The following is a 56,662-nucleotide window of genomic DNA, read 5'->3' as shown; positions in this document are numbered from 1 at the left end:
CCAGAACCATCCGAGGGTGCCGTTCCAGCCGTCGTCGACCTCGCCGGTGAACACGCTGATCATGCCGACCGGCAACAGCAGCGAGATGACCTCGATCGGCCAGATCCAGCCGAGCGCGGTGACGATCTCGTTGAGCAGCTTGCGCGGGAGACCGGGCTGCACCAGGTACCAGTGGCCGAGCAGCATGGCGTCGGTGACGCATCCGAGGAAGGCGGCGCCCGCCAGCGTCCGGAGGATCGACAGGGCGATGTCGCTGCCACCGTCGGGGGCAGCGTCGACCGCGGCGGCGAGCAGGCCGACGATGCCGATCAGGGCAGGAATCAGGTCGAGGATCGGCGGGAACTCGGCGCCGACCTCGGTGTCGGGGTCGTCGTCGGTTCGCCCGGCCCGCTCGATGCCGGTCATCGCCGCCACCCGTTCGGTGCGGCGATCGTGCTCGGCCCGCTGGCCACTGACGCCGACGTCGCGGCGCTGCACCGACACGACGATGGCGACGACGATGGCGATCATCACCCCGACCGTCGACACCTCCCGCAACGGCACCGTGCCGTACCGCAGTGCGATCACGAGCGACAGCGCGGCGAGCGCGAGATAGGTGCCCCGCAGCAACCAGCCGTAGCCGACGCCGATCACACGGCGCCGGGTGGTGAACCAGCAGAACGCCATGCCACCCACGGCCCACTGGAGGAGCACGGTCGCGGCGTCGAGCTGGATCACGTCGGAGCAGGGTACCGGCGCGCACCGTAGGCTGACGCCGACATGTTGCGCCGTGCCACTCCCCTCCTGCTCGCGCTCGTCGCGCTGAGCGGCTGTGCACTCGGCGAGCGGCCGACGCTCGAGGCCGCCGACGTCATCACCGACTCGGCGACCCAGACGGTCGCCGAACGACTCGAGCGCAGCCCGGTGGTCGACTTCACGGCGACGTACTCAATCACACCCTCGTCGTCCACCGACTCGACCGTGGCCACGATCACCTCCGAAGGCGGCACGGTGACGACACAGATCGGCGACGTCACCTACACGACCGACCCCGCCGGCAACACGACCACGTGTCGAGCCGACGACTGCACCGACGGCGCCAACGACGCCTACGTGAGCAACCTCGGGATCACCCACCGGTTCTGGGAGTCATCGGCTCGCCAACGTCTCGTCACCGACGCGGCCCGACGGATCGGCACCAGCACCGGCACCACCGACACGATCGCCGGCCAGTCGGCGGTGTGTGTCGCGATCAAGCTGCCGAGCTCGGTCGAGGCCGTGGGCACCGTCAGCTACTGCGCACTCGACCAGGGGATGCTCGCCCGCTACATCGGCGCCGACGGCACGATCGAGTTGACGTCACTCGACGTCGCCCCGACGGTCGCCGATTCCTGAGCCGCTCCTGACTGCGCGGGTCGCCGATCAGGCGACGACGTCGTGCAGACCGTGATCGACCGTGTTGGTCGGACGCGGCCCGTCGTCGGTCGCGACGACGATGTCTTCGAGGCGCATCCCCCACCGGTCGGGCACGTAGATGCCGGGCTCGACGCTGAAGGCGTGACCGGCGGCGAGCGGTGTCGCGTTGCCTTCGACGATGTAGGGGTCTTCGTGCTCCTCCAGGCCGATGCCGTGGCCGGTGCGATGGACGAAGTACTCGCCGTAGCCGGCGTCGGCGATCACCTGCCGGGCGGCCCGGTCGATGTCTTGGCAGGGCGTGCCGACGGTCGCCGCCGCGACCGCAGCCGACTGGGCCTCGTGGAGCACGGCGTACGCCTCCGCGATGTCGGGAGCGTCGGCGGCGACGTCGCCGGTGAACACGCACCGGGTGATGTCGGAGCAGTACCCGTTCATCGTCCCACCGAAGTCGCACAGCACGATCTCGCGCTCCCGGATCACCCGTGATCCGGCGTGGTGGTGCGGACTGGCGGCGTTCTCGCCGGCAGCGACGATGGCGAAGTTCACCTTCTGGTGTCCCTCGGCGATGATCCGAGCCGACAGTTCGGCCGAGACGTCGGCCTCGGTGCGGCCGACCAGCGGGATCGCACCCGACTGCAGGTCGGCCGCGATGCGGTCGACGGCAGCGCCGGCCGCGGCAAGCGCGTCGATCTCCGCCTGATCCTTGACCATGCGGAGCGGCCCGACCACGTCGACCGCCCGGCGGTACTCGGCGCCCGGCAGGTGCGGGAGCAGCTCGACCAGGAAGCGGGCCCACATCTGGTCGCCGACGGCGATCTTCGACGCACCCGGGATGAGGCTCGCGGCCAGCTCCGTCGGGTCGTCGGTCTCGTTCCACGGCTGGAGTTCGAACACGCCGGGCTGTGCGTCGACCCGAGGAGCCTCGAGCCGCGGGATCAACATGGTGGCGTCGCCATCCCGCGGCACGACCAACAGGGTGAGCCGTTCGAGCGGCATTGCCTGATAGCCGGTGAGGTACGGCAGGTCGTGACCGACCGACAGCAGCAGCGCATCGACGCCCTGCTCGGTCATGGCGGTGCGGACCCGGTCGAGACGGTCGAGATAGATCGAAGTCACACCGCCGAGCGTATCGGCGCACACTGCGGCCGTCGGTGCGGCCTTCAGCGCCAGTGCGGTCCGAGGACGGCGTCGACGAGTGGCCGGACGTCGGCGACCGGAAACGGTTCGGCGGCCATCATGCGACGGAAGAACAGCGGGGCGACGAGCCGCTCGGTCATCGCCATCACGTCCACGTCGTCGGCAAGGTGGCCGGCCGCACGCGCCGCCTCGAGCACCTGCGCTCCGTAGGCCTGCCGCTCGGCCGATGTGCGCACGTGGAACTCTCGCACTGCCGGATCGGTGACGCTCGCCTCGATCAGCGCCGGGATGCACGCCGCGAACCGACCGTGCGCGATGTGCTCGGCGATCGCCTCGACGAACGCCACGATCGACTCGTACCGGTCGTCCGACTCGACGTACTGCGGCATCGCCTTGAGGGTCGAGACGGCGTCGGCGAACAGGTCGAGCTTGCCCTCCCAGTGCCGGTAGATCGTCGCCTTGCTGGCCCCGGCGCGCTTGGCCACCGACTCGATGGTCAACGAGCCGTAGCCGACCTCGGCGAGTTCATCGAGGGTCGCCTCGAGGATCGCGATCCGTGTCCGCTCGACCCGCGGGTTGGCACGGTCGGTCGGCTCGGTCACGGGCGCTTCCCCACCGCATAGACGACACCGCCGGTGACGATCGCGATGACGGCCGAGACGAAGAAGGCGACGTTGACCGCGTCGGTGAACACGACGCCGGCCTGCGCGACCAGCGAGCCGCCGACGTCGCCGTCGAGTTCGGTACCGATGCCGACGGCCGCACCGACCGACTCACCAGCGGCCTCGGCGACCTCGGGCGGCAGACCACTCGAATCGAAACTCGATCGGTACTGCGAGGCGACGATGCTGCCGAGCACGGCGATGCCGAGCGCCCCGCCGAACTCGCGCGTCGTGTCGTTGACCGCTGACCCGATGCCGGCCTTGTTGAGCGGCACCGACGACATGATCGCCCCCGTCGCCGGCGCGATCGTCACGGCCATGCCGCCGGCGAGCAACACGAGGGCGCCCGCGATGACGAGGTACGGCGTGTCGGGTCGCACGAATCCCAACACGACGAACCCGATCGCCATCGACGTGAAGCCGCCGGCGACGACCCGGTTCATGCCGACGCGTCGCACCATCGCATCGCTGCGTGGCGACATGACGATCATGGTGAAGGCGAACGGCAGCGTTGCGACGCCCGCGCGCAGCGGTGAGTACCCCTTGACGAACTGGAAGTACTGGGTGATGAGGAAGAAGAAGCCGAACATCACCATGAAGCCGAGCGTGATGATGCCGGTGCCGGTCGAGAACGGTCGGGCGCGGAAGTACTCCATCGGCAGCATCGGGTGCGTGGCTCGCCGTTCCCACAGCACGAACCCGATCAGCAACCCGATGCCGACGACGAACCCGCCGACCACCAACCCGTCGGTCCAGCCGCGTTCGGGACCCTCGATGATGCCGAACAGCAGCGCTGCGATGCCGAACAGGGAGAGCACGGCGCCGACCGGGTCGAGGGGCGTGGCCTCGTCGTCCTTGCTCCGTGGGGCGAAGACGGCGACCACGACGAGGACGAGGACCGGGGTCACGGCGTTCACCACGAAGGCCGATCCCCACCAGAACGAGGGGAAGATCCACCACCCGGTGAGCAGGAACCCCACGAGGAGCGGGCCGAGCGCGCCTCCGGCGCCGGCGAACCCGGCCCACACCGCGATCGCCTTGCCACGCTCGTGGGGCGGGAAGATGGCCGTGAGCAACGACAGGGTGGCCGGCATGATGAATGCCGCCCCGATCCCGGAGACGGCACGCGACACGATGACCTGGTTCGAGGTGTCGGCCAGGGCGCCGATCAGCGATCCGGCGGCGAACACGGCGAGCCCGGCCATCAACGCCCGCTTGCGGCCGAACCGGTCGCCGATCGCGCCGGCGCTCAGCAGCAGGCCGGCGAACACGATCGCGTAGGCGTCGACGATCCACTGCAGGTCGGTCGCCGTGGCGTCCAGATCGCGCTGGAGCGACGGGATCGCGACGTTGAGGCCCGACACGGCCATGACGACCATCACGAGGCTGAGGCACATGACGCCGAGCAGGAACCAGCGGCGCGCGTGGATCTCGGGCCGTTCGTGCAGCGGGATGTCGGAAACGGTGTCGGTCACGGGTCCTCCTCGAACGAAACGTCAGCGTTTCGTTCGAAACGGTACCGTTTCGTCAGGTGGAGCGCAAGCGACGGGCGAGTTCGACGATCTCGTCGAACGCCGCCGGGTCCTTCAAGGCGCCGCGACTCGCCGCTTCGCCCGGGTCGACGCCGAGCAGCACCTTCTTGACGGGGAGCTCGAGCTTCTTGCCGCTCAACGTCGTCGGCACGGCCCGCACCTGGTGGACGCGGTCGGGAACGTGTCGCGGCGACAGCCCCGAGCGGACGGTCGTCCGGATCGTGGCGGTCATGTCGTCGTCGAGGTCGACCCCGTCGGCGAGGGTGACGAACAGGACGAGCTCGCCCGGATCGTCGGCGCCGTCGCCCTCGAGGTGCACGACGAGGCTGTCGACGACACCGTCGACGCCCTCGACCACCCGGTAGATCTCGGCCGTGCCGACGCGGACGCCACCCCGGTTCAGCGTCGCGTCGGACCGACCACTGATCACACAACTCCCGCGCTCGGTGATCGTGATCCAGTCGCCGTGGCGCCACACGCCCGGAAAGTGCTCGAAGTACGACGCGCGATAGCGCGATCCGTCGTCGTCGCCCCAGAAGCCGACCGGCATCGACGGCATCGGCTGCGTGATCACCAGCTCGCCCTGCCCGCCCACGACGGGCTGCCCGTTCTCGTCGAACGCGGCCACCGCGGCACCCAGGTAGCTGCACGGGATCTCGCCCTCCCACACGGGCGTCAGCGGACTCCCACCGACGAACGCCGAGCAGACGTCGGTGCCACCCGAGATCGGCGACAGCAATGCGTCGTCCGACACGTGCTCGTAGATCCAGGCGAACGCCTCGGCCGGCAACGGCGCGCCGGTCGAACCGATCGCACGGATCCGAGACAAGTCGAACTCGCTCGACGGGCGGAGACCGGCACGTTGACAGGCCGAGTAGTACGGCGCGCCGCCGCCGAACCAGGTGACCTGCTCGTCGGCGGCGAGCTGCCAGAGCGTCGAGGGCCCGGCGTGATTCGGGTCTCCGTCGAACGTGACGACGCGGGCGCCGAGGAGCAGACCCGACACGAGGTAGTTCCACATCATCCAGCCGGTCGTGGTGAACCAGAAGAAGACGTCGCCGGCGGTCATGTCGGCGTGGAGCCCGATCGTCTTGAGATGCTCGAGCAGGATGCCGCCGTGCCCGTGGACGATCGGCTTCGGGAGGCCGGTGGTGCCCGACGAGTAGAGGACGTACAGCGGGTGCTCGGGAACGACGTGTTCGAACTCGAGCGGGGCCGGGTCGTCCGCGAGCAGCTCGCGCCACGCCACGACGTCGGACGGCGGTGGCGTGCCCGGCAGGTACGGAACGTGCACGGTGGCAGCGACCGACGGCAGCCCCTCGCGGATCGCGGCGAGCTCATCGACTCGCGACACGTCACGCCGGCCGTACCGGTAGCCGTCGACCGCGAGCAGCACGGTCGGCTCGACCTGCCGGAACCGATCGAGCACCGCCTGCACACCGAACTCGGGCGCGCACGACGTCCAGATCGCGCCGAGGCTGCTCGCCGCCAGGAAGGCCACGATCGTCTCCGGCACGTGCGGCAGGTAGGCCGCGACCCGGTCGCCCCGGCCGACGCCGAGTCGAGCCAGGCCCGCGCGGGCGAGCCGCACCTGTTCGACGAGGTCGGTCCACGTCAGCTCGACCCGCTCGCGCGACTGGGAAACCCCGACGAGGGCCACGGCGTCGGGTCGCTCGGCTGCCACCCGGCAGATGTGTTCGGCGTAGTTGAGCCGGGCGCCGGGGAACCAGCGCGCGCCGGGCATCGATCGCGAGTCGAGCACGGCCTCGTACGGTGTCGCCGAGACGACCTCGAACCGGTCCCACACGGCCGCCCAACAGTCCTCCAACCCGTCGCTCGTCGACCACCGCCAGAGATCGCCGTAGTCGGCGAACCGGCGCCCGGAGCGTCGTTCGCATTCGTCGGCGAACCGGCCGAGCGCCGTGGCGCTGCGGGCATCGTCGCTGGGTGACCAGAGCACTCGTGGTGTCGACATCGCCGTCGAGCTTCGCACACGGCGCCCGGGGGCAGCCGGGTCGATCAGGTTCAGCGCAGACGTTCGGCGAGGCGGCCGACGAAGTGCGTCCAGCCCTCGACGTAGCCGTCACGCTCCTCGACCGACGATGCGGTCTGGCGGATCCGCATCGACGTCGAGTCGACCGACGACGACATCAGTTCGATCGACACCACGCTCTCGTCGTCGTCGTGATCCCACGACCACGTGAACTGCAGCCGAGCGGGTGGGTCGACGACGACGTAGCGGCCGCGCAGCGTCACGCCGGGTCCGTCCCACTCGAGGACGTACTCGCCGCCTTCGCGAGGATCGGTGCGGCCGCCGGTGGGCCACCACGTCGTCAGCAAGTCGATCCGGGTCAGGTACTCGAATACGACGTCGGACGGTGCCGGAAGCTCGAACTCGAGATCGACGTCGTCCACGGCGGCCACGCTAGTCGCCGCCCGCTCGACGCGAGCCCCGACCCCGTCGTACGTTGTGGGTATGGGTTCGATGGTGGAATTCGCAAGCAACGGTTCGACGGCACGCGGCTACCTGGCCGCTCCCGCCGGAGGCTCCGGCCCCGGCGTGATCGTGGTGCAGGAGTGGTGGGGTCTCGATTCGGGCATCAAGGAGATGGCCGACCGCCTCGCGGCTGCCGGATTCCTCGCCCTGGCCCCCGACCTCTACCACGGCGAACTGGCGGGCCACACCGAGATGGACAAGGCCGGCGAACTGATGACGAACCTGCCGATCGACCGAGCAGCGCGCGACATGAGCGGCGCCGTCGACTTCCTCGCCGGCCACGACGACACGACGAGTGACGGCGTCGGCGTGATGGGGTTCTGCATGGGCGGGATGCTCAGCTTCATCCTCGCCGCCGAGCGGCCCGATGCGGTGTCGGCCGTGGTGCCGTTCTACGGGTTCCCCACCGGCGACGACCAGCCCGACTACAGCACCATCACGGCGGTCATCCGGGGCCACATGGCCGAACACGACGACTTCTTCCCGCCCGCCGCAGCGGCCGAACTCGAAGCCGAGCTCCGACGAGTCGGCGTCGATGCCACCCTCACCGTGCACCCCGGCTCGGGCCACGCGTTCATGGCCCCGCACAACGCCCTCGGCACCCAGGACCAGGACCTCTACGACCAGATCTGGCCACAGGCCACGGCGTTCCTCCACGAACAGCTCGGCTGACCCGGAAATAACGGCTGTCCTGGCGCGACAGCGGTCAAGAAGCATCGTCGAATTGCCGAACAATTGGCAGACGTTCCCGTCCCTCGACCGTCGCCGCCCCGACATGACCGAAGCTCGCCATCCCCGACTCCCGCAGGACCCACGGTTCTACGAGACCGTGCTCGACCTGGTCCCGACACCCGTCCTCGTCGTCAACGCCGACGGCACGGTGTCGTACGGCAACCAGGCCTTGCTCGAACTGTCCGGATGGACCCTCGACGACGGGATCGGGATGCAGATGCTCGACGCCGTCCACCCCGACGACCTCCCGAGCGTCATGGAGGCGTACCAGGGCGTCGCGAGCGCGTCGGCGAACGATGCGACCACGAACGGTCCGTGGCTTCCGATCCGTTTCCGCATCATCGCTCGCGACGGACGGATCATCCCGATGGAGGCCACCGGCGTCAACGCCCTCGGTGACGGAGCGGTCGACGGGATCGTGTACCACGTGCGCAACTGCCGCGACGACGAACTCCTCGCCGAGGTGTTCGCCGGCGTCGCCTCGCACGACCCGGTCGCACAAGGGTGTGCGCCACTCGTCGAACGACTCGCGTTGCCGCCGCACGCGATGGCGGTGGCGGTGTTCGAACAGCATGCGAACGGCACGGCCCGCTGCGTCGTGGCGAGCGACGACGTCGTCGCAAAGCTCCCGGCGACGACCGTGTCACCCGTGCCGTGGGCGGGCCTGTCGACCGAGCCGGCCCGGACCGAACTCGACATGCTGCCAGCCGACGTCGCCGCCACGTTGCGCGAGGCGGGCTTCGGCTCGGTGTTTCACGCCGGCGCCCACTCCCCCGACTTCGACATGACGCTCCGGCTCGTCGCGTGCACGTCGGTCGATCACCCGTCGGTGCAGGGTCCGATCAGCCAGATCACCCAGGCGCGCGAACTCCTCAGCCTGATCGCGACCAAGGCGCACAACGACCGCACCATCGCGAGCAACGCGATGCGCGACGACCTCACGGGCCTGCCGAACCGACTCGGCCTGTCACACCGTTTCGACCGGATCATGGCGACGACCGACGACTGTGCGGTCATGTTCATCGACATCGACCGGTTCAAGCCGATCAACGACGTCTACGGCCACGCCGCCGGCGACCACGTCCTGGCCACCATCGCCGACCGGCTGGTGCGCGCCGTGCGCCCCGACGACTTCGTCAGCCGGATCGGCGGCGACGAGTTCGTCGTCGTGCTCACCGATGCCGCCGGCCGACTCGCTAACACCACGGTGCGCCAGTTGGCCGATCGGATCATCGCCGTCCTGAGCGAGCCGATCGGGTACGAGGGCCAGACGATCGAGGTCGGGGCCAGCGTCGGCATCGCACTCGGTCACCACCGCAACCTCGAGGAGCTGATCGCCAAGGCCGACGGCGCCATGTACCGCGCCAAGCGCGCCGGCGGCGATCGGCACCACGTCAGTATCGACTCCGCTGCCTGACGACGCGCTCCGACTGGGTTGCGCCCGAGAACCGGGGCCAGACTGGCGCCATGAGCGATCGCGATCCCATCTTCGACTGCCTCGACCGCTGGTTCGAACACCTGAACGGCGACCTCGAGGGCGGACTCGATTCGATCCTCCACCCCGACGTCGTGTTCCTGTCACCGATCGTCTACACGCCCCAGGAGGGGCGTGAGATCACCAAGATGTACCTGCGCGCTGCGGGGAGCACGCTCGCGGACGTCGACGCCGAGACCGACACCGGCAGCACGCCGTCGGCCATGGACGACGACAACAAGTTCAGCTACGTCAAGGTGATCCGCGAGGGGCACCACGCGATGCTCGAGTTCGAGACGACCGTCGATGGCAAGTACGCCAACGGCGTCGACATCATCACCTGCAACGACGACGGCCAGATCGTCGAGTTCAAGGTGATGATGCGGCCGCTCCAGGCGATCAACGCCGTGCACGCCGAGATGAAGGCGACCCTCGAGAAGCTTGCCGGCGGCTGAGCCGTCGCCCACGCCGACACGGCTGTCCGCCGAGTCCGTGTCCGGCAGGTGAACAGTCGGTTCGTGTCCCGGATCACGCTCGTTCTCGGGCGTAGCGTCACGCGTGTCCATGTCCGCACGACGACGTCGAGGCTCACGATGATCAAGCGCAGCAACGGTTCGACCACCAGCGGTCGGCCCACCAAGATCACCTTCGCCCTCCCCACCTCCGACTGTGATCAGCCGGTGTCGGTGGTCGGCGAGTTCAACGGGTGGGATCCACTCGCCCACCCCCTCAAGAAGCGCAGCAACGGCACCCGGTCGGTGTCGGTCGAGCTCGAACCCGGCCGCAGCTACCGGTTCAAGTATCTGGCCGACGACGGCTCGTGGCTCGTCGACCCCGACGCCGATCTCGTCGGCAACGACTACGCCGGCGTCGACTCGATCGTCGCCGCCTGACCCGAGCCGGTCAGCCGACCGGCAAGCCGAGCGAGCGGGCGATCACGAGTCGTTGGATCTCGCTCGTCCCCTCACCGATCTCGAGGATCTTGGCGTCGCGGTAGAAGCGCGCCATCGGCGTCTCCTCCATGAAGCCCATGCCACCGAGCACCTGGGTGCCGAGACGGACGGCGTCCATCGCCGCCTCCGTCGAGTAGAGCTTCGCCATGGCCGCGATCTGCCCGATCGGACGACCCTGGTCCTTGATCCACGCAGCCTTGTACGTGAGGTTGCGAGCGTTCTCGACCTGGACGGCGAGGTCGGACAGCTGGAACGCGAGCCCCTGGTTCGCGCCGATCGGCTTGCCGAACGCGATCCGGTCCTTGGCGTACTCGATCGACATCTCGAGTGCCGCCTGCGCACACCCGACGGCGAGCGCCGAGATGGCGATCCTGCCGTCGTCGAGGATGGTGAGGAAGTTGCGGAACCCCTCCCCCGGCTTGCCGAGCAGGTGGTGCTCGGGGACCCGACAGTCGTCGAGCGTGATGCCGTGGGTGTCGGAGGCGTGCCAACCGAGCTTGTGGTACGGCGGCTCGATGATCATGCCCGGGGTGCCGGCCGGCACGACGAAGGCCGAGATGCCGTCCTCGGTGCGGGCGGTGACGGTGGTGAGCGACGTGATGTCGGTGCCGCAGTTGGTGATGAACGCCTTCGAGCCGTTGATCACCCAGTCGCCGTCGACGAGTTCGGCGCGGGTCTTCGTGGCCCCGGCGTCGGATCCGCCATCGGGTTCGGTCAGGCCGAAGCCGCCGAGCGCCCGACCGGCGACGAGATCGGGCAGCCAGCGTTCCTTCTGGTCGGCGGTCCCGAACTGGAAGATCGGATTGGCACCGAGACCGACACCGGCCGACAGGGTGATGCCCATCGACTGGTCGACACGACCGAGCTCCTCGATCGCGACGCACAGCGAGGTGAAGTCGCCGCCGGCACCGCCGTACTCCTCGGGGAACACGATCCCGAACAGCCCGAGCTCGCCCATCTGCCGGACCACGTCGACGGGGAAGTGATGGTCGACGTCCCACTGGGCGGCGTGCGGCGCGATCTCGCCTTCGGCGAACTCGCGGACGGTCGAACGGAGCATCTCGTGCTCCTCGGTCAGCTCCCATGCCATAGCCGCAACCTTAACGCAGCCTAAGTTCTCGGGCGAGACCCAGATGGGGTCAGGCACCTTCTGGCCGACGACCTGGCGGCTCCATCGACCTGAGAGGCCAGAAGGTGCCTGACCCCATCTGGAGGTAAGGTCCGCGAACGTGCATCGGCTGTTGCGGGCGTTCCTCGATGCGACCGAGGGTCGCTTCCCGCCGGTCGACGGTGGGGTGACCCATGTCGATCCACCCGGGCGCGTTCACGGCGTCGTCGCGTTCACCGGGCACACGTACGTGATGGCGCCAGCGCCGATCTGGCCCTCCGACGACATCGACGTGCCGCCGCCCGACGGGTACGGCGGGTCGCACGACCCCCGCTACGTGTCGTGGCTCGCGCGGGATGCCGCCGAGATCGGTGTCCTCGACGCCGTGCTGTTCGCACGCGGGACGGGCGCCGGTTCGGCGAGTCTGGGGCGCACCGATCGGCACGACGACCACCACCGTGTCGATCACGCCCGGTCGATCCGCGACGACGTGCGCGTCTACGGCGACGAGCGCGGCTTCGTCACCTTGTCGACCGGCCTCGTCGGCCGAACCGAGTTCGGCGTCGAGGCCGATCCGGCGGGTCACGATCTCGGCTGGGGCCGCTCCCTCGTTGCCGACGCGCTCGGCCTGATCCCCGACGGCGAGCCGGTGTTCGCCGCCGTGTCCCCCGGCAACGCCCGGTCGATGCGAGCCTTCCTCGCCGTCGGCTTCACCCCCATCGGCAGCGAACAACTCTGGGTCGTCTGAGCCCAGGATGCGGCCGGCGTCACGGCTCGGGGGTGATGGTGGCCAGCCGCCGCCCTGCCTCGTCGTACGAGGTCACCTCGATGGGCACGGCCGACACGGGAGCGACGACATCGACGACCCAGAACCGTCGATCGAACCGGCCGCTCAGGTCGGTCGCCGCTGCCTCGGCGACGGTTCCATCGTCGAACTCGACGCCCACCGTCGCAGCCGCCGCAGACACGGTTCCCGACAGCACGGTCGTGCTCATGGGTGAACCGTCGGCGACGACGCTGTTCACCTGCTCCAACGTGATGCCCTGGACATCTGTGTCGATCGGGGCGCAACACATCGGAGAACCATCGAGCGCTGTCGACCAGTAGTCGCCGGATTGCTGCGCGCTCAGGTGAGCTCCGGACGAACTCCGAGCGACAAGAACGAGATCGTCACCCAGCGGAGCCTCCGGCAGTTTCGACGATGTCACGACGAGCAGCTCGGCGAGGAGTCGACGAGCGTCCACGCCGAACGCACCGGAATCCCTCACGACGATGGCCTGATCGCCGAGTCGGCGGACTGCGGTCCAGCCACCGGTGATCGGATCATCGACGCTCCAGGTGCGCCCGCCGACCACGATGGTCTCGCCGCTGGCGGCAGCACCTGCGCTGACGGTAACCGACAGGCGTTCGAAGGTACCGCTGACCCGCTCGTTGCCGTACCGGACCGTCCGGTCGGTGCGCGTCGACGTCGAGTCGTCCCACGAGGCGTACATGTACGCCAGTCCGTCCGGAATGTCACCGAGGAGCACCCACTCGTCGTCCTCGAGCGTCTCGACTGCGCTGAGCATCCTCGTCATCAGGACGGCGTCGACGAAGGTCGGGGCGTCATCGTCGCCCCGAGTTGCGATCGCAGCAACGCCGGCGACGACGATGATCGCGACCGCGGCAACGAGTAGCGCCGACCACCGACGCCCGGTGCTCGCGACCGACCGCTCGCTCGTCGGTGCCGCGGACAGTGCGAGGACTTCGTCCAGGCGCTCGGGACGCCCGTCGACCTCGTCGGCGAGACACGAGTAGTACTGCCGCAGCCTCTCATCCAGGTCGAGGGTCATCGGCCGAGCTCCTTCCTCAGTCGGTCGAGCGCCCGCTGGGCGCGAGTTCGAACCGTCGATCGACTCACTCCGACTACAGCCGCTATCTCGACATCATCCAGATCCTCGAGATATCGGAGCGCGAGCACGACTCGGTCGTCGCGGCTCAGTCGGCGAAGCGCCGAGTCGAGGTCGTGATCGAGGGAGCGAACGGGCGCCTCCACGATTGCCGGGCGTTCCGTCGGCGCGTTCCGCGCCGTTCTGAGCCGCCGATGGTGGGAATGGCAAGCGTTCACGATCGCCGTCCGCAAGTAGGCGGCATGCTGCTCGACGTCAGCCCAGTTGCGATGGAGTGCGATGAACGCTTCCTGGACGACGTCATCGGCGACTTCGGCGTCGCGCGTCAGGACGTACGCCAGCCGGACCATCGCGTTGCGGCGGGTGCGATACAGCTCGGCCACGCCTGCGTCACACTCCGTCGCGTCGGCCCCGACGGTCACGTCACCCATTTCGCTCCACACCCTCTCTGACGTCCGAGCCTCTCGAACTGTCTCACCCGGTTCCGGCGCAGTCGATCGTCCCGGCGACGCTTCAGTCGGCGGGGGTGATCGTGACCACGGGTTGGTCGAGGGCGACTTGGCTGCCCGCGGCGACGTGGACGGTCTCGACGTCGCCGTCGACGGGGGCGGTGAGGGCGTGTTCCATCTTCATCGCCTCGACGATGGCCACCGTCTGACCTGCCGCGACCGTCGCCCCCTGCTCGACCGGCACGGCGATGACCGTGCCGGGCATCGGACTGCGGACCACGCCGTCGCCCGGGCCACCGGCCGCGCCGTCGTCGTTGCCCCGGTGCACGACCTCGTCGAAGATCCAGGTGTCGCCGCCGACGGTGACGAACCAGGTGTCGCCGCGTCGGTCGACCGTCACGGCGGAGCGCACGCCGTCGACGACAATGGCGCTCGGACCGTCGAGTGACCCGGCGCACTCGACCTCGCGCTCCCCCGTCACGTCGCCGGCCAGTCGCCAGCGGCCGTCGCCGACCGGCGAGACGATGACCTCGATCCGATCGGCACCCGGCTGGTCGAACTCGCGTCGCACCGACCGCTCGACGCCGTGGCGCCAACCGACGAGCGCGGTCCAGGGGTCGGCCGACGATGCTCGCTCGAGGAGCGGTGCGATCGCCGCCGCAGCCGCGGCAGCCGCTGCGTCGGGACCGCTGCGCTCGGCGACGTCGTCGAGGTGGCGTTCGACGAGCCCGGTGTCGAGTCGTCCGGCCCGGACGTCGTCGAGCGACAGCAACCGACGCAGGAACCCGACGTTGGTGGTGACGCCGGCGAGCACCGTGTCGGCGAGCGCGCGATCGAGCGTCTGCAACGCCTCGGCTCGGTCGGCACCCCAGGCGATCACCTTGGCGAGCATCGGGTCGAAGTTGCTGCCGACGACGGTGCCGGCGGCAACGCCGGAGTCGACGCGCACGCCGTCGAGATCGGGCTCCCGGTAGCCGACGATCTCACCACCCGTCGGCAGGAAGCCACGCGCCGGATCTTCGGCGTACACGCGCACCTCGACGGCGTGGCCGTCGAACGTCAGCTCGTCCTGCGCCTTCGGGATCGGCTCGCCGGCGGCGATGCGTACCTGCCACTCGACCAGATCGACGCCGAAGATCGCCTCGGTCACCGGATGCTCGACCTGGAGGCGGGTGTTCATCTCCATGAAGAAGAACTCGTCGGGGCGGTCGGACGACACGATGAACTCGACGGTGCCGGCGCCGACGTACCCGCACGCACGAGCCGCATCGACCGCCTGCTGCCCCATCGCTGCCCGCGTCTGCGGCGTCAGCAGCGGCGAGGGTGCCTCTTCGACGATCTTCTGATGGCGCCGCTGCAGCGAGCACTCGCGCTCGGCGAGGTGCACGACGTTGCCGTGGGTGTCGGCGACGACCTGGATCTCGATGTGGCGAGGGTTCGTCACGAACCGTTCGACGAGCAGGGTGTCGTCGCCGAAGCTGTTCGTCGCCTCACGTCGGGCGGACGCGATCGCGTCGGCCAGGCCGCCCTCGTCGTCGACCAAGCGCATGCCCTTGCCGCCACCGCCGGCCGACGGCTTGAGCAGCACGGGGAAGCCGACCTCGCGGGCCGCATCGGCCAACGCTGCGTCGTCGAGGCCGGCGCCGCTCGACCCCGGCACGGTCGACACGCCGGCGGCGGCGACGGTCGCCTTGGCGGCGATCTTGTCGCCCATCGCCTCGATCGCCCCGGCCGGCGGCCCGATGAAGGTGACACCGGCGTCCGCGCACGCTCGCGCCAGGGCCGGGTTCTCCGACAGGAAGCCGTAGCCGGGGTGGATCGCCTGGGCACCGGCCGCGCGGGCGGCGGCGATCACGTCGTCGACCGACAGGTACGACCCGATGCGGACCGATCGGTCTGCCGCCCGGCGGTGAACACCGGCCTCGTCGGCATCGGTGTACACGGCGACCGACGCGATACCGAGCTCGCGAAGCGTGCGCGCCACTCGGACGGCGATCTCGCCCCGGTTGGCGATCAGCACGGTGTCGAACGTCATCGTCATCACATCCGGAAGACGCCCCAGGCGACGTCGTCGAGCGGGGCACCACCGACGGTCGACAGGGCGAGGCCGAGCACGTCGCGGGTCTGGTCGGGTTCGATGATGCCGTCGTCCCAAAGGCGGGCGGTCGAGTAGTAGGGGTGCCCCTGGTGTTCGTACTGCTCGCGGATCGGAGCCTTGAACGCCTCCTCCGCCTCGGGCGACTCGAAGTCGCCGCGGAGGGTCGCCAGCACCGACGCCGCCTGCTCGCCGCCCATCACCGAGATGCGCGAGTTCGGCCACATCCAGAGGAACCGAGGTGAATAGGCCCGGCCGCACATCGAGTAGTTGCCGGCGCCGAACGAGCCGCCGATGACGACGGTCAGTTTCGGGACCCGGCACGTGGCGACCGCGGTGACCATCTTGGCGCCGTGCTTCGCGATGCCGGCATTCTCGTAGTCGCGTCCGACCATGAAGCCGGAGATGTTCTGGAGGAAGACGAGCGGGATGCCGCGCCGGTCGCACAGCTCGATGAAGTGGGCGCCCTTCTGGGCGGACTCACCGAACAGGATCCCGTTGTTGGCGACGATGCCGACCGGGTGCCCCCAGATGTGCGCAAACCCGGTGACGAGCGTGCTGCCGTAGTTCTCCTTGAACTCGCTGAAGCGCGAACCGTCGACGACGCGGGCGATCACCTCACGCACGTCGTACGGGTGGCGGCTGTCGGTGGAGACGACACCGGTGAGCTGCGTCGGGTCGACCGCCGGCGGTTCGGGTGCGAGCATCTCCCACGGCGGAGCGGCGGACGGCGGCAGTGTGGCCACGATGTCGCGAACGATCTGGAGGGCGTGGCGGTCGTCCTCGGCGAGGTGATCGACGACGCCCGACACGTGGCTGTGCACGTAACCGCCGCCCAGATCTTCGGCCGATACCTCCTCACCGGTCGCCGCTTTCACGAGCGGCGGCCCTCCGAGGAAGATCGTGCCCTGGTCGCGCACGATGATCGCCTCGTCCGACATCGCCGGCACGTACGCGCCGCCGGCCGTGCACGAGCCGAGCACGGCGGCGATCTGGGCGATGCCCTTCGACGACATCTGCGCCTGGTTGTAGAAGATCCGCCCGAAGTGCTCGCGGTCGGGGAACACCGAATCCTGCTCGGGGAGGAAGGCGCCGCCGGAATCGACGAGGTAGATGCACGGCAGGTGGTTCTGGAGGGCGACCTCCTGTGCCCGCAGGTGCTTCTTGACCGTCACCGGGTAGTAGGTACCGCCCTTGACCGTGGCGTCGTTGGCGACGATCACACACCGACGGCCCGACACCTGACCGACGCCGGTGATGATGCCGGCCGCAGGTGCGTCACCGCCGTACATGTCGTGCGCCGCCAGCCCCGACAGCTCGAGGAACGGGGTGCCGGGGTCGAGCACGCCGTCGACCCGGTCGCGAGGGAGCAACTTGCCCCGCTCGACGTGCCGGGTGCGTGACCGCTCCGAGCCGCCGAGTCGGGCGGTCGCCGAGACCGATCGCAGGTCGTCGATCAATGCGTCGAAGCGTGATCGGTTCGCGGCGAACGTGTCGGCGTTCGGGTCGCAGGTCGTCGTCAACACCGGCCAGTCGGGCACGAGGGGACCTTAACGCCGACTAAGCACCGTGTCGAGATCGAACGGCTTCCGCCACCTGAGCGGAGGTTAAGGTCGGATGCGATGACGGCGACCGGCCCCGCCCCGACCGGACGCGGCGCGAGCACCCGACGCCGCGAGTTGATCGCGATCGCCGCCGACCTGTTCGCCGAGCACGGCTTCGCGAACGTCACGGTCGACGACATCGGCCGAGCGGCCGGGGTGAGCGGTCCGGCGTTGTACCACCACTTCGACGGAAAAGAAGCCCTGCTCGGCGAGATGCTCGTCGACATCAGCGAGTACCTCCTCGAGGGTGGCCGAGCCGTCGCTTCGGAGGGCACAGACGTCGTCGAGCGACTGATCCGGTTCCACGCCGAGTTCGCCGTCGACCAGCCCTCGCTGATCACGGTCCACTTCCGCGATCTCGTCCACGCCCGGCCCGACGACGAGGCGCGCGTGCGCTCGATCCAGCACGACTACGTCGAGGTCTGGCGCACGGCGCTGCACGAACGCGACCCGTCGCTCGACCCGGCCACGACGCTCGCTGCGGTTCATGCTGCGTTCGGACTGATCAACTCGACACCGCACAGCGGCCGGCTCCCCCGCGAGGCGATGCTCGACCTGCTGTCCGAGATGGCGACGGCGGCGCTGTTCGCCACGACACGCCACTGATCGAGCACGCAGAGCACCCAACCAGAAGAATTCTTCACGCAACGTCGCAATTGCGTTGCTCCGACCACCCGCCACCGGACAGAATCGGCACACCGGTCGGCAGACCGATCTGCGACACGGACGGGCACGGTGCCCTTCCGACCTGGGACAGCAACGGTCGACTGCCGCCAGCGGTGTCACCCCTCCTCACCGAGGGGTGGCGGCGCGCCCCGGGTCAGCCGACCGGTTCGGGAACCCGCCCGCCCATCAGATCGACGAAGTTGTCGTGATAGAAGGCGTGGCGATCGGCCTCGGAGCACCCCTCCATCGACCGCTCGAAGCGCTCGATCGGACGGCGCCCACCCTCGACGTGCGGATAGTCGCTCGAGAACAGCACGGTCTCGACGCCCGCCTGATCGATGATCCAACCGACATCCTCGGTCGGGTACGGCGTGAACTTCATCTGACGGCGGACGTACTCGCTCGGGCGCATCGACAGCGTCTGCAGCCGTTCCTCGTGGCGGGCGAACGCCTCGAACGCCGATTCCATCTGCCGCATCCACGACGGCACCCAGATCGCACCCTGTTCGATCACCCCGATCTGCAACGTCGGGAACCGTTCGAACACCCCGTCGAAGAGCATCGTCGCGAGCGTTTGGGCCGGCGGGCCGGGGATGGCCATGTAGTCGACGGAGCGGAAGTTCTCCTCGCCGCCGTGGAAGTCGGGCGGTACCGGCAGTCCGTTGTCGAAGTAGTGCGGGTCGAGCAACTGCCCGGTACCGCCGACGTGGAACACGATCGGCACGCCCGCCTCCTGTGCCGCAGCCCAGACCCGGTCGAGCCCGACGTGGCTCGGCGAGTGGCTCGGCGGGCATCCCGATGCGACCAGCAGGGCGCCGGCGCCCATCTCGATCGCCTCGGCGGCGAGTTCGGCGGCCTCGTCGATGTAGGCGAGCGGCACGTACATCGTCGAGAGCAGACGCTGATCGACCGAGCAGAACTCGGCCATCGCGCGGTTGTGGGCCCGGGCGGCACCGATCGCCAGGTCTCGGTCGCCCGAGTGCTCCCACTCGAACAGGCGCGAGTTGTGGAAGGTGTTGAACACCAGCTGGCTCGCGAAGCCGAGCAGGTCGAGCGCGCGTGGCCGATCGTCGGCCAGGAACGAGCCGGTCGCCGCGAAGTTCTTGCGCAGCATGATCTCGTCGGCCTCGACCGCTCGGTACTCGTCGGATCGGTGCGTGTCGGCGAGGCGATCGAACGCAGCGGTCAGGTCGTCACGCCGCTCGAGCAGGTCGTCGGACTGCTGGAGTTCGTTGCCGCCCGGATAGCTGAGGATCTCGATCCGATCCCGGATCGCCGGGTCGGCGTGGTCGTACAACCACGTCGGCGTTTCCATGATGTGGGCGTCGGCGTCGTGGACGACGAGCCCGGTCGAGTTGTAGGCCATGGACGATTCTCGCGCCACCGGACCGTGCTCATCGTGTCGTGCTCTCGCGCCCGACGCCGGACTCAGGGCACGGTGACGCCGACGCCGGCGGCCACCGCGCGGCGGGACCGTTCGGCCGACTCCCAACAGTCGCAGCCGGCCATGTGGTCGTTGACGACACCCATCGCCTGCATGAAGGCGTACATCGTGGTCGGCCCGACGAACGACCAGCCTCGCTTCTTCAGCTGCTTCGACAGCATCGTCGACGTGTCGGTGGTCGCCGGCACCTCGGTGACCGGCTCGTCGAGGAAGGTGGCGTGGGGCCAGAAGAAGGCGGCGAGCGAGCCGTGTTCGTCGATCAGCTCGAGGGCGCGCTGCGCGTTGTTGATCGTCGACCGGATCTTGCCCTGATGACGCACGATGCCGGCGTCGGCGAGCAGCCGCTCGACGTCGCCCTCACCGAACGCGGCGACCTGCTCGATGTCGAATCCGGCGAATCCGGCACGGAAGTTGTCGCGCTTGCGGAGGATCGTCAGCCACGAGAGCCCCGACTGGAATCCCTCGAGGCAGATCTTCTCGAAGAGTCGGGTGTCGTCGGCCACGCCGACCCCCCATTCGTGGTCGTGGTAGTCGAGATAGTCGGCGGGCTCTGCGCCCCAGCTGCAGCGTGCGACGCCGTCGTCGCCCGTGATGACGTTCATGACGGCCAGTCAATCACGGGCGCGAACGGGGCCGGGTCCGATGCGGTCCACCGTCCGCGTCGGCACCCGACCCCTGCCTCCCCCATGCGACGCGAAGCGATTGCGATCGTCGGAGGTGTTCGGTGGTTCCCGTCAGGCTGCGATCCGTTGCAGCGCCTCGTTGATCAGCTCGCGAGCGGCGGCGGCGACGGGCTCGACCGACGCCTCGCCCGTCATCGTCGCCATCAGACCCGGGTCCATCGAGTCGACGGCGACCTGACCGTCGACCTCGCGCACGATGACGTTGCACGGCAGGAGCACTCCGATGAGCGGCTCGGCGTCGAGCGCGGCGGCCGCCAGGTCGGGGTTGCAGGCGCCGACGATGACGTATCGGTTCATCTCCTTGCCGATCTTGTCGTGCAGCGTCTGCTGCAGATCGACCTCGGTCAGGGTGCCGAATCCGACCGCTGCGAACTCGGTCTTGACCTTCGCCAGCACCTCGTCGAACGGTCCGTCGACGACGATCGATTCTTCGAACACCATGGCAGCACCTCCTCCATCGGCGGTTGTTCTCCCGATTGTTCGCGCAAACCCCGGCGGGCCACCAGGGCAGTTGGTCCCTCGTCGGATCTCGTCGCCAGGTCGTGTCGTCAGGTCGTGTCGTCGGCGAGCGTCAGGTGCCGCTCGAGTCCGCGGACGGCGGCCCACAACGTGTCGTTGATCGGCGTCGGCACACCGGTCTCGCGCCCACCGCGGCAAACCGCACCGTGCATGACATCCACCTCCGTGCGGCTGCCCTTCATCACGCTCTGGAGCATGGATGCCTGGAACCCGTACGGCAGACCGTCCCACGCACGTCGCCACGGTTCGGCCGGATCGGTGGTCGACACCGCGACGTCGAGCGCTCGGGCGACGGCCATCGCCTCGGCCACCGTGGCGATCGCCATCGGCTCGACGTCGGGGTGCACCGACAGCTCGCCGTACGGGAGCCGAGTCAGGGCGCTCCACGCCCCGGTTGCGACATTGACGAACAACTTCTCCCACATCATCGATCGGATGTCGTCCGACACGTCGGTCTGCATGCCGGCGTCGCCGAACATGTCGGCGATGTGCTCGATCCGCTCCGACCGGCGACCGTCGAGTTCGCCGATCGTCGTCCGCCGCCCGGCGATGCCGTACTCGACGAGACCCGGCTCGACGATTCGGCCACCGACGAAGGTCCGGCCGGCGACGACGGGCTCGGCACCGACGACGTCTGCGATGAGCTCCTCGCAGCCGACACCGTTCTGGAGGGTGAGGACCGTCGTGCGTTCGCCGATCACCGGTCGTGCGGCACGGATCGCGGCCTCGGTGTCGAACGACTTGACCAGCACGATCGCCAGATCGGCGAGGTCGTGGCCCGCGTACCCGGTGTCGACATCGACGGCCACCGTCCGCACCGTGTCACCGTCGTCGAGCCGCAAGCCCTCGGCACGGATGGCCGCGACGTGCGCTTCGTTCCGGGTCACCAGGAGGACACGGTGGCCGGCGAGCGAAAGGGTCCCACCGATGGCCGACCCCAACGATCCGGCACCGATGACGACGACGTTCACCCGGTCGACGGTACCGCGCCCGAGCGCGGTCGACGAACGCCGTGCGACGGTGCCGGCGACGTGAAACACTGCTGCTCATGACACGCGCAGTCGCCCGGTCGGTGGCGCTCCTCGCCCTCGTCGCGTGCGCCGCCTGCGAATCGAGCGATCCGAACGACGACGTGCCGTCGGCCGCATCGGTGTACGTCGCGGTCATCCGGCATCTCGACATCGCTCCGCCGGGCGCCGATGAGGAGCGGCCGATCGTTTATGTCGCCGACATGAACAGCGACCCCCTCGACCTCGAGACCCAGGTGGAGGTGATCGGCGAACTCGAAGCCGATGTCGACGTCCGGTTCGTCGACGACATCGAGGCGGCGGTCGACACCGACGACGGTGCCATGGCCGGCCCGGACGACGGTTGGCTCGTGGCCGTCGGTACGCCGGTCGTCGACGCTCAGGCCGACCTGATCACACTCCGGGTCGAGGCGAGCGAACCCGACGACGAACCGATCGCCTGGCAGGTGCGACTCGACGTGCACGACGACGTCACCGTCGTCGAGTCCGAAGAGCTCGACGCCGAACTCCTGGTCCCGCCGGTCTCGCCGTGACGACCCCGGAGTCGACGGCGACGGCGGAGGGCGGCGACGGCCCCGACGCCGCCGCACCGACGCCGACGCGGGCGTCCCCGTTCCGGCGCGTCGACCGGTGGCTGTTCGGGACCGGGCACATCGCAGCGCTCACCCGGGTGCACAGCGTGCACAGCGCGGCCGAGTCGTGTTTCGTGGTGTCGCTGGCCGGCTCGATCTTCTTCTCGGTGTCGCCGGACGCAGCGCGGCCGCGGGTGTTGCTGTTCCTCACGTTGACCCTGGCGCCGTTCCTCCTGGTCGCCCCGTTCCTCGATCCGGTCGTCCGGCGTGTCCGAGGCGGGTTGTCGGCCACGATCATCGTCACCTTCGTCGTGCGCGCGGCGCTCGCGCTCGCGATCGCCCAACAGCTCCGGACTCTCGCCCTGTTCCCACTGGTGTTCGCCTCGCTCGTGACGTCGAAGGCCTACTCGATCGTCCGGAACGCGGCGGTTCCCGCCCTCGTCGACGATGCCGACCAGCTCGTCGACGCCAACGCACGGATCTCCCGCACGGCAACCATCACGGGGGCGTTGTCGGCGTCGGCCGCATTGGCCCTGTTCACGGTGGCCTCCGCCGAGGCGACACTCGTCCTCGCTGCCGTGGTGCACGTCGCCGGTGCCCTGCTCACCGTCCGGGTCGGCCGGATCAACGCCCCGTCGCGCGCTGCCGAACAGGTCGCGCTCGTCGAACTCGACCAGCCCGACGTCAGCGACGCGGTCGCCGACATGATGGCGTTGCGTGCCGCCGCCGGCTTTGCGCTCTTCCAGTTCGGCTTCTCGTTGCGATCGGCGGGCGAGCCGGCCTGGGTCCTCGGTGCGATCATCGCCGGCAACTCGGTCGGGGCCTTCGTCGGGACGTTCTTGGCCCCGGTCCTGCGTCGCCGTCGTCCCGAACGAACGATGTTCACCGTCGTGTTGATCGCCGCTGCGACCGCAGCGGCGATCGGCGGCCTCTTCTTCGGCCGCGCCACCCTGTTGGTGACGATCGTCGTGCTGGGTGCCTCGGTCAGCATCGGACGGCGAGCCCTCGACGCGACGATCCAGGCCCAGGCGCCCGATGCTCGAACCGCCGGCGCCTATGCGCGGATCGAAACCCGACTCGAACTCGCCTGGGTGCTCGCCGCCTGCCTCGCCGTCGCGATCCGTGTCGACAGCTGGGTCGGGGTGCTCGTGCTCGCCGGCTTCCTCGCCGGCGCAGCCGTCGTCCACATCGTGCGGACGAGTCGACCAGCGCACGCCGCCGCCGAACAGACGCCACTCGACCTGCGATTGCTGCATCGCGCCGAGGTCTTGGCGAACCACGGTTTCCACGACGAGGCGGTCGTGATCGCCCGGGCCGTGGCCGATGGCCGAACCGACGTCTCCGCCGACACCGACGTCGGCGGCGTCGACCCCGACGAGGCCGCACGCCATGCGATCGACGACGCGCGGGCGGCCGCCCGCGCACGCCGACGTTGATCGACGCCGAACCGGCGTCAACCCCGCAGGGCGTGCTTCTGGATCTTCCCCATCGCGTTTCGCGGCAACTCCTCGACGCGGCGGATCTCGCGTGGGCGTTTGTGGACCGACAGCGATCCGGCGACCAGATCGATGAGTTCGGTCGGGTCGACCGGCGCTCCGACCACGTACGCCACGATGCGTTCACCCAGGTCGTCGTCGGGCACGCCGACGACGGCGCACTCGTCGACGGCTGGATGAGCGAGCAGCGCCGTCTCGATCTCACCGGCGCCCACCTTGTAGCCACCGCTCTTGATGATGTCGATCGACGTCCGGCCGACGATGCGGTGGAACCCGCCGGGGTCGATCACCACGGCGTCGCCGGTGACGAACCAACCGTCGTCGGTCATGGCCTCGGCCGTCGCATCAGGGCGGTTCAGGTACTCGTCGAACAGGGTGGTGCCCCGCACCTGCAACCCGCCGATCGTCTCACCGTCGTGCGGAACGTCGGCGCCGTCGTCGGCGCGCAGCCTGGTTTCGACCCCGGCGATGGGCACGCCCACCCAACCGGGGCGGCGCTCGCCGTCGTGGCGTGTCGACAGGGTGATCATCGTCTCGGTCATCCCGTAGCGCTCGATCGGCTCGTGCCCGGTCAGGCTTCGGATGTCGTCGAAGACCGGCACGGACAGCGGCGCGCTGCCCGACACCAGCAGACGTGCACCCGACAGCGCCGCAGCGTCGTCGGGCGACGACACCACTCGGTGCCACACCGTCGGCACCCCGAAGTACATCGATCCGTCCGCCGCCGCATAGCGATCCGGGAACGGTCGGCCGGTGTGCGTCAGCCGACAGCCGACTCGCAGTGCCCCGAGCACGCCGAGCACCAATCCGTGCACGTGGAACAGCGGAAGCCCGTGCACGAGGTGGTCGTCGGGCGTCCAGCCCCACGCGTCGGCGAGACCGTCGAGGCCGGCGGCGACGGCTCGCCGAGGGATCACGACGCCCTTCGGGAGGCCGGTCGTGCCGGACGTGTACATGATCAGCGCCGTGGCGTCGTCGGTGATCGTCCCCGGCAGCGACGAGCCCGCCTGCGCCCCTCGGTCCGCTGTCGGACGCACACGCGGGAGGTCGACCTCCGGCCAGTCCGGGTCGCCGATCAGGAGGGTGGCTCCGGAGTCGCGGAGGATGTGCCCCCGTTCGACCGGACCGGCGTCGATCGGGACCGGCACGGCAGCGACGCCGGCCCGAATCGCGGCGACGACGGCGATCACCGTGTCGAGGGTCGGCGCTCCCGGGATGGCGACTGCGTCGGTCCCGATGAGCTCGCCTCCCAGCCGGTCGGCTCGCGTTCGCAGCTCGCTGAGATGCACGGTCGCGCCGTCGACCGTGATCGCCGGGTCAGCGTGCTCCTGATCGAGTGCGGTGAGCAGCGTCATGGCGCCATGGTGCCAGGCCGACGCCGGCGACTCGCGATCAGGTCCGACGCAGCGGAAGCTCCGAACAGAATCGTCCGGATAACAGCTGCGTTTCGTCAAGACGCCCGGATTCGCTGCCGATGAAGTCAGGAGACGCCGCTCGGCGTGCGGACGCCCGCCCCCGCCGCACCGAGCCACGACGACGATGACGACACACCGACTCGACCACCGACACGCCATCTGGGCCATTGCCATCGCGTTCGTCGTCGGGATCGGCGCCTACGTCGTGCCGAACTCGGTGGCCGAGGATGCGATCGAGAACACGGCGATTGCTGCCATGTTGCTGTTCGGGGCAATGGCCACGACCGACCTGACGCAACACCGCCGTGCCTGGCGCTGGATCCTCGCCGGCAACGCCATGTTCCTGCTGGGTGACACGATCTACTCGCTGCTCGAGCGGGTGCTCGGGTCCGACCCGTATCCGAGCATCGCCGATGTGGCGTACATCGCCGGCTACCCCATGATCGGACTCGGCCTGATCATGATGGGACGAACCGGGAGTCCCGAGCGCAATCGCGGCGCCTGGGTCGACGCCGCGATCGTGGCCCTCGGCGCCACCGCGCTCATGTGGGCGCTGGTGATCGCTCCGACGGTCGGCGACACCGATGCCGCCCCGATGGAGCGGTGGGTCGCACTCTTCTACGCATCGGGCGACCTCGTGTTGATCGCAGCGCTGGCCGTGCTCTTCGGACGGGAGATCTCACCGACCCGGTCGTCAGGAGCGCTCATGCTGTCGCTGCTGTCGTTGGTGGCGGCCGACGTGCTCTACGCCGTCTCGGAGCTGAGGGACTCGTTCACCGTCGGCAACTACGTCGACTCGCTCTGGCTCATCTCGTACGCGGCCGTCGCCGTGGCAGTCGTCGACCACGAGGCGGCCGATCGGCCGACGCCGATCGAACGGCGCGGCCCCCGACTCACCGCGGCCCGTTCGGTGACGTTGATGTTGTGTGCCGTCGTCGCACCGGTCGTGCTCCTGTTCGAGATGCAGTCGGGCAACACCGAGCACGCCGTCGCGTTGATCGTCGCCACGATCGCGATCTTCATCCTGGTCGTGATCCGCCTGCAGCTGGTCGCCGACGAGCTCGAAGTCAGCCGCCTCGAGCTCGCCCACGAGGCCGCACACGACGGTCTGACCGGCCTCGCCAACCGCAAGCGCTTCCTCGCCGAGGTGGCCGCAGCGATCGACGACGATCGCCACGAGGCGGTCGTGCTGTACCTCGATCTCGACGACTTCAAGACGGTCAACGACGTCCATGGTCATCCGGTCGGCGACGCGCTCCTGATCGAGATCGCCGATCGGCTGCGCACCATCACCGACGAGGAAGACCACGTGGCGCGACTCGGCGGCGACGAGTTCGCCGTGCTGCTCGTCGACGGTCGGGCCACTCGCGCTTCGCTGCTCGCCGAGGAGCTGCTGGCACTCCTTCGACGGCCGGTCGAGCTGCCGCAGACGGTCGTGCACCCGGCAGCGTCGCTCGGCATCGTGCAGATCGACGGCGAACGAGACGTCGACGAACTCATGCGTCGCGCCGACGTCGCAATGTACAGCGCGAAGCGAGCCGGGAAGGACCGCTGGCGGCCGTTCGCCGCCGACGCGAGCGAAGGGGCGCGGACCTCGCTCGAGCTGCGGACCGATCTGCCGTACGTGGTCGAGCGCGACCAGCTGACCGTCGAGTACCAGCCGGTCGTCCTGCTCGACGACGACAGCATCGTGGCGTTCGAGGCGCTGGTTCGCTGGGATCACCCGGTCCACGGCCGCATCATGCCCGACCGCTTCATCCCGATCGCCGAGGAGTCGCGCCTGATCGACGAGATCGGCCGATGGGTCCTCACCTCGGCTGCCTGCACCGTTGCCGACTCCGTGGGCCGGTCGGTCGACGTGTCGGTCAACATCAGTCCCCGCCAGCTCGAACGATGGGGCTTCATCGACGACGTGCGCAAGGCGCTCGCGACGAGCGGTCTCGATCCTCGCCGACTGGTGATCGAGGTCACCGAGAGCGCCAGCATCGATCAGGTCGACCAAGTCGTCGCCGTACTCACGGCGGTCCGGTCACTCGGCGTTCGTGTCGCCCTCGACGACCTGGGCGCCGGATTCGCATCGCTGCGCCACCTCGGCACCCTGCCGATCGACATCGTCAAGCTCGACCGCTCGTTCATGCGACGCCCGATGCAAGAGCGCGATCTACTCCCCGGCCTGATCGAGCTGATCCGAGCGCTCGAGCTGATCCCGGTCGTCGAAGGCGTCGAGACGCGCGCCCAGCACGATCTGGCGATGCGCCTCGGTGTTCGACTGGCGCAAGGCTTCCGTTATGGCGCTCCGGCCCCGTTCGCAGAAGCGTGGTCGATGGTCGATACCCCGCGACGACCACTCGACGAAGTGGTCTCGCGCTAGTCGGACGAGCGGCTGAAGCGCTGCGCCGGCGTGGAGCAATCGGCTCCGACGATCCGACCGGCAGCACGATCGGAGCGTTCGACGAGGGCCTCGTAGACGCGGGCGGCCAGTTGCCTCGAGCGGTGACCGACCCAGTCGTTCGGGAGCAGACTCGGCGGGACGCTCGGCTCGGCCAGTGCGACGCGCCGGAACCGGGCGACGAGCAGGAGGCGCAGCTTGAGGCATCGCTCGTCGTCGAGGGCCGAGAGCACACCCTCGTCGAACGCTCCGAACGAGTCGAGCAGGTTGCCGTGCGCCAGTTCGGCGGCCTCGAGGTCGACCGATCGGCGCACGAGCTGCTCGGTGCCGATCAGGCCGTCGCCGTCGAGAATCCGAGACCGTGCGATCAGGACGCTGCCCGGCTCTGCGTCGCCCACGACATCGGCGGCTGCAGCAGCATCGACGAACGGCGATGCCATCAGGTTGGGCCCGATCGACCCGAACCCCGCCCACCCCAACCGGCGACGGATCTCGGCCCGGTCGGCCGTCGTCGACGAGGTGCCGTCGATGACGACGACGGTCCACTCACCGTCCCACTCCCCCGCCGGGCCGCCGTAGATGCGGCGATCGGCTCGATCGAACGTCGCCCGCGCCGGGCCGGCGACCGAGTAGCGACTACGCCGCCCCTCGGTCCGCGACGTCAACAGGCCCTCGGCGACGATGCGGGACAGCGAGGTGCGCACGAGTCGCTCGTTCACCCCGAACGGAGCGAGCAGCGCGGCGAGATCTTGCACCGACACCTCGCCGATCGACGCCTCGTTCGGGAGGACGAGGTCGCCGAAGACGGTGACGATCAGGTTGCGAGCGCTCGGTGCACCGTCGGAACACACCGCAGCGTCGAGCGCGGCGACGGCGTCGGTCGCACCACTGCGCAGGTCGGACGTCATGACACAACACTAGCTCTGGACAACGGGGTTGGTGTGTCATATCATCGGGCCATGGGGACCGACACCACCGCGCTCGAACACTTCGATGCGCTGATCGACGCCGACGAGCGGATCGAACCGTCCGACTGGATGCCCGACCGGTACCGGGAGACGCTGGTCCGCCAAATCGCCCAGCACGCGCACTCCGAGATCATCGGGATGCAACCGGAGGGCAACTGGTTGACCCGTGCGCCGTCGCTGCGCCGCAAGGCGATCCTGACCGCGAAGGTGCAGGACGAGGCCGGTCACGGGCTCTACCTCTACGGCGCCGCCGAGACGCTGGGAACGCCGCGCGAAGAACTCCTCGACCGGCTCCACACCGGCCGCCAGAAGTACTCGTCGATCTTCAACTACGCAACCCTCACGTGGGCCGACGTCGGGGCGATCGGTTGGCTGGTCGACGGCGCCGCGATCATGAACCAGGTGCCGCTGTGCCGGTGCTCCTACGGCCCCTACGCCCGGGCCATGGTGCGAATCTGCAAGGAGGAGAGCTTCCACCAACGGCAGGGGTTCCAGATCATGCTCGAGTTGTCGAAGGGCACCGACGCACAGCGGGCCATGGCCCAGGACGCGCTCGACCGATGGTGGTGGCCCTCGATCATGATGTTCGGTCCGCCCGATGCCGAGTCGGTCCACGGCGACCAGAACATGCGGTGGGGCATCAAGCGCTTCGGCAACGACGAGCTCCGACAGAAGTTCATCGACGCGACCGTACCCCAGGCCGACCTGCTCGGACTGACGATCCCCGACCCCGACCTACACCTCGACGAGAAGACGGGCCACTACGTGCACGGACCGATCGACTGGGACCACTTCTGGGACGTGATCAAGGGCAACGGCCCGGCGAGCCGAGAGCGGATGGCGACCCGTGTCGGCGCCCACGAGGGCGGCGCCTGGGTCCGCGAGGCCGCCACGGCCTACGCCGCAAAGCGAGCTGCGGCCGCCGGCCAGGACGGAGCCGCAGCATGACCGGGAGCACCTCGAACTGGCCACTCTGGGAGGTGTTCGTCCGCTCCCGGCGGGGCGTCAGCCATGTGCACGCCGGCACCGTGCACGCTCCCGACGCCGAGCTCGCCATGCAGAACGCTCGCGATCTGTTCACCCGTCGGTCGGAAGGCGTCAGCATCTGGGTCGTCAAGTCGTCCGACGTGACGGCCTCCGACCCCGACGATCGCGAGTCGCTGTTCGACCCCGCTGCCGACAAGACGTTCCGCCACCCGACCGACTTCGAGTTGCCCGACGAAGTCGCGAACATGTGATGGCGCCGCTCGTCACCTACACGCTGCGGCAGGGCGACCGTGCACTGGTACTCGCCCAGCGGCTCCTCGAGGTCGTGACCCACGCACCCGAGATCGAGGAAGACATGGCGCTGTCCAACCTGGCACTCGACCTGATCGGCCAGGCCCGCGCGCTGTACACGTACGCCGGCGAGGTCGAGGGCCCGACCGCCGACGGCTCGGTTCGCGACGAGGACCACTACGCGTACTGGCGCGACCAGCACGAGTTCGTCAATCCGCTGCTGGTCGAACTCCCGAACGGCGACTTCGCCCAGGTGATCGGCCGCCAGTTCCTGCACGACGCGTACGCGTTGCCGTACTGGCAGGCGATGACGTCGTCGACCGACGCCACGCTCTCGGCGGTCGCCGGCAAGGCGGTCAAGGAGACGGCCTATCACCTCCGCCACAGTCACAGTTGGGTGGTGCGCCTCGGTGACGGCACCGAGGAGAGCCACACCCGGATGCAGGATGCGATCGACGAACTGTGGCGCTACACCGGCGAACTGTTCGAGTCCGACGAGATCGAGCACGAACTCATTGCGGCCGGCGTGGCAGCCGACCCCGCCGGGGTTCGCGAGCAGTGGCACTCGACCGTCGAAGCCACCCTCGCCGAGGCAACGCTCGATCTGCCGGACGACGGGCCGATGCAGAGCGGCGGACGAGCCGGCCGCCACGGCGAATCGTTCTCCTATCTGCTCGGCGAGATGCAGGTGGTCGCCCGCGCACACCCGGGGGCGACATGGTGACCGACACGGTCGACCTCGACACGCTCGACCGGCTGGTCCGCGATGTCGACGACCCCGAACTCCCCCACGTCACGATCGGCGACCTCGGCATCGTGCGTTCGGTCGACGTCGACGGCGATCGAGCCGTGGTCGTCCTCACCCCCACCTATTCCGGTTGCCCCGCGACCGAGCAGATCCGAGACGACGTCGCCGACGCCGTCACCGACGCCGGATTCGTCGCCGACATCCGGGTCACGCTCAGCCCCGCCTGGTCGACCGACTGGATCACCGAACGTGGACGGACGCGGCTCCGGCAGGCCGGCATCACTCCCCCGCCCCCGGCACCCGAACCGGGCGTCGTCCCCGTCGAGTTCCCGGTCGCCTGCCCGCGCTGCGGTTCCCGCCGGACCCGGCTCGTGTCGCAGTTCGGTGCCACGGCGTGCAAAGCCAGCCACGTGTGCACCTCGTGCACCGAACCGTTCGAAGCGTTCAAGGCGCTGTGACGATGACGACCTCGACCAAGGGCACCCGCACCACGTTCACCCCGCTGACCGTCACCTCGGCGATCAACGATCCGCACGACTGCCTGATCATCACCTTCGACACCTCCGAGCACGGCGATCGGTTCCGCTTCGCCCACGGTCAACACGTGAACCTCCGCCACGAGTTCGACGGTGTCGACGTCCGCCGGAGCTACTCGATCTGCTCGGGCGCACCCGACGGCGAACTGCGCATCGCGATCAGGCAGGTGCCCGGCGGCGTGTTCTCGACGTGGGCCACCGACGAACTCCGGCCCGGATCGGTGGTCGAGGTGACCGAGCCGACCGGACACTTCACCCACGACCTCGACCCTGCGGTTGCGCGCCGATACACGTTCTTCGCAGCCGGGTCGGGGATCACACCGATCTACTCGATGATCGCCACGATCCTCGCCACCGAACCCGAGTCGCAGGTCGCACTCGTCTACCTGAACCGCACCTCGCTGACGTCCATGCTGATCGACGACGTCCACGACCTGCACGACCGGTACCTGGGGCGGCTGCGCGTGGCGTTCGCGTTCACCCGGGAGGCGAGCGGGAGTGAGCTGCTGTCGGGCCGACCCGACCGGGCGCGTTTCGACGCACTGGTCGACGCCGGGTTCCTGCCGGCCGATGCCGACGAGGCGTTCCTGTGCGGACCGATCGAACTCACCGACATCGCTCGCGATGCCCTGGTCGCCGCCGGCATGGAGCCGGCGTCGATCCATCGTGAGATCTTCACCACCAAGCAACAGGGCACGGTCACCCTCGCTCCGCAGGACGTGACCGAGACGTCGGTGGTCGTGGCGACCGGCACTGCGACGCTCAATGGGCGCCAGAGCGACTTCGAGGTGTACGAGGGCGACAGTGTGCTCGACGCCGTCCAGCGGGCGAGGCCCGACGCGCCGTACTCGTGCCGAAGCGGGGTCTGTTCGACGTGCCAGGCCGTCGTCCGCGACGGCCAGGTCGAGATGGCGGTCAACTACGGGCTGACCGACGACGAGGTCGCCCGCGGTTACGTCCTCACCTGCCAGTCGACGCCCCTCACCGACACGGTCGCCGTCGACTTCGACGCCTGACCGTTCGCCGTCCCGCCGGGGTGTGACGACGTCGCCCGTCGGCGTGAACTCGGGGATCTCCCGTTTACTGCCGATCGAGTCGTGGAAGCCGACCATCATGTCCCGCAACACGATCCGCCGATCCCTCACCGCGACCGGAGCCGCACTGACGCTCGCTCTCGTCGGGGCCGCCTGCGCCGGTGACGACGACACCGATGCCGACGACGTGGTCGACTCGGTCGCCGACGCCGTCGACGACGCCACGTCCGACACGATCGACACCGCCGACTCCGATGCGACGGTCGAAGCAGCGTTGACCGACCCGACCGTCGAGGAGAGCGTGACCACCTTCCTCACGCTGGCGTCGAACACCGACGAACTGCCGGGTGACGGCGAGGTCACGCTGTTCGTGCCGACCGACGCTGCGTTCGCCGCTGCAGCGATCGAGAACCTCGACGCCTTGATCGACGACCCGGCCATGATCGGCGACGTGCTCTCCGCTCATGCCGTCGAAGGCGTGGCGATGAGCGCCGACCTCAGCGACGGCGACACCCTCACGCCGGTGCTCGGCGACGACGTCACCGTGAGCGTCGGCGACGATGGATCCGTGATGATCGGCGAGGCGACCGTCGTTCAGGCCGACATCGAGTTCGACGGTGGTGTGATTCACATCATCGACGGCGTGATCATGCTGCCCGCCTGATCGATCACATCGATCGAAACGCGACGATCACTGCGACGATCACCCCGATGATCATGACGAGGAGCCCTTGACCGCTTCGTAGCGGTCGAGGGCTTCTTGGCGTTCGGCCTTGTGGTCGACCATCGGATCGGGGTAGTCGTCGGAGTCGAGCTCCGGAATCCAGCGGTGGACGTACTCACCGTCGGGGTCCCAGCGTTCCTGCTGCGAGGTGGGGTTGAACACCCGGAAGTACGGAGCGGCATCGGTGCCCGAGCCGGCCGCCCACTGCCACCCGTGGTTGTTGGAGGCGAGGTCGCCGTCGAGCAGGTGCTGGAGGAAGAAGCGGGCACCCCACGTCCACGGGAGGTGGAGGTCTTTGACCAGGAAGCTCGCGGTGATCATCCGCACGCGGTTGTGCATCCAACCCGACTCGACGAGCTGGCGCATTCCGGCGTCGACGATCGGGAAGCCGGTGCGGCCCTCACACCAGCGTTCGAACTTGTTCTTGGCGGCTTGGTTGTGGTCGTAGCGGATCGCGTCGAACTTGTCGTTCCAGTGCTCCCAGGCACTGTCGGGCGAGTGGAACAGCACATCGGCGTAGAAGTCGCGCCAGGCGAGCTCGGACTGGAACGTCGCCTGAGCCTTCGAACGAGCGTCGCTCTCGGCCAACAGCTGTCGAGGATGGACCACGCCGTACTTGAGGAACGGCGACAGCCGGCTCGTGCCGTCGACGGCCGGGAGATCGCGTCGCTCGTCGTAGTCGTCGAGACCGTCGTCGCGGAACCGGCGCCAGCGTGCGAGCACATTGTCCTCACCCGCCGAGGGGATGTCGACGTCGACGTCGGGTCGCTCGGGGAGGCCGTCGGACGGGGCCTCGATCCAGTTCGGACGACGAGGCGCGTCGATCGGGTCGCTCCAGCCGCACGCACGCCACTTCTTCGAGAACGGGGTGAACACCGAGTACGGGTCGCCGTCGTCCTTGCGGACCGTGCCGGGGTCGACCGCGTACGGCGAGCCGATGCCGCGGAGGCGGCGGTCGGCACCGCGGAGAGCGTCGGCGATCTGTTCGTCTCGCTTGCGGCCATACGGGCCGTAGTCCTTCGAAACGTAGACCGTCGACGCGTCGATCTCGTCGGCGAGCGCCGGGATCTCGTCGGCAGGGTCACCGTGGCGGACGACGAGCGCGCCACCGGTGGCGTCGTCGAGGGCGGCGAGGCAGTCGTGCAACAGGGCCCGACGCGGCGCGCCGGCGCCGTCGAAGGCGGGATCGACCACGAACACGGGCAGCACCTCCCCCTCGGAGCACGCCTCGGACAAGGCAGGGTGGTCCCGGAGCCGGAGATCGCGCCGGAACCAGACGATCGAACGTGTGGTCATACCCCAGTTGTACCCCCGTCGGATGATGTCAGACATCAACCGACACCCACGATGTCGATCGAGGCCGAGTCTGGTCGGTTGATGTCTGACATCAACCGACGTCACCAACCGACCGGTCGGGTCAGGGGCGTTCGGAGGTGCTGGGGGCGACGGCGGTGGACGAGCCGAGGAGGGTGCGCAGGACCTCGAAGCGTGAATCGTCGGGGTGACGGCCGAGTGCCCACCACACCAAACCGCCGACGGCGACGAGGCTGATCACGGCGCCGTAGGCCAACGACCACGGCAGGCCGACCGTGTCGGCCACGAGGCCGGTCAGCGGTCCGCCGATCGGGTACGACCCGAGGAACGCGACGGCGGTCAACGCCAGGATTCGACCGCGCATGTCGGGCGGGCATTCCTGCTGGGTGATCGAGTTCATCGCCGCCACGAACCCGGCGGCGCCCAGCCCCATGATCGGCCCGACGCCGATGGCGACGAACCCGCTCGGCGCCCATGCCAACCCGAGCTGTGCCACGCCGAGGATCGCTCCCATGCCGGCCATCCACCGGAGCGACACCCGATCTCGGGACGCGGTGGCGAGCGAACCGAGCAGGCTGCCGACACTGATCGCTGTCAACGTCCACCCGAACCAGGCCTCGTCGTTCCAGACCTCGTTGGCGATGCGCGGTAGCACCACGTTGTAGTCGAACCCGAACGTCGAGACGACCGTGAACACGATGAAGGTGGCCCACAGGATCGGCGTCCGACGCACGTAGCGGAGTCCGTCACGCACCGGCGTCCCGCCACGAGCGACACGGGGTGGCGGATGGAGCCGGCTCGGGTCGAGCAGGACCAGCGAACCGATGATCGCCGCGAACGACAGTGCGTTGGCCGTGAACAGCCACTGAGTGGCGAGTCCGACCTGGTCGATCAGGATCGCCGCCAACGCCGGACCGAAGATGCGAGCGCCCGTCATCACGGCGGTGTTGAGCGAGACGGCCGAGGCGATCTGATGCTCGGGGACGAGTTCGGTGACGAACCCGCGCCGGGCCGGATTGTCGAGCGCGTTGATCAGACCGAGGGCGAGCGTAAGGACGTAGATCGCGCCGACCGACAGAGCCCCGGCGAAGTCGAGGACGGCGATGGTCGCTGCCTGGACGGCGAGCATCGACTGGGTCGCGATCGCCATCTTCCGTCGGTCGAGCCGGTCGGAGACGGCACCGCCCCAGGCACCGAAGAACAGCATCGGTGCGAACTGGAGCGCCGTGAGGATGCCGATCGCGGTCGCCTTGCCGGTGAGGCGGTCGACGACGATCGCGATCGCCGTGAACTGCACCCACGTGCCGATCGTCGACAGCAGGAGGCCGGCGAAGAAGAGCTGCGAGTTCCGGTTGCCGCGCACTGCCCGGAACGTCGATGCCATCGGTTCATCCTGCCGCCGGACGCGTCACGATGCGACGTCGGACGACACACGGTGTCGATCGGCGGTTCAGCGGGCGCCGCGCACGAGACGTCCCGGGGTCGCACCGGTCGAGTGGCCCCCGGCCATGATCTCGATGCCGGCGACGAAGGTGTGGTCGTAGCCGTCCGCTCGCTGGAGGAGGCGGGCGCCGCCTGCGGGCAGGTCGTGCACGATCTCGGGTGCGTGGAGCCGGAGGCCGTCGACGTCGATCACGTTGACGTCGGCACGCTTGCCGGGCGCCAACACACCGCGATCGGTCAGGCCGACCGTTTCGGCGGTCATGCGGCACTGCTTGGCGATGAGAGTCTCGAGCGGGATACGACCGGTCGGTCGGTCACGCCCCCACCACTGGAGCAGGGTGGTCGGGAAGCTGACGTCGCAGATCGTGCCGACATGGGCGCCTCCGTCGGAGAGACCGGGGACCGAGGCCGGGTGCCGGAGCATCTCGCCCACGACGTCGAGGTTGCCGCCGGCCCAGTTGAGCGCCGGCTGGTACAGCAGGGCCGTTCCGTTCTGCTCGAGGAGCCAGTCGTACGCCACCTCGGCCGGGTCGCGACGTTCGCGTTCGGCGGTGGCGGCGATCGATGTCGACGGATCGGGTTCGTAGTCGGGCGGGTCGCCGAGCCGGAAGATGAACTTGTAACGCTGGATCGCCAGGCTGCCGAGCTTGGTGTCCTCGACGCGAGCGGTCTCGATGATGCGGCGCCGCAGGTCGGGGTCGTGCATCAGGCTCACGCGCTCGGGCAACGGCAGGCCTGCGATCTCGCCGTACACCGGGCTGTACATGAACGGGTGCAGCGTCGCCTGGAGCCCGAGCATCAAGCCGACGGCGCGGGCACCGACCTGACCGCGCATCGTGGTGCCGGCGGCCGTGGCTGCGGCGAACGCGTCGAGTTCGTCGCGCCAGTCGTCGGGACGACGGGGACCCTGTGCGACCGACACCGAGATCGGCCGACCCGATTCGGCCGCCATCCGACGGAACAGGTCGATCTCGCCCGGGAGGTCGTCGAAGTCGCTGACCGCCTGCAGCACACCGGTGCCGAGTTCGCCGATGGCCTTTGCGATCCCGATCAGCTCGTCGGCCTCGGCCTGCAGGGTCGGTGTCGGCTCGCCGAGCGACGTGCGGTGGTTGACGGTGCGGGTGGTGGTGAAGCCGAGGGCGCCCGCTCGCACGGCGTCGGCGGCGAGTCGAGCCATCTCGGCGATGTCGTCGGGCGTCGCCGGCTGTTGGGTCGCGCCGCGCTCCCCCATCACGTGCAGTCGGAGCGCGCCGTGGGGCACCTGCGCGCCGAGGTCGATGTCGCGTGGACGGCGGTCGAGTTCGTCGAGATAGTCGGGGAAGCTCTGCCAGTCCCAGCTCAGGCCTTCGTGGAGCGCGGTGCCGGGGATGTCCTCGACCCCTTCCATCAGCTGGATCAACCGCTCACGGTCGTGCTCGAACACCGGCGCGAAGCCGACACCACAGTTGCCCATCACCACGGTGGTGACCCCGTGCCACGACGACGGCGCGAGCCGACCGTCCCAGGTGGCTTGCCCGTCGTAGTGGGTGTGGATGTCGACGAAGCCGGGTGCGACCGCCCTTCCGTCGGCGTCGATCTCGCGCCGGCCCGATCCGTCGACCCGGCCGACTGCCGTGATCGTGCCGCCGTCGATGGCGACATCGCCGCCGAAGCGGTCGGCACCGCTGCCGTCGATGATCGTGCCGTTGCGGATCACGAGGTCGTGTTCGGCCATGAGTCCCCCTCCTGTGCCCGCTGCCGATCGTACGACCTCGGCGTTTGGCGGCTCGGGTCGGGGACGCGAGCATGGGGTATGGCGTACAACGACGCACCCGACGGTTGGTGGCAGGAGTTCGTGGGCGGCGACGTCGCCCGCACCGCGAAGCTGGCCCTCGTCCGCAAGGACGGCAGTCCGCACGTCGCCCCGGTCTGGGTCGATCTCGAACGTGGCTCGGGCCCCGACGGCGAGGACGTCGTCGTCTTCATGACGAGCGCCGACACGATCAAGGGCAAGTCGATCCTGCGCGACGGGCGTGTGGCGCTCTGCTGGGACGACGAGCGTCCGCCGTTCGCCTTCGTCACCATCACCGGTCGGGCGACCACGTCGACCGACCCCGACGACCTGTTGGCCGTCGGAACCCGGATCGGAGGACGGTACATGGGCGCCGATCAGGCCGAAGCCTTCGGCAAGCGCAACGCGGTGCCGCCCGAGATGGTGGTCCGTGTCGTACCCGACACGGTGGTCGCCAAGGTCGACGTCGCCGGCTGGGGCTGACCCGGTCTGACCGACCGGACGCCGATCAGTCGACGTCTTCGAGGCGCTTGACGAGCAACACGACGTCGTCGTCGACCGAGTCGGTGTCCATCATCAGCAGGATCGAGTTGGCGACCTGGGTCACGTTGCGGTCGGCGACGAGCAGCGCATGCTTCGCGAGCTCGTCGAACTGGTCGTTGATCGATCGGCCGCGCCGCTCGACGAGACCGTCGGTGTACATGAGCAGGACGTCGTCGACATCGAAGTCGATCGTCGTGTTCGCGCGGGGCGCATCGGGGTCGAGCCCGAGCACCGGACCGCCCGACGCATCGAGCCACCGTGCACCGTTCGGGTTGACGACGAGCGGCGGTGGGTGGCCGGCGCGGCAGTAGTCGAGCGTGCCGGCGGCACGGTCGACCACGACGCAGACGACCGAGGCACACGCGCCGCCCTCGATGGATGCCGCGAACGTGTCGAGCGAGGCGATCATGCGGCCCGGGTCGGACCCTTCGAGAAGGAGTGCTCGGGCAGCGCTGCGGAGCTGGCCCATCGCCGTGGCCGCATGGAGGCCGTGGCCGACACAGTCGCCGACCACCAGCGCCCGGCGTTGGTCGGACAGGTCGATGATGTCGTACCAGTCGCCGCCGACCGACAAGTTGTTGGCCGCCGGGAGATAGCGAGCGGCGATCGTCGGGGTGTCGCGGACGGCCGGGAGCATCGCTCGCTGCAGCGTCTCGTTGACGAACTGGAGCTCGCCGACGATCTCGGACCGGCGTTGGGCGCGCTCGATGACGCTGCCGATGTTCTGGGCGAGCACGTCGACGAACTGGCTGTAGCCGGCATCGAACGGCCGGAGCTTGTTCAGGGTCGCGATGAAGACGCCGATCACGTCGCCGCGCCCGTTGGTGAGCGGGGTGAGTCGGTGCTCGGCGGGAAAACCCGGGTGGGGTTGGCCGACGGTTCGCGGCGTGCCGTCGAGCACCTCGGCGGCAGCGGACGCAAGGCGGCCGGCCGCCTGGAGCGAACGCCGGTTGGACGCGACCGGCACGAGTGATCCGTCGACGTTGAGCATGATGTCGGCGGCGACGATGTCGCTCGAGTGGCGGGTGAGCGCACCCATCGCAGCCACGCAGGCGTCGGTGGCGTGCTCCTGCATCGACAGCGACGCGCTGAGATCGGCGATGCATTCGAGGCGACGTGCCTGCACGACCTCCTTGGTCGTCTCGACCGAGATGTCGAGGACACCGCTGATCGTGCCGTCGTCGCCGTAGAGCGGGCTGTACGAGAAGGTGAACGTGCACTCCTCGGTGAAACCGTTGCGGTCGATCAGGAGCGGCTGATGCTCGCTCCAGGTGGCGACCCCGGTCGTGACGACGGCGTCGAACATCGGGCCGATCGTGTCCCAGATCTCGGGCCAGATGTCGGCGACCGGCGAACCGAGTGCACGCGGGTGCTTCTCGGTGCCGATCATCTCCCGGTACCCGTCGTTGTAGATCTTGACGAGATCGGGGCCCCACAGCACGAGGAGCGGGAAGTTCGAGGACAGACAGGTACTCACCGCGGTGCGGAGCGCATTCGACCACGTGGACGGATGGCCGATCGGTGTCGACGACCAGTCGTGCCGGACGATGAGGTCGGCCATCTGCTGACCGCGTGGGAGCCAGTCGAGCCCGGTGGCGGGTGGTGCGGCGAGGCCGCTCGGGTCGCCCATCAGGCTGACGCTTTCATTCCTCCGGACTGTATCCCCGCCCAGGTCGAGGTGCGAGCAGTTCACCCGAACGGGTGAGAAACCTTGCAGAGCGCCGGGAGGTGGGGACTACCCCACCCCGAAGACACCGGTCCGCCCGGTCGGCGATCGGTCTGCCGGTTCGTACCGTCGAACGTGATGACGAATGTGCTCACCGCTCGAGATCTCAGGAAGTCCTACGGACGTCGCGACGAAGTCGTCCCCGTCCTCCGCGGCGCCTCGGCCAACTTCAGGCCAGGCGAGTTCACCGCGCTCATGGGGCCATCCGGCTCGGGTAAGTCGACGTTCATGCGCTGCGCGTCCGGCCTCGAACGGCCCGACTCGGGCTCGGTCGTCGTCGGCGGCGACGAGATCGCCGACCTCAACGAACCGGCGCTGACCAAGCTCCGGCGCCAGAAGATCGGCTTCGTGTTCCAGTCGTACAACTTGATGCCGACGCTCACGGTCCGCCAGAACCTCGAGCTGCCGGCACGCCTCGCCGATCACAAGGTCGACAAGCGGGCGATGCGCGACCTCGCCGACCGATTCGGGATCGGTGAGACGCTGCGTCGCCGACCGGCGCAGCTGTCCGGCGGGCAACGGCAGCGGGTCGCGATCGCCCGGGCGATCCTCGCCGGGTCGCAGGTGCTGTTCGCCGACGAGCCGACCGGTGCGCTCGACCGGGCGTCGGGACGGGTCGTCCTCGATGTCTTGCGCGAGTCGGTGTCCGCCGGCCAGTCGATCATCATGGCGACCCACGATCCCGCGGCCGCCGCCCTCGCCGACCGAGTGCTCTTCGTCTCCGACGGCACGATCGGCGGCGAGCTCGTCGGGGCCGACGCCGAGACGATCGCCGCTCGCAGCGCCGACATGGAGCTGGCGTGAACGGTCTGGTCGGCGCCGACCTCCGTCACCGCACCGGCGTCTTCGTCGGCACGTTCGTCGCAGTCGGATTCGGCGCAGCACTGTTCAGCCTCTGCGCAGCACTCTTCACGTCGGCGATCATCCTGAACGGCGAGTCGAGCGAGGACTACGTCGGGCCGATCGCCGTCTTCGCGACGATGGGCGCCATCTCGGTGTTCGCCTCGCTGTTCGTGGTCGCATCCACGGTGGCGCTCTCCGTCGAGCAGCGGCGCGCAGACATGGCGTTGCTCCGCAGCGTCGGTGCCACGCCGAGGCAGGTCCGGCGGCTCGTCATCAGGGAGATGGGCGTGGTGTCGCTCGTCGCCACGGTGATCGGCACACTCGCCGCGCTCCCCGTGGCGGATGCGATGGCCGGTGTCTTCGCCGGCATCGACGACATGCCGTCCGAGTTCGAGTATCGCCGGCACATCCTGCCGGTCGGTGTGTCGTTGGCTGCGACCTGGCTGGTCGCCGTGCTGGCGGCCATGACGTCCGCACGAGCGGCCGGAGCCGCCTCGCCTGCCGAGGCCATGACCGGATCCGACGGTGCACCGCGCCGACTCGGCATCACCCGCTGGGTCATCGGGTCGATCTTCACCGCCGGCGGAGTCGCGTTGATCATCGTGTCGGCGACGACGAACGACGATCCCGGCCTGGCGATCGGCTACGTGTTCATGGCCAGCGCCACGGCGCTGATCGGCGTGTCGATGCTCGGGCCGGTCGTGGTGCGACCGATGGCTCGATTGGTCTCGCTCCCCTTTCGGGCGACGACGACCGGCTCGATCGCCGCGATGAACGTGGTGGCCGACGCACGCCGAACGGCCGCAACGGCCGGACCGGTTGCGCTCATGACGGCGATCAACGTCGGCATGGTGCAGGCGACGGTCGCGGCGAACGACATGGGTACCGAGGGCAGCCAGATGTGGTCGCTGTGGATCATGATCGCGATCTCGGTCGGGTTCGCCGCCATCGCCGTGGTCAACACGACAGCGATGACGATCGTCCGCCGTCGCACGGAGCTGGCGTCGCTGCGCCTGGCCGGCGCGACGCCTGCACAGACGCGCCGGTCGAGCCAGACGGAGGCGGTCATCGCCGCACTGACCGGTTCGGCGATCGGAGTGGTGATCGCGACCGCTGCGTGCTGGGCGTTCGCCGTCGCCACCGGCGTGTCGTTGATCGGCATGTTCGAACCGGCGCTGATCGGCGGTCTCGCCGGATTCGCCATGGTGCTCGCCGCCGGGTCGGCTCACGTGGCCGCCCGCCGAGCAATCGGCGACCCGACCCTGCTGGTCGAGGTCGAGTGACCCGCTACCGAGCCGGGTGCCCGAGCGGCGACCGTCGGGTTCGGTGGACCGTCGAGCGGGTCAGTCGTCGAGCTTGAGGGCGGAGATGAAGACGTCGCCGGGCACCTCGACGCGCCCGATCGCCTTCATCTTCTTCTTGCCCTCTTTCTGCTTCTCGAGCAGCTTGCGCTTGCGGGAGATATCGCCGCCGTAGCACTTGGCAGTGACGTCCTTGCGCTTCGCCTTGACCGTCTCGCGTGAGATCACCTTGCCGCCGATGGCGGCCTGGATCGGCACGTCGAACATCTGGCGAGGGATGAGCTCCTTGAGCTTCTCGCACATGCGGCGACCGTACGTCTCGGCCTTCTCACGGTGGACGATGGTGGAGAAGGCGTCGGCCGGTTCGCCGTTGAGGAGGATGTCGACCTTGACGAGGTGGGCGGCCTGGTAGCCGGTGAGTTCGTAGTCGAGCGAGGCGTAGCCCTGGGTGCGCGACTTGAGCTGGTCGAAGAAGTCGACGACGACCTCGGCGAGCGGGATCTCGTAGTCGAGCTCCACCCGCTCGGGCGACAGGTACTCCATCCGCTTCATCTCGCCGCGCCGGGTCTGGCACAGGTCCATCAGGGCGCCCGTGTACTCCTTGGGCGTGATGATGGAGACCTTGAAGACCGGCTCTTCGATCGTGTCGATCTTCTGGACGACGGGGAGCTCGGCCGGATTGCTGACGACCGTCGTCTCACCGTCGGTCGACGTGACGCGGTACTCGACCGAGGGGGCGGTGGCGATGAGGGCGAGGCCGAACTCGCGCTCGAGGCGTTCCTTGACGATCTCCATGTGGAGCAGACCAAGGAAGCCACAGCGGAAGCCGAAGCCGAGCGCACCGGACGACTCGGGGGTGTAGCTGATCGAGGCGTCGTTGAGCTTGAGCTTGGCGAGGGCGTCGCGCAGGTCTTCGAAGTCGTCGCCGTCGATCGGGAACAGGCCGGAGAACACCATCGGCTTGGGGTCCTGGTAGCCGGGCAGCGGCGTGTCGGCGCCCTTGGACATGGTGGTGACGGTCTCACCGGAGCGGGCGTCGCCGACGTCCTTGATGCCCGCGATCAGGTAGCCGACCTCGCCGGGGCCGAGCTGCTTCATCGGGGTGGTCGCCGGGCGACGGGCGCCGATCTCGAGCGCCTCGTGATCGGCGCCGGCCTGCATGAAGTGCAGCTTGTCGTTGGCGTTCATGACGCCGTTCATGACGCGGATCGACGAGACGACACCGCGGTACTGGTCGAACTGCGAGTCGAAGATGAGGGCCTGGAGCGGGGCGTCGGCGTCACCGGTGGGTGCCGGGATGCGGTCGATGACGGCGTCGAGCAGCTCGGGGACACCGGCGCCGGTCTTGGCCGAGATGCGCAGGATGTCTTCGGCGGCGATGCCGAGCACGTTCTCGAGCTCCATCGCGTAGCGATCGGGGTCGGCGGCCGGCAGGTCGATCTTGTTGAGGCAGGCGACGATCTCGAGGTCGTGTTCGAGGGCGAGGTAGCAGTTGGCCAGGGTCTGGGCCTCGATGCCCTGGGCGGCGTCGACGACGAGGAGCACGCCTTCGCAGGCGGCCAGCGAGCGACTGACCTCGTAGCCGAAGTCGACGTGGCCGGGGGTGTCGATGAGGTGGAAGGTGTGGTCGTTCCACTCGACCCGGACGTTCTGCGCCTTGATGGTGATGCCGCGCTCGCGTTCGAGATCCATCGAGTCGAGGTACTGCTGCTTCATGTCGCGCGCCTGGACCGCGCCGGTCACCTCGAGGATGCGATCGGACAGCGTCGACTTGCCGTGGTCGATGTGAGCGATGATCGAGAAGTTGCGGATGCGGGCCAGATCCATGGAACCTCCCACGCTATCGCCGCCGTCGGGCGGCCTGTCGGGCCTCGACGGTCCAGGAAGGGTCGGGTTGCGCGTCGCAGCGCACCGCTGCGGTCGCGCCGCACGGCGAGATCGGGGATTCACCCGATTCGGCGCCCACGGCACGACACCTACCATCACCTCATGAGCAACGCCGACGTGCCCGCCGACTGGGAACCGATCGTCCATCGCTACGTGGACGGTGAGTGGGTGATGGTGTACGGAACGCCAGACGGCTCGCTGGTCGACGCCGACGGCAACGGGGTCGCGGACAGCGAGTACACGGCGGAGCTGTACGTCGGCACGACCATCGTCGACGGTGAGCGGTATCACCGCCACGCCGACCCCTCCGACGGTTCGACCAACTGGTACGACGAGTCGGGTGCGCCGGTCTCGATCGACCCCAGTGAGGGCGAGGTCTACGCGCCGCCCGGCACCGTCCACGTCCACGACGGCGAGGTGTACCGGGCCTATCCGACCGATACCGGCGAGACGCTCATCGTCGACGCGTCGGGCGCCGAGGCGTCGATCTCGATCCATCAACTGACCGCCGAGCCCGACGTGTCGACGTTCCTCGGGTTGGCCACGTTCGACGGTCGACGCCTGATGGTCGGCGAGAACGCCGATGGCGACACCGTGCTCTTCGACGACCACGGCCGCCCCCTGCCGACCGACGACGTTCCGTGGCGGCGCATCGAGCGCGTCGACCCGGGCGAGCTCACCGGCGAGCCGGTGGCGATCGGCGACTACGCGATGGCCGACGGCTCGGTCGAGCGTGTGTTTCTGTTCCCGGACGGCTCACAGGCGGTCGCCGACGGTGACGGCGGATACGAGCGGGTGATCGTGCCGACGGAGGTCGAGTATCCGCGCGGCCGGCCGTTCTTCGAGGGGAACCTCGACGTGGGCGCCGACGGCGAGTCGGCCGGGTCGCTGCCCGTCTTCTCGTTCGCCGACGGTCAGACGGCCTACGAGGTCGACGGCGAACTGGTGCTGATGGACCTGCCGCTCGCCACGACCCATCCGGGCGAGGCGCCGGTCGACTGCGGACCGTTCCCGGGCGGCACCCTGTTCGTGTTTCCCGACGGACGTCAGCTCATCGAGAGCCCCGACGGGTCGTGGGCGATCGCCCAGCTGCCGGGCCTGCCTCCCTATGAGGAACTCGTCGAGCGCTACGGCGACGGGGTCGCCGTCGACGATCCGGCCGACGAACCGACCGACGATCCGGCTGACGGACTGCTCGACGGTCCGCTCGACGGTCCGCTCGGTGATGGGCCCGACCTGCTCGACGACATCACCGAGCTGCCCGGCCTGGCGGGCCGGCACGAGCCGGTCGCCGACGACCCGGAGGTCGGCGACGCGACCGACGCCGCGGGCGACGAGACGGCGGACCGCCCGATCGCCGACGGACCGCTGGTGCCCGATCTGGGCCGGCCACTCGCCGACGGACCGCTGGTCGAGGCTCCGATCGAACGGGTCGATGTCGCTCCGTTGTGGGACGACGGATCACTCGCCGACCCCTTCGACCCGGCGACGACCGACGGCCGTCCCGACACCGGACTCGACCCGGACCTCGGGCCCGATGCGACCGGACTGGACGGGGGCGGCTTCGACGACGGGGTCCTCGACTGATCGTCGGGCGATCGGTCCTCTACGGTCGGGGCATGGTCGAGTTGCGCCCGATGTGCGCCGACGACGTCGCGCTGATCGAGAGGTGGGACGCCGATCCCGCCGTTCGTGCCGCCCTCGACGGCCCGGCGATGGACTGGTGGGATTGGGAAGCCGAGCTGAAGCGCGACGTGCCGTGGCGGGAGTTGCTGATCGCCGAGGACGACGGTCGGCCGATCGGGTTCGTCCAGCTCACCGACGCCCACGACGAGGAGACGCACTACTGGGGCGACGTCGAGCGGGGCACGTGGGCGCTCGACATCTGGCTCGGCTCGGGCGCCGATCGCGGTCGTCGCCTCGGCCGGCGGGTGATGGACGACGCCACCGAACGGTGCTTCGAGCGACACGGCGCGACGACGATCCTGATCGACCCGCTGGTGACGAACACGCAGGCGATCGGGTTCTACGAGCGATACGGCTTCTCGGCCGTCGGCGAGCGGCACTTCGACGACAGCCTCTGCCTCGTCATGCGTCTCGATCGAGCTCCCACCAATAGTTGACGTCGCCCTTCGGCTTGCGGTCGCCGCCGAGTGATTCGTACAGCGACTGGGCGATGTCGTTGTGGCCGCCGGTCGAGAGCCAGAACCGGGTCGAGCCACGGGCGCGGCCGAGCTCCATCGCCGCCTCGACGAGCGCCGTGCCGGTGCCCTGCCGACGGTGATCGGCTCGGACGTCGAGTTCGTGGAGGTAGGTGGTGAGCCGGCCGCTCGGTGAGCGCATCTGGATCCCCCACGCGAGTCCGACCGGTGCGTCGTCGGCGTAGGCCCCGAGCGCGAAGGTGGCCGGGTCGTCGAGGAACGCCTGGCGGGTCGCTGCGTCGGTCGACCGTGCGGTCGGTGAATCGGGCAGCACCGCTGCGAAGAGGGCGTGCAGCGCAGAGCCGTCGTCACTCGAGAGCTCGCGTATCTCCATCGGTGAAGTCTCGCGCCCGACGGCCGGATCGGTGCTCGGGTCAGATGGGCCAGGGAGGCGGGGTCACCGCCACGTCGCAGCCACAGTCGGGTCGTCGACAGCCGCGACGGACGCGGGTGAGCCGATCGATCGGGGTGTGGTCGTCGACCGGGTGGCCGCACGCCGGACAGCGACCCTGCTCGACGAAGAGCGGAGGCGTCTCGTCGGCGTCGTGTCGACGTCCGGCGAGCATGAGCACGACGATCGTCGCCGCGGCACCGAGGATCGCCAGCGTCACGCCCACGGATGCAGTGTGCCCGATGCGGCGGGTTCCACGGTCGGGCGTCGGCTCGGCCGGTCGTGTGACCGGGTCGTGTGACAGGGTTGGGAGATGGCCGAGGAGTTGGTGCCGGTGTTCCGGGTCGAGAACGCTCGCGAGGTGGTCGGGTGGTACGAGCGGCTGGGGTTCGAGGTGATCGGTGAGCACCAGTTCGAGCCGGGTTTCCCGCTCTACGTGTTCCTGCGCCGGGGCGACGTCCACCTGCACCTGTCCGAACACACCGGCGACGCGCCTCCGGGATCACTCGCCTATTTCTACGTCGACGAGGTCGACGACATTGCCACCGAGTTCGGCGTGCCGGTCGAGACCGTCCCATGGGGCCGCGAGATCGCGCTCACCGATCCCTGCGGCAACCGCCTCCGCCTCGGCGTCGTCCCCGACCGCTGAACAGCCGGCCGGCGCCCCCTCGATTCTGCCACCTGGTCGACGCTGCTGGCCACGTTTCGATGTCGGCGATCGACTCGAGTCGACATCCGGGAAGAACGTCGTTTTCCTGGGCTTTTGCCTTGCGACTCGTACACCAGTTCGGCTATCCTTGCGTACACCGACTTCCCCTTCTTTCACCTCATCGAAAGGAGGAACCCATGCCACCGAACGATCCGACCAGATCGATCGATCAGGCACTCAGCATGGTCAGCAACACCGACCCCGACGTCCTCGACAGCGACGAGCTGGCGGGATACCTGGAAGCCATCGCCACCATCCGATCGTGGTGCGACGCACGCCAGGTGCGAGCCACCCGTCGGCAACGGCAGTTGGCGTCGGAGGGTCGAGCGTCGCAGCCCGAGCACGCACTCTCCGACCACGGCCGGCAGTCGTCGAAAGACGCCAAAGCAGCAGCCGAACGCGAAGAAGTGTGCACGTCGATGCCGTCGTTCGAAGACGCGCTCGACGACGGCACGGTGACCGCCGGTCATGTCGACGCGATCGCCAACGCGACCCGCAACCTCGACGACGCCGAACGCGCCGAGTTCGTCGGCGAGGCCGAGTCGCTGCTCGCCGAGGCACGCGAGCAGGGCGTCGACCGGTTCGGCAAGGGATGTCGCGACCTCGCGAAGAGCATCCGGGCCCGGCACAACGCGCAGGCCGCCGAGGACGAACTCGAGCGGCAGCGGGCGCAGTCGAAGGTGACCCGCTGGACCGATGAGACGACCGGCATGCACAAGACCCTGATCGAGTGCGATCCGGTCACCGACCGGGCCATCTGGTCCGCCATCCAGTCCGCACGTGGTCGGCTCCGACGGCGATCGCAGCAGACCGCCGGCCCGAAGCCGACGTGGGATCGTCTCACCGTCGACGCCGTGGTCGATGCGGTGACCGACGGGCAGGGCGCGAACAGCCGGCTCGTCGTCCACGTCGACCTCGCCAACCTGACCGATTCGGCTGGGTCGCTGTGCGAGACCGACTCTGGAACGCCGATCCCGATCGAGACGATGCGACGCCTCGCCTGCGAGGCCGACATCATCCCGGTCGTGCTCGACGGTGCAGGTGTCGCGCTCGACCAAGGGCGGGCGAAACGGCTCGCGACGGCCGAGCAGCGCACGGCCATCGAGGCGATGCACGCCACGTGTGTGTTCCCGGGCTGCACCGTCGGCATCGACGACTGCCGCATCCACCACACGACCCCGTGGCAACACGGCGGCAACACCGACCTCGACGATCTGGCTCCGGTGTGCGAGACGCATCATCACCTGGTCCACGAGGGCGGGTGGGAGCTGACGATCCGACCCGACCGCACCGCCACCTGGACCCGCCCCGACGGCGCAACCCACTGGACCGGCCCCACCAACGACCGCACCAACCCCGCCGCCTGACGGGCGAGTCGTCACCTCGCCACCGACCTCGACCGGGACTCGACTCCGTCAGTCGAGGGTGTGGCGGTAGCGACCGGTGTCGAGGTAGGCCTGCAACTTCGTGGCCGAGCGGGCCAGGTAGTCGGGGGCGATCGCACGGATGTCGGCGGTGGTGATGCTCAGTACGTCGCCGGCCAACACCAGGTTCCGGGCGGCGATGACCGCTTCCAGATGCTCCTGCTCGTAGTCGGGCAGGGGTCGGACCGACGCGTACCCGTCGAGCACCGCCTGCTCGATCGGGTCGTCGTCGCGCAGGTAGTACAGCGAGATCGCCAGGTCGTGCACCGTCGTGCCGACGCATGCGTCGTCGAAGTCGAACACGGCGATCCGTTTCCGGAGCCACTTGACGTTCTCGCCGTGCAGGTCGGCGTGGATCGGGGCACTCGGATGCGACGGGTCGGCTCGCAGCTGTGCGATCAGTCCGCCGACCCGGTCGTGCACCGCGGCGAACACCGCCCGCTGTTCGGCGGTGGTGACCGACCGGTCGGCGGCGACGACGGCAGCCATCTCGTCGATCGGAGCGTCGACGTCGGGCAGCGATGCACCGGCGGGCAGCGCCCACCGACACACGTGGTCGTGCAACGTCGCCATCGCTGCGCCGAGGGCGCGGGCCCCTTCGGGATCGGGGTCACCGAGGTCGCGCCCGGGCAGCCACGACATCAGCAACGCTGGGAGTTGTCGTCCGAGGTCGTCGCTCCACACCGTCGTGCGCAGGTCACCGTCGCGGGTGGGCACGGGCGCCGGCACCGAGATCCGCTCCCCCACGATCGGGTCAGCAGCGAGCGCCGACAGCCACGCCGCCTCGGCAGCGAGGTGCTCGTCGGCCCGGCGACTGTTCACGTTGAGCCGCAGGGCGAACGTGCGACCGTCGGTCGTGTCGACTCGGAACGTGGTGTTGTAGCCGTGCAACAGCAGTCGGAGCCGGGCGGTGTCGACCGGGTACGCCTCGAGCGCTCGCTCGGCGACGCGACGGAGTCGAGCGACCTGGGAGCGGGTCGAACGTTGCTCGAACGGCAGATCAGCGGGTGATTCGGCGGCGGGCAGGTCGGCAGGCACCTCGGCGACGGTACTGGCTCGGGCTGACGGGAGGCGTTGGGGTTCCGATCCGGGTCCCGATAGCCTCAATGCGCTGTGTGATGGACGGCGATCCGGTTCCCCGGAACGACGTTCACCGCACACATCGATCGCACAGAACACACGAAACACCAAGGTAGGGATCGTCCCGTGGCCAACATCAAGAGCCAGAAGAAGCGCAACATCACCAACGAGAAGGCCCACGAGCGCAACAAGGCCGTCCGCAGTGAGATGAAGCAGCGCACCAAGAAGGCGCTCACCACCGGTGACGACGCCGACGTCCAGGCCGCCGTCAAGCGGATCGACTCGGCTGCCCAGAAGGGCGTCATCCACAAGAACACGGCGGCTCGCAAGAAGAGCCGCCTCATGAAGCAGGTCAACGCAGCCAGCTGACCTCGCTCGGTGCCCGGCGACTCCTGCCGGCACCAATCAGTGCGATCGAACACGAAGCCCGGGCCGCGTGCCCGGGCTTCGTCGCGTCCCGAGAACGGACGAACCGCGCCTCCGACAGCACCCTGGCAGGGCGGCAGCGCACACGTGAGGCAGCTCACACCGGCACTCGCTGAGATCTCGGCGATGCGCCATGCCCACCACGATCTCGGTGGCTGTCGTCCGGAACCTCGGACCACAACCACCGAGAACCCCACACCCCGACCCACCACCCTTCTCGGCGGCACCCGTCCCGGAACCCAAACCCACAACCACCGAGAACCCCACACACCGGCAACCCGCCACGCTGTACACCGGCACCCGTCCCAGATCTCGCACCTCAGCCGCCGAGAACCCGACACCTGGCAACCCGCCACGCTTCTCGGCGGCTCCCGTCCAGGATCTCGGACCACAGCCACCGAGAACGGATCGTGTCGGATGCTCGGTGGTTCTGGCGGTCGGGTGGTGCCCATCCGTGCCGTCGTGGTCGGCGTGCCCCGCCGCGGCGAGGCTCATAGCATGGGGTCGTGGCCCGGACCGACCATGACGTGGCGAGCAGCCGCTCCGCAGCATCGACACCGGAACCCGTCGGCCTCGACTCCCGGCCCACCTCACCCGCGGCACCGAGCTCGACGAGGTCCAGCTCCACGACCTCCGACTCCACGACCTCCGACTCGGCGACCTCCGACTCGATGACGACCATCGAACGTCGCGCCGCTGCCCGGAAGGCGGCACGGTCACGCCGGCGTCCGTCGGCCCGGTCGGCGTCCGCATCCGGACCGGACGCCGAGCAGGGTCCGAACACCGTGATCTGGTGGCACATCGCCAACGTGGTCGACCTGATCCACTTCCCGATCGTGATCGCCTTGGTCGTTCTCGGCGCCGTCTACTTCTCCGGCCCCGTGTTCGTGTTCCTGCTCACCCTCATGGTGACGCTGCAGGTGGCGACCCTCGGCTGCCCCGTGATGTGGCTGACGGGCCAGCTCCGCAAGGTGCACGACCCCGACTACGAGGTGAAATGGTCGTTCACCGCCTGGCTCTACCAGACCTACGGCCGCTGGTTCGGCGTCGCCGTGTTCCTGTTCTTCGCCGGCCTCACCCTCCTGCTGCGCTTCCTGCTCTTCTGAGCCGGAACACGCCGTCGAGGCGCACCAGAACGGCCGACGCGGCAAACATCGAACCTCGCCTCGGGCGACGGCAGTAGGTTGGACCGCATGTTCCGTCGCATGCGCCAAGGGTGGGAACTCACGAAGAAGTCGTGGGGCGTCATCCGTGAACACCCGAAACTGCTCCGCCTGCCCCTCGTCGGCGGCATCTTGTCGCTGATCGTGCTCGTGGTCGTCGGCGGGCCGGGCATCTTCCTCGTCGCGTCCGACTCCGCCGAGACGTCCGACGACCTGCTCGTCTACCTCGGCTACGGCCTGATCGCGCTGGGGTCGTTCCTCGCGTCGTGCATCGTCATCTACTACAACGTGATTCTCGCTGCGGCCGCCGACCAGGCGCTGCAGGGGCAGGAGCCAGACATCGCCGCTGCCCGTGCCATCGCCGGACGCCGCCGCGGCACCATCATCGGCTGGGCGATCGTGTCGGCGATCGTGAGCGTCGCGTTCTCGATCATGCGGGACAAGGGCGGTGCGATCGGCAACATCCTCGGCTCCATCGGTGCTGCGGCGTGGGGCTTCGTCACCTTCCTCGTCATCCCGGTCATCGCACTGGAAGACATCGGCCCGATCGACGCCGTCAAGCGCTCCGGCAACCTCGTCAAGCAACGCTGGGGCCAGCAGGCCACCGGCAACGTGGTGATCGGCGGCATCGCGACGGTCGTCATGTTCGTCGGCATCGTCCTCGGCGTGCTGGGCGGCGTGCTGGTCGTGTCGGGTGGCGTGGCCGCCACGAGCGGCGGTGTGGCACTGCTCGCCGTCGGCATCGTGATCGCCGTCATGGCAGGCCTGGCCGCCGGCGCCACCAAGGGCGTGTTCGGCGTGGCGCTCTACCACTTCTCCGCCGAGAACCGAGCCCTCGGCCCCTTCAGCGAGTCCGAACTCAGCCACGCCGCCGGCTGACACCGAGACACCCGAGACGCACCCCCGACCTCGGCACCCCCGGACGCCTGGTCGATTTAATCGGCTCCACGTCCACCGGTAGACACCTGGGCGATTAAGGGCTTGAGCGGATAGGCGTTGGCAGTCAGCGGCAGTAGCGGTCTCGGTAGGTGAGGAGTTTGCCGACGATCAGCACGGTGACGGCGAGGCAGATCGCGGGCGTGTCGGTGGCAGATCTTGCGGTCGGTGCTGCGGCGTAGCTGTCCGTAGTTCGACAGCCAACTGTTGGCGGCTTCGACGATCCATCGCAGCCCGAGCGTGATCGATTTCGGTCGCTGGTCACCGGGTTGGCGGCGTCGTTGGATGATGTGGTCGGGCAGTCCAGCGTCGATGAGTTGTCGACGGATCTTGGGTTGGTCGTAACCGCGGTCGAGGTGCATGGTCTCGATCTCGGCGGTCCAGCCGTCGGCTGCGATCGCGTCGAGGGTGGTTTCGAGCAGGCGGACGTCGTGGCGGTTGGCGCCGTCGATCGACCAGCCCAACGGGATGCCGTGGCGGTCGACGCCGATCGACCACTTCCAGCCGAGTTTGCCCCGGTCGACAGGACTCTTGCCGGTGCCCTCGCCGCCGTAGGGGGCTTTGTGGACTGATCCGTCGATGGCGACTTCGGTGAGATCCAGGCCGATGATGCGGTCGAACGCTCGGGTGGCTTCGTCGCGGAGTTGGTCGAACACGCCGGCGGCGATCCACTCGTCACGGCGAGATCTGAGCGTGGTATCCGACACGCGGTACTCGAGGATTGCTTCGATGTCGACCCAGGATGATCCGGTCGTGAGTCGGATCAGGATCCCCCAGAAGCAGAGCCGGTCCGGGACGCGTGGCCGGTGGCATCCGAGGGGGTGTGGCGGTGGTTCGGGCAGGAGCGGTTCGATGGTCGCGTAGACGGCGTCCACCACTTCTCGTTCGAGCGCGCGCATGATGTTCGGTGACCTCCCCGGTTGGGTGTGTTGGGCTGCACTCGGTATGAAAACCGAGCCAACCCACCAACCGGTGGATGGTCACCACACACCGCCTATCCGCGCGGGTCCTAAATCGCCTTCGGGTCCACCCGCGAACCTCGGCACCCCCGGACGCCTGGTCGATTTAGTCGGCTCCACGTCCACCGGTGGACACCTGGGCGATTAAATCGACTCCACGTCCACCCCGAACTTCAGCACCCTCGGACGCCTGGTCGATTTAATCGACTCCACGTCCACCGGTGGACACCTGGGCGATTCAATCGACTCCACGTCCGGGCTTCGGTGCGCCGATGGGTCTCGACGCAGTCGGCGCGGATCAGGTCTGATCAGCGGCGGCCGAGGCGGGAGAGGCGGGCGACGAGGACTTCCATCACCAGCTCGGGGTCGAGGTCGCTGTCGCCGCGGAGGTCGAGGTCGGCCTTGGCGAGCAGCTCGATCGCACGATGGATGCCGCTGCCACCCAGCCGCCGATAGTTACCGAGCGCCTTCTTGGCCGGGAAGCCGGCCTTGATGCCCATGGCGTCGGCCGCCTCCTGCTCGTTGCGGGCGTCGACGCCGTCGAGCCGTGCGAGCTTGGCGTAGTGATTGTGCAGGGTCGCCATCATCTGCAACGGGTGGCGATCGCCACCGTGCATCATGCGCCCGAGCAACGTGAGTGCCTTCGTCGTCTGACCACTGTCGATGGCGTCGGTGAAGTCCCACGGCGGCACCCCGCCCGCCTCACCGAGGAACGGCTCGATGTCGTCCATGCCGACGCGAACGCCCTCGCCGTACGTCGAACGGATGACCGAGATGAGGCCCTCGAGCCGTCCTGCGTCCTCACCGAGCTGGTCGGCGATCCGCGCCGCCGCGGCGGCGTCGAGCCGCACGCCGTGCTCCTCGAACTCGACCTTCACCCACGACTGCCGGTCCTTGGCCCGATTTGGCGGTGACGTGTTGGTGGTATGGCCGCCGGCCGCCTTCACGGCGTCGGTCAGCTTCTTGGCGAGTCGACCACCACCGCCCACCAGCACGAGGTCGGTGGAGTCGAGCGGGTTGTCGAGGTAGCCGAGGATCGGGGGCAGGTCGTCGGCGTTGAACCGGCCGACGTCGCGGGCCACGACGACCCGCTTGTCGGTGAGGAACGGCATCGTCTGCGCTGCGTCGGCCACCTCGCGCAGCTCGTACTCCTCGCCCTCGAACTCGTCGACCATGAGCGAGCGGTCGCCGTCACCGATCAGCTGATGGACGAGGTCGTGCGCCTTGGCACGCAAGATCGACTCGTCGTCACCGGTCAGCAGATGGACTCCCATGGCGACCCCTGTTCCTAGCAGCGATCAGACCGATCGCGACAACGAGCACGGCCCAACCGCACCACGACACCGCCCCGCCCGGCTCGAGCCGCGCCGCGACCACCGCCACCGTGTCGACCCAGCGCACCCCGAACCGGCACGGCAACATCACCGCCGACGCCAGCCACGGCGCCGACTCGGCGACCGCACCGGCGAACAGCCCGGCCGGCAGCCCGTAGAGCATGACGAACCCGGCCACGGGCACCGCCAACAGGTTCGCCGGCACACTCACGAGCGGCAACGACCCGAACACCCAGACCAGCGGCACCACCACGCCCACCTGCGCCCCGAGCGTCACACCGACCGGCATCGCCAGCGGCCCGAGCGAGCCGAGCCGCTCCCCCAGCCACGGACCGACCGTCACCACCCCGGCCGTCGCACCCACCGACAACCAGAACCCGACCGACCAGCCGATCAACGGGTCGGCGAGCAGCAAGCCGATCACCGCCCACCCGACCAGGCGCAACGGCGTCCGCTCCCGCCCGAGCACGAACCCCGTCGCCGACAACCCCGCCATCACACCGGCCCGCACGATCGACGGCTCGAACCGGGTCAGGCTGACGAACCAGGCGATCAACCCCAGGGTGACGAACCACCGCCACCAGGGCCTCAACCGAACCAACAACGGACCGGCCGCCGCCAACACGAAGCTCACGTTCTGGCCGGAGACGGCCGTCAGGTGGGAGAGCCCCGATGCGCGGAAGCGGCCGATCATCTCGGGAGGTTGATCGCGATCATCCCCGACGACCAGACCACGGAACAGTGCCCCGTCGTCGCCGGGGAGCGTCGCTCCGCCCCGTTCGATCGCCGCTCGGACCCGGTTCGACGCACGATCGATCGGCCGACCGGTCAGCACATCGCTCGCCCAGTCGAGCTCGAAGTCGCCGACCACGTGCTGCCAGGCCACGCGCTCGGACCGCTCGGCGTCGAGCTCGTTTCGTTCGCCGACGACCCGCACCCACTCCCCCGCCCGCCACGATCCCGCACGGAGCCGGGCCGCGCGGCCCCGGTGCCACGACTCGAAGCGCTCACCGTCGAGTTCGACGATCACCCGCGTCGAGCCGGCATACGGCTGCGGATCGTCGATGACGAGCGCCCAACCGTCGAACGGTCCCACGACGTCGGGCCGGAGCCCCGACCACGCATCAGCGGTCCGCCAACCGCCGAGCACGACACAGCAGGTCACGATCACCACCGACCGGGCGATGACCCACGGATCGAGACGCGGCGACCGAAGGTCTTCGGCAGCCGACCCGCCCGGCTCGTCGGCCGGCTCCGGCGACCACCGTGGCGGCAGACATGCGATCACGGCTGCGATGGCCGCCGCCCAGGTCGCCGCCGACGGCCCGGTCCGGACGGCCAGCGCGACCACGACCGCCAACCCGACCACGCCCCGGTCAGGGACGGGATGGCGCCACGCGGTCCGCAAAGCGCCATAGGCTGATCGGATCGACACGATGAGCCCCCACTCGAACGCCGATGGAGTCCGCACGGCGCCGCTCACCGCCGGCCCCCGGTGGTACAAGAAGCGCATCCGGACCCTCGGACCGTTGTTCGGCACGATCCCGATGATCGTGTTCGGCGCCATCTCGCTGCTCGCACTCGGCCTGTTCGATGGTCGCACGTCCGGTCTGGTCGGCCTGTTCGCCGGGGCGATCGCAGCGCCGGGTCTGCTCGTCGCCGGCGCGCCGTTCGGCGACGAATCGGTGTATCCCCTCGCGATCCTCGCCAGCGTGCCGTTCTGGCTCCTCCTCGGGTTCGTCGCCGCCTGGCGGGCCACCCGTCGCCCGATTGCCTCGTGGAGCGACTACACGCGAGAGCTGATGTACCTGACGCTCGCCGTCGCCGTCGGTGTGTCGATCGCACTCGTCGTGTCGTCGCAGGTCGTCGGCGAATCGCTCGTCCTCTGATCACGACGAGCCTCCGCCCGACGGAAACTCCCCGACCACCACGCAGCGACGCGCCACTCCTTCGGCGGCGCGTCCACCACGAGAACGCCCGGAACCGAGTCGGCATCACACCGACACCAGGTCTCGGAGCGCAGCCAGCTTGGCGGGGCCGACACCGGGGACTCGTTCGAGGTCGTCCACGGTCACGAACGGGCCGTTGCGTTCCCGGTCGTCGACGATCGCCGCAGCGGTGGCGGGCCCGACGCCGGGCAGTGTCTCGAGCTCGTCGGCACTCGCCCGGTTGAGATCGACCGGA

The 56,662-nt window shown here is 69.0% G+C and carries 56 protein-coding genes (2 of these 56 running past the window's edge); 27 read left to right on the top strand and 29 right to left on the bottom strand.

What is annotated here, in order from left to right; all coding sequences use genetic code 11:
- Positions 1-717 carry the 5' portion of a hypothetical protein gene (locus BDK89_RS08295; protein ID WP_133868499.1) on the bottom strand. The gene continues 165 nt to the left of window position 1, outside the view, so the window shows 717 of its 882 coding nt (coding positions 1-717); its start codon is at positions 715-717; its stop codon lies off the left edge, out of view.
- 42 nt (positions 718-759) lie between these two features.
- Between BDK89_RS08295 and BDK89_RS08290 the strand changes: the two genes are divergently transcribed.
- Complete coding sequence (locus BDK89_RS08290; RefSeq protein WP_133868498.1) at positions 760-1,374, top strand: hypothetical protein; 615 nt, start codon at positions 760-762, stop codon at positions 1,372-1,374.
- Between the two features lie 27 nt (positions 1,375-1,401).
- Here the strand turns inward: BDK89_RS08290 and BDK89_RS08285 are convergent, their stop codons facing one another.
- Genes BDK89_RS08285 through BDK89_RS08265 form a run of 5 tightly spaced genes read right to left on the bottom strand, consistent with a single transcriptional unit; the run spans position 1,402 to position 7,141 of the window.
- Positions 1,402-2,511 carry a M24 family metallopeptidase gene (locus BDK89_RS08285; RefSeq protein ID WP_208294007.1) on the bottom strand — a complete coding sequence of 370 codons (1,110 nt, stop codon included), beginning with the start codon at positions 2,509-2,511 and terminating at the stop codon, positions 1,402-1,404.
- A 44-nt stretch (positions 2,512-2,555) separates the two neighbouring features.
- Positions 2,556-3,134, bottom strand: a complete 579-nt coding sequence (locus tag BDK89_RS08280) for a TetR/AcrR family transcriptional regulator (RefSeq protein WP_133868497.1) — start codon at positions 3,132-3,134, stop codon at positions 2,556-2,558.
- The gene (locus BDK89_RS08275; protein ID WP_133868496.1) at positions 3,131-4,669 is read right to left on the bottom strand and encodes an MFS transporter; all 1,539 of its coding nucleotides are present in this window, start codon (positions 4,667-4,669) and stop codon (positions 3,131-3,133) included. Before BDK89_RS08275 ends, BDK89_RS08280 begins: the two co-directional genes overlap by 4 nt.
- Before the next feature lie 52 nt (positions 4,670-4,721).
- Entirely contained in the window at positions 4,722-6,701 is a 1,980-nt protein-coding gene (locus BDK89_RS08270; RefSeq protein ID WP_133868495.1) for an acetoacetate--CoA ligase, read from the bottom strand.
- 50 nt (positions 6,702-6,751) lie between these two features.
- On the bottom strand, positions 6,752-7,141 hold the full coding sequence (locus tag BDK89_RS08265; protein ID WP_166657462.1) for an SRPBCC family protein: 390 nt from the start codon (positions 7,139-7,141) through the stop codon (positions 6,752-6,754).
- 61 nt (positions 7,142-7,202) lie between these two features.
- Between BDK89_RS08265 and BDK89_RS08260 the strand changes: the two genes are divergently transcribed.
- The 4 genes from BDK89_RS08260 to BDK89_RS08245 all read left to right on the top strand — a co-directional run bounded on the left by BDK89_RS08260 (position 7,203) and on the right by BDK89_RS08245 (position 10,322).
- Positions 7,203-7,895 carry a dienelactone hydrolase family protein gene (locus BDK89_RS08260; RefSeq protein WP_133868493.1) on the top strand — a complete coding sequence of 231 codons (693 nt, stop codon included), beginning with the start codon at positions 7,203-7,205 and terminating at the stop codon, positions 7,893-7,895.
- A gap of 103 nt (positions 7,896-7,998) precedes the next feature.
- Positions 7,999-9,372: a GGDEF domain-containing protein gene (locus BDK89_RS08255; protein WP_133868492.1), complete on the top strand. Its 1,374-nt coding sequence runs from the start codon at positions 7,999-8,001 to the stop codon at positions 9,370-9,372.
- Positions 9,373-9,422: 50 nt separating this feature from the next.
- Positions 9,423-9,884: a nuclear transport factor 2-like protein gene (locus tag BDK89_RS08250; protein ID WP_208294006.1), complete on the top strand. Its 462-nt coding sequence runs from the start codon at positions 9,423-9,425 to the stop codon at positions 9,882-9,884.
- A gap of 138 nt (positions 9,885-10,022) precedes the next feature.
- A complete protein-coding gene (locus BDK89_RS08245) occupies positions 10,023-10,322 on the top strand; it encodes an isoamylase early set domain-containing protein (protein ID WP_133868491.1) in 300 nt (99 codons plus the stop codon).
- A 10-nt stretch (positions 10,323-10,332) separates the two neighbouring features.
- Here the strand turns inward: BDK89_RS08245 and BDK89_RS08240 are convergent, their stop codons facing one another.
- Positions 10,333-11,472, bottom strand: a complete 1,140-nt coding sequence (locus BDK89_RS08240) for an acyl-CoA dehydrogenase family protein (protein WP_133868490.1) — start codon at positions 11,470-11,472, stop codon at positions 10,333-10,335.
- Between the two features lie 139 nt (positions 11,473-11,611).
- Between BDK89_RS08240 and BDK89_RS08235 the strand changes: the two genes are divergently transcribed.
- Positions 11,612-12,238 carry a hypothetical protein gene (locus BDK89_RS08235; protein ID WP_133868489.1) on the top strand — a complete coding sequence of 209 codons (627 nt, stop codon included), beginning with the start codon at positions 11,612-11,614 and terminating at the stop codon, positions 12,236-12,238.
- Between the two features lie 19 nt (positions 12,239-12,257).
- Here BDK89_RS08235 and BDK89_RS08230 read toward each other — a convergent pair whose 3' ends face one another.
- The 4 genes from BDK89_RS08230 to BDK89_RS08215 all read right to left on the bottom strand — a co-directional run bounded on the left by BDK89_RS08230 (position 12,258) and on the right by BDK89_RS08215 (position 17,464).
- Positions 12,258-13,322 (bottom strand): hypothetical protein, encoded by a 1,065-nt coding sequence (locus tag BDK89_RS08230; protein WP_133868488.1) that lies wholly within the window; start codon positions 13,320-13,322, stop codon positions 12,258-12,260.
- The gene (locus BDK89_RS08225) at positions 13,319-13,801 is read right to left on the bottom strand and encodes an RNA polymerase sigma factor (RefSeq protein WP_166657461.1); all 483 of its coding nucleotides are present in this window, start codon (positions 13,799-13,801) and stop codon (positions 13,319-13,321) included. The genes BDK89_RS08230 and BDK89_RS08225 overlap by 4 nt, the downstream gene beginning before the upstream one ends.
- Before the next feature lie 91 nt (positions 13,802-13,892).
- The gene (locus BDK89_RS08220) at positions 13,893-15,869 is read right to left on the bottom strand and encodes an ATP-binding protein (protein WP_133868486.1); all 1,977 of its coding nucleotides are present in this window, start codon (positions 15,867-15,869) and stop codon (positions 13,893-13,895) included.
- Positions 15,869-17,464, bottom strand: coding sequence for a carboxyl transferase domain-containing protein (locus BDK89_RS08215; protein WP_133868485.1), 1,596 nt, complete (start codon positions 17,462-17,464; stop codon positions 15,869-15,871). The genes BDK89_RS08220 and BDK89_RS08215 overlap by 1 nt, the downstream gene beginning before the upstream one ends.
- Positions 17,465-17,545: 81 nt before the next feature.
- On the opposite strand from BDK89_RS08215, the gene BDK89_RS08210 reads away from it, so the two are divergent.
- Complete coding sequence (locus tag BDK89_RS08210; protein ID WP_133868484.1) at positions 17,546-18,133, top strand: TetR/AcrR family transcriptional regulator; 588 nt, start codon at positions 17,546-17,548, stop codon at positions 18,131-18,133.
- Positions 18,134-18,347: 214 nt separating this feature from the next.
- On the opposite strand, the gene BDK89_RS08205 is transcribed toward BDK89_RS08210, so the two are convergent.
- The 4 genes from BDK89_RS08205 to BDK89_RS08190 all read right to left on the bottom strand — a co-directional run bounded on the left by BDK89_RS08205 (position 18,348) and on the right by BDK89_RS08190 (position 21,810).
- A complete protein-coding gene (locus tag BDK89_RS08205; RefSeq protein ID WP_133868483.1) occupies positions 18,348-19,559 on the bottom strand; it encodes an amidohydrolase family protein in 1,212 nt (403 codons plus the stop codon).
- Between the two features lie 62 nt (positions 19,560-19,621).
- The gene (locus BDK89_RS08200; RefSeq protein WP_166657460.1) at positions 19,622-20,239 is read right to left on the bottom strand and encodes a DNA-3-methyladenine glycosylase I; all 618 of its coding nucleotides are present in this window, start codon (positions 20,237-20,239) and stop codon (positions 19,622-19,624) included.
- Positions 20,240-20,371: 132 nt separating this feature from the next.
- Entirely contained in the window at positions 20,372-20,761 is a 390-nt protein-coding gene (locus BDK89_RS08195; RefSeq protein ID WP_133868481.1) for a DUF302 domain-containing protein, read from the bottom strand.
- Between the two features lie 107 nt (positions 20,762-20,868).
- The gene (locus BDK89_RS08190; protein WP_133868480.1) at positions 20,869-21,810 is read right to left on the bottom strand and encodes a ketopantoate reductase family protein; all 942 of its coding nucleotides are present in this window, start codon (positions 21,808-21,810) and stop codon (positions 20,869-20,871) included.
- 77 nt (positions 21,811-21,887) lie between these two features.
- Between BDK89_RS08190 and BDK89_RS08185 the strand changes: the two genes are divergently transcribed.
- Both BDK89_RS08185 and BDK89_RS08180 read left to right on the top strand, forming a co-directional pair.
- A complete protein-coding gene (locus tag BDK89_RS08185; protein WP_133868479.1) occupies positions 21,888-22,400 on the top strand; it encodes a hypothetical protein in 513 nt (170 codons plus the stop codon).
- A complete protein-coding gene (locus BDK89_RS08180) occupies positions 22,397-23,875 on the top strand; it encodes an MFS transporter (protein WP_133868478.1) in 1,479 nt (492 codons plus the stop codon). The genes BDK89_RS08185 and BDK89_RS08180 overlap by 4 nt, the downstream gene beginning before the upstream one ends.
- Positions 23,876-23,892: 17 nt before the next feature.
- Here BDK89_RS08180 and BDK89_RS08175 read toward each other — a convergent pair whose 3' ends face one another.
- Positions 23,893-25,290 (bottom strand): acyl-CoA synthetase, encoded by a 1,398-nt coding sequence (locus tag BDK89_RS08175; protein WP_133868477.1) that lies wholly within the window; start codon positions 25,288-25,290, stop codon positions 23,893-23,895.
- A gap of 184 nt (positions 25,291-25,474) precedes the next feature.
- On the opposite strand from BDK89_RS08175, the gene BDK89_RS08170 reads away from it, so the two are divergent.
- Complete coding sequence (locus BDK89_RS08170) at positions 25,475-27,721, top strand: putative bifunctional diguanylate cyclase/phosphodiesterase (protein ID WP_133868476.1); 2,247 nt, start codon at positions 25,475-25,477, stop codon at positions 27,719-27,721.
- On the opposite strand, the gene BDK89_RS08165 is transcribed toward BDK89_RS08170, so the two are convergent.
- A complete protein-coding gene (locus BDK89_RS08165; RefSeq protein WP_133868475.1) occupies positions 27,718-28,647 on the bottom strand; it encodes a PaaX family transcriptional regulator in 930 nt (309 codons plus the stop codon). The two genes, BDK89_RS08170 and BDK89_RS08165, sit on opposite strands and share 4 nt — an antisense overlap.
- A 51-nt stretch (positions 28,648-28,698) precedes the next feature.
- On the opposite strand from BDK89_RS08165, the gene paaA reads away from it, so the two are divergent.
- From paaA to BDK89_RS08135, 6 genes are all read left to right on the top strand, one after another.
- The gene (gene paaA / locus BDK89_RS08160) at positions 28,699-29,655 is read left to right on the top strand and encodes a 1,2-phenylacetyl-CoA epoxidase subunit PaaA (protein WP_133868474.1); all 957 of its coding nucleotides are present in this window, start codon (positions 28,699-28,701) and stop codon (positions 29,653-29,655) included.
- A complete protein-coding gene (paaB, locus tag BDK89_RS08155) occupies positions 29,652-29,945 on the top strand; it encodes a 1,2-phenylacetyl-CoA epoxidase subunit PaaB (protein ID WP_133868473.1) in 294 nt (97 codons plus the stop codon). Before paaA ends, paaB begins: the two co-directional genes overlap by 4 nt.
- Positions 29,945-30,709 carry a 1,2-phenylacetyl-CoA epoxidase subunit PaaC gene (paaC, locus tag BDK89_RS08150; protein WP_133868472.1) on the top strand — a complete coding sequence of 255 codons (765 nt, stop codon included), beginning with the start codon at positions 29,945-29,947 and terminating at the stop codon, positions 30,707-30,709. The genes paaB and paaC overlap by 1 nt, the downstream gene beginning before the upstream one ends.
- Positions 30,703-31,191 (top strand): 1,2-phenylacetyl-CoA epoxidase subunit PaaD, encoded by a 489-nt coding sequence (gene paaD / locus BDK89_RS08145; protein WP_133868471.1) that lies wholly within the window; start codon positions 30,703-30,705, stop codon positions 31,189-31,191. The genes paaC and paaD overlap by 7 nt, the downstream gene beginning before the upstream one ends.
- 2 nt (positions 31,192-31,193) lie before the next feature.
- Entirely contained in the window at positions 31,194-32,285 is a 1,092-nt protein-coding gene (locus BDK89_RS08140; protein ID WP_133868470.1) for a 2Fe-2S iron-sulfur cluster-binding protein, read from the top strand.
- A gap of 97 nt (positions 32,286-32,382) precedes the next feature.
- The gene (locus tag BDK89_RS08135) at positions 32,383-32,967 is read left to right on the top strand and encodes a fasciclin domain-containing protein (protein ID WP_133868469.1); all 585 of its coding nucleotides are present in this window, start codon (positions 32,383-32,385) and stop codon (positions 32,965-32,967) included.
- A 51-nt stretch (positions 32,968-33,018) separates the two neighbouring features.
- On the opposite strand, the gene BDK89_RS08130 is transcribed toward BDK89_RS08135, so the two are convergent.
- The 3 genes from BDK89_RS08130 to BDK89_RS08120 all read right to left on the bottom strand — a co-directional run bounded on the left by BDK89_RS08130 (position 33,019) and on the right by BDK89_RS08120 (position 37,498).
- Entirely contained in the window at positions 33,019-34,323 is a 1,305-nt protein-coding gene (locus tag BDK89_RS08130; RefSeq protein ID WP_133868468.1) for a cryptochrome/photolyase family protein, read from the bottom strand.
- Between the two features lie 121 nt (positions 34,324-34,444).
- Positions 34,445-35,725: an MFS transporter gene (locus tag BDK89_RS08125; protein ID WP_133868467.1), complete on the bottom strand. Its 1,281-nt coding sequence runs from the start codon at positions 35,723-35,725 to the stop codon at positions 34,445-34,447.
- 66 nt (positions 35,726-35,791) lie between these two features.
- Positions 35,792-37,498 carry an N-acyl-D-amino-acid deacylase family protein gene (locus tag BDK89_RS08120; RefSeq protein WP_133868466.1) on the bottom strand — a complete coding sequence of 569 codons (1,707 nt, stop codon included), beginning with the start codon at positions 37,496-37,498 and terminating at the stop codon, positions 35,792-35,794.
- Between the two features lie 78 nt (positions 37,499-37,576).
- On the opposite strand from BDK89_RS08120, the gene BDK89_RS08115 reads away from it, so the two are divergent.
- Complete coding sequence (locus tag BDK89_RS08115; protein WP_133868465.1) at positions 37,577-38,038, top strand: PPOX class F420-dependent oxidoreductase; 462 nt, start codon at positions 37,577-37,579, stop codon at positions 38,036-38,038.
- A 25-nt stretch (positions 38,039-38,063) separates the two neighbouring features.
- Here the strand turns inward: BDK89_RS08115 and BDK89_RS08110 are convergent, their stop codons facing one another.
- Positions 38,064-39,728: a SpoIIE family protein phosphatase gene (locus BDK89_RS08110; protein WP_133868464.1), complete on the bottom strand. Its 1,665-nt coding sequence runs from the start codon at positions 39,726-39,728 to the stop codon at positions 38,064-38,066.
- 174 nt (positions 39,729-39,902) lie between these two features.
- Here BDK89_RS08110 and BDK89_RS08105 point away from each other — a divergent pair, with 174 nt between their 5' ends.
- Positions 39,903-40,628 carry an ABC transporter ATP-binding protein gene (locus BDK89_RS08105; RefSeq protein ID WP_133868463.1) on the top strand — a complete coding sequence of 242 codons (726 nt, stop codon included), beginning with the start codon at positions 39,903-39,905 and terminating at the stop codon, positions 40,626-40,628.
- Complete coding sequence (locus BDK89_RS08100; RefSeq protein ID WP_133868462.1) at positions 40,625-41,950, top strand: ABC transporter permease; 1,326 nt, start codon at positions 40,625-40,627, stop codon at positions 41,948-41,950. The genes BDK89_RS08105 and BDK89_RS08100 overlap by 4 nt, the downstream gene beginning before the upstream one ends.
- A 60-nt stretch (positions 41,951-42,010) precedes the next feature.
- On the opposite strand, the gene lepA is transcribed toward BDK89_RS08100, so the two are convergent.
- Entirely contained in the window at positions 42,011-43,795 is a 1,785-nt protein-coding gene (gene lepA, locus BDK89_RS08095; RefSeq protein WP_133868461.1) for a translation elongation factor 4, read from the bottom strand.
- A 162-nt stretch (positions 43,796-43,957) separates the two neighbouring features.
- On the opposite strand from lepA, the gene BDK89_RS08090 reads away from it, so the two are divergent.
- Together BDK89_RS08090 and BDK89_RS08085 are read left to right on the top strand one after the other, a co-directional pair.
- Complete coding sequence (locus BDK89_RS08090) at positions 43,958-45,442, top strand: hypothetical protein (RefSeq protein ID WP_133868460.1); 1,485 nt, start codon at positions 43,958-43,960, stop codon at positions 45,440-45,442.
- Between the two features lie 32 nt (positions 45,443-45,474).
- On the top strand, positions 45,475-45,978 hold the full coding sequence (locus BDK89_RS08085; RefSeq protein ID WP_133868459.1) for a GNAT family N-acetyltransferase: 504 nt from the start codon (positions 45,475-45,477) through the stop codon (positions 45,976-45,978).
- On the opposite strand, the gene BDK89_RS08080 is transcribed toward BDK89_RS08085, so the two are convergent.
- Positions 45,944-46,390 (bottom strand): GNAT family N-acetyltransferase, encoded by a 447-nt coding sequence (locus tag BDK89_RS08080; RefSeq protein ID WP_133868458.1) that lies wholly within the window; start codon positions 46,388-46,390, stop codon positions 45,944-45,946. The two genes, BDK89_RS08085 and BDK89_RS08080, sit on opposite strands and share 35 nt — an antisense overlap.
- A 40-nt stretch (positions 46,391-46,430) precedes the next feature.
- Positions 46,431-46,673 (bottom strand): hypothetical protein, encoded by a 243-nt coding sequence (locus tag BDK89_RS08075; protein ID WP_133868457.1) that lies wholly within the window; start codon positions 46,671-46,673, stop codon positions 46,431-46,433.
- 87 nt (positions 46,674-46,760) lie between these two features.
- Between BDK89_RS08075 and BDK89_RS08070 the strand changes: the two genes are divergently transcribed.
- Positions 46,761-47,096 (top strand): glyoxalase superfamily protein, encoded by a 336-nt coding sequence (locus BDK89_RS08070; protein WP_133868456.1) that lies wholly within the window; start codon positions 46,761-46,763, stop codon positions 47,094-47,096.
- Between the two features lie 197 nt (positions 47,097-47,293).
- Positions 47,294-48,523 carry an HNH endonuclease signature motif containing protein gene (locus BDK89_RS08065; RefSeq protein WP_166657459.1) on the top strand — a complete coding sequence of 410 codons (1,230 nt, stop codon included), beginning with the start codon at positions 47,294-47,296 and terminating at the stop codon, positions 48,521-48,523.
- A 48-nt stretch (positions 48,524-48,571) separates the two neighbouring features.
- Here the strand turns inward: BDK89_RS08065 and BDK89_RS08060 are convergent, their stop codons facing one another.
- Positions 48,572-49,618 carry a phosphotransferase enzyme family protein gene (locus BDK89_RS08060; protein WP_166657458.1) on the bottom strand — a complete coding sequence of 349 codons (1,047 nt, stop codon included), beginning with the start codon at positions 49,616-49,618 and terminating at the stop codon, positions 48,572-48,574.
- Between the two features lie 168 nt (positions 49,619-49,786).
- Between BDK89_RS08060 and rpsT the strand changes: the two genes are divergently transcribed.
- The 3 genes from rpsT (at position 49,787) to BDK89_RS08050 (ending at position 52,128) form a co-directional block, all read left to right on the top strand.
- Positions 49,787-50,029, top strand: a complete 243-nt coding sequence (gene rpsT, locus BDK89_RS21735) for a 30S ribosomal protein S20 (RefSeq protein WP_166657457.1) — start codon at positions 49,787-49,789, stop codon at positions 50,027-50,029.
- 728 nt (positions 50,030-50,757) lie between these two features.
- On the top strand, positions 50,758-51,192 hold the full coding sequence (locus BDK89_RS08055; RefSeq protein WP_133868453.1) for a hypothetical protein: 435 nt from the start codon (positions 50,758-50,760) through the stop codon (positions 51,190-51,192).
- An 87-nt stretch (positions 51,193-51,279) separates the two neighbouring features.
- Positions 51,280-52,128: a DUF6159 family protein gene (locus BDK89_RS08050; protein WP_133868452.1), complete on the top strand. Its 849-nt coding sequence runs from the start codon at positions 51,280-51,282 to the stop codon at positions 52,126-52,128.
- A gap of 56 nt (positions 52,129-52,184) precedes the next feature.
- Here BDK89_RS08050 and BDK89_RS08045 read toward each other — a convergent pair whose 3' ends face one another.
- The 3 genes from BDK89_RS08045 to BDK89_RS08035 form a co-directional block, all read right to left on the bottom strand.
- Positions 52,185-53,084 (bottom strand): IS5 family transposase, encoded by a 900-nt coding sequence (locus BDK89_RS08045; protein ID WP_133868451.1) that lies wholly within the window; start codon positions 53,082-53,084, stop codon positions 52,185-52,187.
- Positions 53,085-53,452: 368 nt separating this feature from the next.
- Positions 53,453-54,418: a DNA polymerase III subunit delta gene (holA, locus tag BDK89_RS08040; protein ID WP_133868450.1), complete on the bottom strand. Its 966-nt coding sequence runs from the start codon at positions 54,416-54,418 to the stop codon at positions 53,453-53,455.
- A complete protein-coding gene (locus BDK89_RS08035) occupies positions 54,393-55,913 on the bottom strand; it encodes a ComEC/Rec2 family competence protein (RefSeq protein ID WP_166657456.1) in 1,521 nt (506 codons plus the stop codon). The genes holA and BDK89_RS08035 overlap by 26 nt, the downstream gene beginning before the upstream one ends.
- Before the next feature lies 1 nt (position 55,914).
- Here BDK89_RS08035 and BDK89_RS08030 point away from each other — a divergent pair, with 1 nt between their 5' ends.
- On the top strand, positions 55,915-56,367 hold the full coding sequence (locus tag BDK89_RS08030; protein ID WP_133868448.1) for a hypothetical protein: 453 nt from the start codon (positions 55,915-55,917) through the stop codon (positions 56,365-56,367).
- 105 nt (positions 56,368-56,472) lie between these two features.
- Here the strand turns inward: BDK89_RS08030 and BDK89_RS08025 are convergent, their stop codons facing one another.
- On the bottom strand, positions 56,473-56,662 hold the end of the coding sequence (locus tag BDK89_RS08025) for a ComEA family DNA-binding protein (protein ID WP_133868447.1). Its footprint extends 623 nt past the window's final position; the window shows 190 of its 813 coding nt (coding positions 624-813); its start codon lies beyond the right edge, outside the window — the gene reads right to left on this strand; its stop codon occupies positions 56,473-56,475.

The sequence above is a fragment of the Ilumatobacter fluminis genome, from assembly GCF_004364865.1.
GTDB classification, from domain to species: domain Bacteria; phylum Actinomycetota; class Acidimicrobiia; order Acidimicrobiales; family Ilumatobacteraceae; genus Ilumatobacter; species Ilumatobacter fluminis.
This window is presented reverse-complemented; position numbering and strand designations above follow the sequence as displayed.

Bases quoted from the DNA above. Each gene is read 5' to 3' on its own strand.
- BDK89_RS08135 (WP_133868469.1), top strand. From the start codon at position 32,383: ATGTCCCGCAACACGATCCGCCGATCCCTCACCGCGACCGGAGCCGCA.
- lepA (WP_133868461.1), bottom strand. From the start codon at position 43,795: ATGGATCTGGCCCGCATCCGCAACTTCTCGATCATCGCTCACATCGAC.
- BDK89_RS08130 (WP_133868468.1), bottom strand. From the start codon at position 34,323: ATGACCACACGTTCGATCGTCTGGTTCCGGCGCGATCTCCGGCTCCGG.
- BDK89_RS08050 (WP_133868452.1), top strand. From the start codon at position 51,280: ATGTTCCGTCGCATGCGCCAAGGGTGGGAACTCACGAAGAAGTCGTGG.
- BDK89_RS08245 (WP_133868491.1), top strand. From the start codon at position 10,023: ATGATCAAGCGCAGCAACGGTTCGACCACCAGCGGTCGGCCCACCAAG.
- BDK89_RS08070 (WP_133868456.1), top strand. From the start codon at position 46,761: ATGGCCGAGGAGTTGGTGCCGGTGTTCCGGGTCGAGAACGCTCGCGAG.
- BDK89_RS08125 (WP_133868467.1), bottom strand. From the start codon at position 35,725: ATGGCATCGACGTTCCGGGCAGTGCGCGGCAACCGGAACTCGCAGCTC.
- BDK89_RS08085 (WP_133868459.1), top strand. From the start codon at position 45,475: ATGGTCGAGTTGCGCCCGATGTGCGCCGACGACGTCGCGCTGATCGAG.
- BDK89_RS08230 (WP_133868488.1), bottom strand. From the start codon at position 13,322: ATGACCCTCGACCTGGATGAGAGGCTGCGGCAGTACTACTCGTGTCTC.
- BDK89_RS08045 (WP_133868451.1), bottom strand. From the start codon at position 53,084: ATGCGCGCGCTCGAACGAGAAGTGGTGGACGCCGTCTACGCGACCATC.
- BDK89_RS08055 (WP_133868453.1), top strand. From the start codon at position 50,758: ATGACGACCATCGAACGTCGCGCCGCTGCCCGGAAGGCGGCACGGTCA.
- BDK89_RS08210 (WP_133868484.1), top strand. From the start codon at position 17,546: ATGACGGCGACCGGCCCCGCCCCGACCGGACGCGGCGCGAGCACCCGA.
- BDK89_RS08200 (WP_166657460.1), bottom strand. From the start codon at position 20,239: ATGAACGTCATCACGGGCGACGACGGCGTCGCACGCTGCAGCTGGGGC.
- holA (WP_133868450.1), bottom strand. From the start codon at position 54,418: ATGGGAGTCCATCTGCTGACCGGTGACGACGAGTCGATCTTGCGTGCC.
- BDK89_RS08290 (WP_133868498.1), top strand. From the start codon at position 760: ATGTTGCGCCGTGCCACTCCCCTCCTGCTCGCGCTCGTCGCGCTGAGC.
- BDK89_RS08240 (WP_133868490.1), bottom strand. From the start codon at position 11,472: ATGGCATGGGAGCTGACCGAGGAGCACGAGATGCTCCGTTCGACCGTC.
- BDK89_RS08105 (WP_133868463.1), top strand. From the start codon at position 39,903: ATGACGAATGTGCTCACCGCTCGAGATCTCAGGAAGTCCTACGGACGT.
- BDK89_RS08170 (WP_133868476.1), top strand. From the start codon at position 25,475: ATGACGACACACCGACTCGACCACCGACACGCCATCTGGGCCATTGCC.
- paaC (WP_133868472.1), top strand. From the start codon at position 29,945: ATGGCGCCGCTCGTCACCTACACGCTGCGGCAGGGCGACCGTGCACTG.
- BDK89_RS08080 (WP_133868458.1), bottom strand. From the start codon at position 46,390: ATGGAGATACGCGAGCTCTCGAGTGACGACGGCTCTGCGCTGCACGCC.
- BDK89_RS08030 (WP_133868448.1), top strand. From the start codon at position 55,915: ATGAGCCCCCACTCGAACGCCGATGGAGTCCGCACGGCGCCGCTCACC.
- BDK89_RS08140 (WP_133868470.1), top strand. From the start codon at position 31,194: ATGACGACCTCGACCAAGGGCACCCGCACCACGTTCACCCCGCTGACC.
- BDK89_RS08175 (WP_133868477.1), bottom strand. From the start codon at position 25,290: ATGACGCTGCTCACCGCACTCGATCAGGAGCACGCTGACCCGGCGATC.
- BDK89_RS08090 (WP_133868460.1), top strand. From the start codon at position 43,958: ATGAGCAACGCCGACGTGCCCGCCGACTGGGAACCGATCGTCCATCGC.
- BDK89_RS08250 (WP_208294006.1), top strand. From the start codon at position 9,423: ATGAGCGATCGCGATCCCATCTTCGACTGCCTCGACCGCTGGTTCGAA.
- paaD (WP_133868471.1), top strand. From the start codon at position 30,703: ATGGTGACCGACACGGTCGACCTCGACACGCTCGACCGGCTGGTCCGC.
- paaA (WP_133868474.1), top strand. From the start codon at position 28,699: ATGGGGACCGACACCACCGCGCTCGAACACTTCGATGCGCTGATCGAC.
- BDK89_RS08115 (WP_133868465.1), top strand. From the start codon at position 37,577: ATGGCGTACAACGACGCACCCGACGGTTGGTGGCAGGAGTTCGTGGGC.
- BDK89_RS08220 (WP_133868486.1), bottom strand. From the start codon at position 15,869: ATGACGATGACGTTCGACACCGTGCTGATCGCCAACCGGGGCGAGATC.
- BDK89_RS08195 (WP_133868481.1), bottom strand. From the start codon at position 20,761: ATGGTGTTCGAAGAATCGATCGTCGTCGACGGACCGTTCGACGAGGTG.
- BDK89_RS08110 (WP_133868464.1), bottom strand. From the start codon at position 39,728: ATGGGCGACCCGAGCGGCCTCGCCGCACCACCCGCCACCGGGCTCGAC.
- BDK89_RS08255 (WP_133868492.1), top strand. From the start codon at position 7,999: ATGACCGAAGCTCGCCATCCCCGACTCCCGCAGGACCCACGGTTCTAC.
- BDK89_RS08165 (WP_133868475.1), bottom strand. From the start codon at position 28,647: ATGACGTCCGACCTGCGCAGTGGTGCGACCGACGCCGTCGCCGCGCTC.
- BDK89_RS08185 (WP_133868479.1), top strand. From the start codon at position 21,888: ATGACACGCGCAGTCGCCCGGTCGGTGGCGCTCCTCGCCCTCGTCGCG.
- paaB (WP_133868473.1), top strand. From the start codon at position 29,652: ATGACCGGGAGCACCTCGAACTGGCCACTCTGGGAGGTGTTCGTCCGC.
- BDK89_RS08260 (WP_133868493.1), top strand. From the start codon at position 7,203: ATGGGTTCGATGGTGGAATTCGCAAGCAACGGTTCGACGGCACGCGGC.
- BDK89_RS08065 (WP_166657459.1), top strand. From the start codon at position 47,294: ATGCCACCGAACGATCCGACCAGATCGATCGATCAGGCACTCAGCATG.
- BDK89_RS08270 (WP_133868495.1), bottom strand. From the start codon at position 6,701: ATGTCGACACCACGAGTGCTCTGGTCACCCAGCGACGATGCCCGCAGC.
- BDK89_RS08120 (WP_133868466.1), bottom strand. From the start codon at position 37,498: ATGGCCGAACACGACCTCGTGATCCGCAACGGCACGATCATCGACGGC.
- BDK89_RS08205 (WP_133868483.1), bottom strand. From the start codon at position 19,559: ATGGCCTACAACTCGACCGGGCTCGTCGTCCACGACGCCGACGCCCAC.